At 37.0% G+C, this 48,016-nt stretch carries 41 protein-coding genes, 2 pseudogenes and 1 riboswitch; of the genes and pseudogenes, 26 read left to right on the plus strand and 17 right to left on the minus strand.

From position 1 onward, the window contains the following. Window positions 1-254: 254 nt before the first annotated feature. Together M3183_RS13990 and M3183_RS13995 are read left to right on the plus strand one after the other, a co-directional pair. Window positions 255-1,355, plus strand: coding sequence for a carbohydrate kinase (locus M3183_RS13990; protein WP_251470673.1), 1,101 nt, complete (start codon window positions 255-257; stop codon window positions 1,353-1,355). Between the two features lie 245 nt (window positions 1,356-1,600). Further along, a riboswitch (cyclic di-GMP riboswitch) is annotated at window positions 1,601-1,692 on the plus strand. Between the two features lie 31 nt (window positions 1,693-1,723). Next, entirely contained in the window at window positions 1,724-1,855 is a 132-nt protein-coding gene (locus M3183_RS13995; protein WP_251470674.1) for an anti-repressor SinI family protein, read from the plus strand. A 73-nt stretch (window positions 1,856-1,928) separates the two neighbouring features. Here M3183_RS13995 and M3183_RS14000 read toward each other — a convergent pair whose 3' ends face one another. Then, complete coding sequence (locus tag M3183_RS14000; protein WP_251470675.1) at window positions 1,929-2,246, minus strand: helix-turn-helix domain-containing protein; 318 nt, start codon at window positions 2,244-2,246, stop codon at window positions 1,929-1,931. Between the two features lie 247 nt (window positions 2,247-2,493). On the opposite strand from M3183_RS14000, the gene map reads away from it, so the two are divergent. Then, window positions 2,494-3,243, plus strand: coding sequence for a type I methionyl aminopeptidase (map, locus tag M3183_RS14005; RefSeq protein ID WP_251470676.1), 750 nt, complete (start codon window positions 2,494-2,496; stop codon window positions 3,241-3,243). Window positions 3,244-3,294: 51 nt separating this feature from the next. Here map and M3183_RS14010 read toward each other — a convergent pair whose 3' ends face one another. Then, window positions 3,295-3,519: a DUF1128 domain-containing protein gene (locus tag M3183_RS14010; protein WP_251470677.1), complete on the minus strand. Its 225-nt coding sequence runs from the start codon at window positions 3,517-3,519 to the stop codon at window positions 3,295-3,297. A gap of 160 nt (window positions 3,520-3,679) precedes the next feature. On the opposite strand from M3183_RS14010, the gene M3183_RS14015 reads away from it, so the two are divergent. Both M3183_RS14015 and M3183_RS14020 read left to right on the plus strand, forming a co-directional pair. Beyond that, window positions 3,680-4,018 (plus strand): YtxH domain-containing protein, encoded by a 339-nt coding sequence (locus tag M3183_RS14015; RefSeq protein WP_251470679.1) that lies wholly within the window; start codon window positions 3,680-3,682, stop codon window positions 4,016-4,018. Window positions 4,019-4,045: 27 nt separating this feature from the next. After that, on the plus strand, window positions 4,046-4,882 hold the full coding sequence (locus M3183_RS14020; RefSeq protein WP_251470681.1) for a YihY/virulence factor BrkB family protein: 837 nt from the start codon (window positions 4,046-4,048) through the stop codon (window positions 4,880-4,882). A 247-nt stretch (window positions 4,883-5,129) separates the two neighbouring features. Here the strand turns inward: M3183_RS14020 and M3183_RS14025 are convergent, their stop codons facing one another. Continuing rightward, window positions 5,130-7,046 carry a heavy metal translocating P-type ATPase gene (locus M3183_RS14025; protein WP_285879801.1) on the minus strand — a complete coding sequence of 639 codons (1,917 nt, stop codon included), beginning with the start codon at window positions 7,044-7,046 and terminating at the stop codon, window positions 5,130-5,132. Window positions 7,047-7,343: 297 nt separating this feature from the next. Further along, window positions 7,344-8,519: an MFS transporter gene (locus tag M3183_RS14030; RefSeq protein WP_251470683.1), complete on the minus strand. Its 1,176-nt coding sequence runs from the start codon at window positions 8,517-8,519 to the stop codon at window positions 7,344-7,346. A gap of 122 nt (window positions 8,520-8,641) precedes the next feature. Between M3183_RS14030 and cax the strand changes: the two genes are divergently transcribed. The 7 genes from cax (at window position 8,642) to rlmD (ending at window position 18,596) form a co-directional block, all read left to right on the plus strand. Further along, window positions 8,642-9,724, plus strand: a complete 1,083-nt coding sequence (cax, locus tag M3183_RS14035; protein WP_285879825.1) for a calcium/proton exchanger — start codon at window positions 8,642-8,644, stop codon at window positions 9,722-9,724. Window positions 9,725-10,366: 642 nt separating this feature from the next. After that, complete coding sequence (locus M3183_RS14040) at window positions 10,367-11,128, plus strand: YfkD family protein (protein WP_396953723.1); 762 nt, start codon at window positions 10,367-10,369, stop codon at window positions 11,126-11,128. Between the two features lie 502 nt (window positions 11,129-11,630). Beyond that, complete coding sequence (locus tag M3183_RS14045; RefSeq protein WP_251470689.1) at window positions 11,631-11,828, plus strand: SE1561 family protein; 198 nt, start codon at window positions 11,631-11,633, stop codon at window positions 11,826-11,828. Between the two features lie 346 nt (window positions 11,829-12,174). Continuing rightward, window positions 12,175-13,737 (plus strand): fumarate hydratase, encoded by a 1,563-nt coding sequence (locus tag M3183_RS14050; RefSeq protein WP_311315373.1) that lies wholly within the window; start codon window positions 12,175-12,177, stop codon window positions 13,735-13,737. A gap of 1,184 nt (window positions 13,738-14,921) precedes the next feature. After that, window positions 14,922-15,674: a delta-lactam-biosynthetic de-N-acetylase gene (gene pdaA / locus M3183_RS14055; RefSeq protein ID WP_251470729.1), complete on the plus strand. Its 753-nt coding sequence runs from the start codon at window positions 14,922-14,924 to the stop codon at window positions 15,672-15,674. Between the two features lie 135 nt (window positions 15,675-15,809). Continuing rightward, the gene (locus tag M3183_RS14060; protein WP_251470691.1) at window positions 15,810-17,051 is read left to right on the plus strand and encodes an ATP-binding protein; all 1,242 of its coding nucleotides are present in this window, start codon (window positions 15,810-15,812) and stop codon (window positions 17,049-17,051) included. Window positions 17,052-17,207: 156 nt separating this feature from the next. After that, window positions 17,208-18,596, plus strand: a complete 1,389-nt coding sequence (gene rlmD, locus M3183_RS14065) for a 23S rRNA (uracil(1939)-C(5))-methyltransferase RlmD (RefSeq protein WP_251470692.1) — start codon at window positions 17,208-17,210, stop codon at window positions 18,594-18,596. A gap of 19 nt (window positions 18,597-18,615) precedes the next feature. Here rlmD and M3183_RS14070 read toward each other — a convergent pair whose 3' ends face one another. From M3183_RS14070 to M3183_RS14110, 9 genes are all read right to left on the minus strand, one after another. Beyond that, window positions 18,616-20,100: a recombinase family protein gene (locus M3183_RS14070; protein ID WP_251470693.1), complete on the minus strand. Its 1,485-nt coding sequence runs from the start codon at window positions 20,098-20,100 to the stop codon at window positions 18,616-18,618. Beyond that, complete coding sequence (locus tag M3183_RS14075; RefSeq protein WP_251470694.1) at window positions 20,097-20,258, minus strand: hypothetical protein; 162 nt, start codon at window positions 20,256-20,258, stop codon at window positions 20,097-20,099. The genes M3183_RS14070 and M3183_RS14075 overlap by 4 nt, the downstream gene beginning before the upstream one ends. A 239-nt stretch (window positions 20,259-20,497) precedes the next feature. Beyond that, window positions 20,498-21,523, minus strand: a complete 1,026-nt coding sequence (locus tag M3183_RS14080) for a recombinase family protein (RefSeq protein ID WP_285879805.1) — start codon at window positions 21,521-21,523, stop codon at window positions 20,498-20,500. Beyond that, complete coding sequence (locus tag M3183_RS14085) at window positions 21,457-21,960, minus strand: recombinase family protein (protein ID WP_251470696.1); 504 nt, start codon at window positions 21,958-21,960, stop codon at window positions 21,457-21,459. Before M3183_RS14085 ends, M3183_RS14080 begins: the two co-directional genes overlap by 67 nt. Beyond that, the gene (locus tag M3183_RS14090; RefSeq protein WP_251470699.1) at window positions 21,957-22,523 is read right to left on the minus strand and encodes a hypothetical protein; all 567 of its coding nucleotides are present in this window, start codon (window positions 22,521-22,523) and stop codon (window positions 21,957-21,959) included. The genes M3183_RS14085 and M3183_RS14090 overlap by 4 nt, the downstream gene beginning before the upstream one ends. Before the next feature lie 251 nt (window positions 22,524-22,774). Continuing rightward, window positions 22,775-23,350 (minus strand): recombinase family protein, encoded by a 576-nt coding sequence (locus tag M3183_RS14095; RefSeq protein ID WP_251470700.1) that lies wholly within the window; start codon window positions 23,348-23,350, stop codon window positions 22,775-22,777. Between the two features lies 1 nt (window position 23,351). Continuing rightward, entirely contained in the window at window positions 23,352-23,519 is a 168-nt protein-coding gene (locus tag M3183_RS14100; RefSeq protein ID WP_251470701.1) for a hypothetical protein, read from the minus strand. A 53-nt stretch (window positions 23,520-23,572) separates the two neighbouring features. Next, on the minus strand, window positions 23,573-23,710 hold the full coding sequence (locus tag M3183_RS14105; protein ID WP_251470702.1) for a hypothetical protein: 138 nt from the start codon (window positions 23,708-23,710) through the stop codon (window positions 23,573-23,575). A gap of 1,504 nt (window positions 23,711-25,214) precedes the next feature. Next, window positions 25,215-26,087 carry a LysR family transcriptional regulator gene (locus tag M3183_RS14110; protein WP_251470703.1) on the minus strand — a complete coding sequence of 291 codons (873 nt, stop codon included), beginning with the start codon at window positions 26,085-26,087 and terminating at the stop codon, window positions 25,215-25,217. Between the two features lie 176 nt (window positions 26,088-26,263). Here M3183_RS14110 and M3183_RS14115 point away from each other — a divergent pair, with 176 nt between their 5' ends. Next, window positions 26,264-27,433, plus strand: coding sequence for an MFS transporter (locus M3183_RS14115; RefSeq protein WP_285879831.1), 1,170 nt, complete (start codon window positions 26,264-26,266; stop codon window positions 27,431-27,433). Window positions 27,434-27,909: 476 nt separating this feature from the next. Here M3183_RS14115 and M3183_RS27450 read toward each other — a convergent pair. Further along, window positions 27,910-27,972: pseudogene (locus M3183_RS27450) on the minus strand (IS3 family transposase); the annotation flags it as partial. Window positions 27,973-28,290: 318 nt separating this feature from the next. Beyond that, the gene (locus M3183_RS14120) at window positions 28,291-29,667 is read right to left on the minus strand and encodes a M28 family peptidase (protein ID WP_251470705.1); all 1,377 of its coding nucleotides are present in this window, start codon (window positions 29,665-29,667) and stop codon (window positions 28,291-28,293) included. Window positions 29,668-30,886: 1,219 nt separating this feature from the next. Here M3183_RS14120 and M3183_RS14125 point away from each other — a divergent pair. From M3183_RS14125 to M3183_RS14180, 13 genes and pseudogenes are all read left to right on the plus strand, one after another. Further along, window positions 30,887-31,294, plus strand: coding sequence for a YidH family protein (locus tag M3183_RS14125; protein ID WP_251470707.1), 408 nt, complete (start codon window positions 30,887-30,889; stop codon window positions 31,292-31,294). 399 nt (window positions 31,295-31,693) lie between these two features. Next, a complete protein-coding gene (locus tag M3183_RS14130) occupies window positions 31,694-32,617 on the plus strand; it encodes an LCP family protein (RefSeq protein WP_396953724.1) in 924 nt (307 codons plus the stop codon). Window positions 32,618-32,919: 302 nt separating this feature from the next. Next, complete coding sequence (locus M3183_RS14135) at window positions 32,920-33,090, plus strand: aspartyl-phosphate phosphatase Spo0E family protein (protein WP_251470710.1); 171 nt, start codon at window positions 32,920-32,922, stop codon at window positions 33,088-33,090. Between the two features lie 340 nt (window positions 33,091-33,430). Further along, window positions 33,431-35,326 carry a PAS domain S-box protein gene (locus M3183_RS14140; protein ID WP_251470711.1) on the plus strand — a complete coding sequence of 632 codons (1,896 nt, stop codon included), beginning with the start codon at window positions 33,431-33,433 and terminating at the stop codon, window positions 35,324-35,326. Between the two features lie 1,215 nt (window positions 35,327-36,541). Next, complete coding sequence (locus M3183_RS27140) at window positions 36,542-36,994, plus strand: CBO0543 family protein (RefSeq protein ID WP_285879833.1); 453 nt, start codon at window positions 36,542-36,544, stop codon at window positions 36,992-36,994. A 10-nt stretch (window positions 36,995-37,004) separates the two neighbouring features. Beyond that, window positions 37,005-37,472, plus strand: a complete 468-nt coding sequence (locus M3183_RS14145) for a CBO0543 family protein (protein WP_251470712.1) — start codon at window positions 37,005-37,007, stop codon at window positions 37,470-37,472. A 213-nt stretch (window positions 37,473-37,685) separates the two neighbouring features. Next, entirely contained in the window at window positions 37,686-38,171 is a 486-nt protein-coding gene (locus tag M3183_RS14150; RefSeq protein WP_251470713.1) for a hypothetical protein, read from the plus strand. Window positions 38,172-38,378: 207 nt separating this feature from the next. Next, a pseudogene (locus tag M3183_RS14155) lies at window positions 38,379-38,516 on the plus strand (PEP-utilizing enzyme); the annotation flags it as partial. A gap of 882 nt (window positions 38,517-39,398) precedes the next feature. Beyond that, entirely contained in the window at window positions 39,399-40,841 is a 1,443-nt protein-coding gene (locus M3183_RS14160; protein ID WP_251470714.1) for a sensor histidine kinase, read from the plus strand. Then, complete coding sequence (locus M3183_RS14165; protein WP_251470715.1) at window positions 40,838-41,536, plus strand: response regulator transcription factor; 699 nt, start codon at window positions 40,838-40,840, stop codon at window positions 41,534-41,536. The genes M3183_RS14160 and M3183_RS14165 overlap by 4 nt, the downstream gene beginning before the upstream one ends. Before the next feature lie 254 nt (window positions 41,537-41,790). Continuing rightward, on the plus strand, window positions 41,791-42,012 hold the full coding sequence (locus tag M3183_RS14170) for an SHOCT domain-containing protein (protein WP_251470716.1): 222 nt from the start codon (window positions 41,791-41,793) through the stop codon (window positions 42,010-42,012). A 118-nt stretch (window positions 42,013-42,130) separates the two neighbouring features. Beyond that, window positions 42,131-42,784, plus strand: a complete 654-nt coding sequence (locus tag M3183_RS14175; protein WP_251470717.1) for a DUF2306 domain-containing protein — start codon at window positions 42,131-42,133, stop codon at window positions 42,782-42,784. 50 nt (window positions 42,785-42,834) lie between these two features. Then, entirely contained in the window at window positions 42,835-43,803 is a 969-nt protein-coding gene (locus M3183_RS14180; RefSeq protein ID WP_251470718.1) for an alpha/beta fold hydrolase, read from the plus strand. A gap of 438 nt (window positions 43,804-44,241) precedes the next feature. Here the strand turns inward: M3183_RS14180 and M3183_RS14185 are convergent, their stop codons facing one another. Both M3183_RS14185 and M3183_RS14190 read right to left on the minus strand, forming a co-directional pair. Further along, on the minus strand, window positions 44,242-45,201 hold the full coding sequence (locus M3183_RS14185; RefSeq protein WP_251470719.1) for an aldo/keto reductase: 960 nt from the start codon (window positions 45,199-45,201) through the stop codon (window positions 44,242-44,244). 552 nt (window positions 45,202-45,753) lie between these two features. Further along, entirely contained in the window at window positions 45,754-47,202 is a 1,449-nt protein-coding gene (locus M3183_RS14190; RefSeq protein ID WP_396953722.1) for a L,D-transpeptidase, read from the minus strand. Between the last annotated feature and the right edge of the window lie 814 nt (window positions 47,203-48,016).

Genomic DNA, 48,016 nt, shown 5'->3' on the forward strand with positions numbered 1-48,016 from the left:
TTTCTTCTTTTTTTGAAGGTTTACACATTTTGTCAAGAATGAAACCAGCAAATGCGATAAAGGCGATAGGAATCGAAAAATTTAATACATGAAGAATCGTCATTTTACTCACCACCATTTAAATGAAAATTATAAATTTTAGAAAATTATCTCTTGTTATCATTATATGTTATATTTCACAATTTAGACAAAAAATTATGTCATAATACATCCAAAAAAATTTTTTACCATGTTTTAAAGGAGGAGGGCCTGCGATGATGAGTCATCAAGAAAGGTTGATATTAAATTTAATCGAATCTAATCCATCAATTTCAAAGCAGGCAATGGCTAAAAAAACGGGTTTATCTCTTCATGAGGTAAATGAAACGATTGATTCTCTCATTCAAACTGGAAAGATTGATAAACGTAAATGTAAAGCGCCAGAGGAGAGAACAATTCTCTGCATTGGCGGTGCAAATGTGGATCAAAAAATTCAAGTGCTAAAAAATCTAACATTTGAGACTTCCAATCCAGCAGTCAGCAAAAAATCCAGAGGTGGCGTTGCCCGAAATGTAGCGGAAAATCTGGGGAGACTTGGTTTTAACTCTTCACTTCTGTCTTACATTGGCGATGATGCTGAAGGTAAATGGCTGCTGCAAAATAGCAAGAACTATGTGAATACAGCTCCAACAAAGGTGATTCACGGAAAAACAACGGGAAGCTATACGGCAGTACTCGACCGCGATGGACAAATGCTTCTCGCTCTTTCCGATATGGAAATTTATGATGCGGTTGAGGAAGATTTTATTAAAGTAAACTGGAATTACCTTCGAAATGCTGACATAGTGCTGCTTGATACTAATTTTCCAAGAAATATTATTGAACAGCTGATCACCTCCTGCAGGGAGCATAAAATTCCGCTTTGTGTTGCAACCGTTTCCGCATTTAAAGCTGAGAAACTTCCTGAATCTTTAGAAGGTGTGACATGGCTGATTGCCAATCATATAGAAGCAGAGGCCTTATCGAAAATGAAAATTCAGACGGAAGGTGATTTCTTTCGGGCGGCCGAAATCATATTACATATGGGTGCTGACAATGTTGTTATTACAAGAGGAAATTTAGGGTTAATCTTCTTTACAAAAGACGGGGAAGCAGGTGCTCTGATTGCCCCGGATATTTCAGTTACGGACGTTACAGGAGCTGGAGACTCATTGATAGCAGGAATTCTATTTGGATATTTAAAAGGGTTGAGTATAGAAGATGCATGTAAAGTTGGTGTTTCCTGTTCATTAATTACGATACAATCAAATGAAACAGTGAGCACTGAGTTAAGTCCTCAGAAATTAATAGGTGCTTTTCAAAAATACTTTAGATAATTTAAATAAAACATGGGAATAAGAGGGGTTCACAGGGGAACTTTCTCTTTTTTTTATATAGAAATGAAGCATTGTGTAGAATTTTAGCAGATATTGGGAGAAAATGTAGTTTAAAAATAAAAAGTAATTGACAAAATCTAACACTTAGATAAAAAAGGACTAGATATAATGAACATATTAATAAAGAGATAAGAAATTAGTCCTAAAGAATGATTATTAAGTTGCGGTACTTAAGATGTAATCAAAACAGAAAAAGGCAAACCTGTTGAAAAATAGGGACGCAAAGCCGAGGATCTAAGGTAAGTGAGGGACTTGCTAGGATGGCCGGGTTACCTGGAATACGAAAAAGTATTTTAGGAGTGAGATGAGTGATTGTAGAGGAGAAAACGGTTGAAGTACTGGATGAAGAATGGGTGGCACTCATAAATGAGGCAAAAAACCTAGGGTTAACTATAGAGGAAATCAAGTCCTTCCTTCACCAACAAAAAGAGTACTCTTAAGTACATATAAAAAAGCATTCTGCCAATGAAATGGGCAGAATGCTTTTTTATCTATAGGATTCACTTACTGATTTCATTGTTTATTCCGCCATTTGTTAAATTCAAGGAATTCGCGAAATTGATCCTTAGAAACCCCAGAATTCATAGCTTCCTTTACTAAGTTCATCCAATCATTATCTAATTCAGTTTTATCCACTTGTTCATGTATTAAATGTTCAACAGGAATATTCAATACATGGGCGATTTTTTCAAGGAATTGTATCGAAGGATTCTGCTGCAGATTCCTTTCAAGGGAACTTAAATAAGATTTGGCAACACCGGCTTTTTCAGCAAGTTCCGAGAGTGATATTTTCTTTTCTGAGCGAAATCTTTTTACGCGGTCACCAATCATGAGTCTCACACACCTAATTCAATATAATATACGTTCATTTTACCAAAAAGAATTAAAAAGAACCATATTAAGAACAAATCTTATATTACAAAATGATGAAATTTAAATAAAGTTATTTTGAAAAATAAAAAGGATAGGGTTAATATTAATAGTGTTTCCAAATGTATACCCATGAGTTACTTAAAACAAAGAAAATTATGGTTAATAAATACATAAAATAATAAAAAAAGGAAGGGGACCTTGAGATATGATCGTCCTAAAATCACAACGTGAAATTGAAGCCATGAAAAAAGCCGGCGAAATATTAGCTGACTGCCATAAAGAAATTGCAAAAATTATTAAGCCTGGAATAACCACATGGGAGATTGATCAGTTTGTGGAAAAATTCTTGAGTGAACATGATGCCACTCCTGAGCAAAAAGGCTATAAAGGGTTTGAATATGCAACCTGTGCAAGTATTAATGATGAAATCTGCCATGGATTTCCACGGAAAGAGCCGCTTAATGAAGGCGATATTGTGACAATCGACATGGTTGTTAGATACAATGGGGCACTCGCTGATTCTGCCTGGTCCTATCCAGTAGGAGAAGTTTCTAAAGAAGCGGAACATTTATTAAAAGTAACAAAGGAAGCACTTTATAAGGGAATTGAACAGGCGGCAGCCGGTAATCGTATCGGCGATATCGGCCATGCGATTCAGCAGTATGTCGAGGGAGAAGGACTATCGGTAGTACGCGACTTTATTGGCCATGGCATTGGCGCGGTCATGCATGAAAAACCAGATGTTCCGCATTATGGCCTGCCGGGTAAAGGGCTGCGTATTAAAGAGGGAATGGTATTTACCATTGAGCCAATGGTTAATATCGGCATGCATTATACGAAAATGGATGATAACGGCTGGACAGCACGCACAGTGGATGGCACCTACTCTGCACAATATGAACATACCATTGCTATCACAAAAGACGGACCAATCATCTTAACCGAACAAGAGTAAAAAAATAGACCATGCGCGGGGAATACTGACGGCTTCCCGTGCGCTGGTCTTTTATTTTTTTCTCAAGTTTCCTAATTCTTCAACTAATGCCTGCATTTCATTAGGGCTGAAGGAGCTTTTCCTGAGGACCATTTCGTAAATTTCCTTTAGTTCCTCATACATTTCTTCATCAAAGTGAGAGGGTTTAATCGCCCCAAGATTTAAGACCCTTAATTTTTCTTTAATAGTTTCAATCATAAATTCCACATTTTCGACTGTCTTTTGTGATAAATCCACGTGCAAGCCCCCTTTAGCTTTTAGTTTCATCTTTTCACTTATACGCTATTCTGTCAATACAAACCTTATCTTCTCGTCTAAACTTAGAGGACTTGCATCATAGTTCAGTATCAAGCAAAATAAATATAAAACATGTAGATAAAGAAAGGAAAGAATAAATATGACAAAGAAAAATCTTTTTTGGAAAGGAATGTTCCTGGGGGCACTTGCAGGGGGAGCCGTTAGTTTATTTGATAGAAATACCCGTGAGGTAATGAAGGGAAATGTCCAAAAAGCTTCCAGCAAGGTATATGACACGGTTAAACATCCGAAAGAAACTGTGACAAAAATCAAATCTATGATTGACGAAGTAAGTGAGGATTTTGCCTATCTTACTGACAAAGTTGAAGAAATTCGTGAATTAACACCGCAGGTAACTGATATCATAAAGGAAACAAAGGATACTTTTACGAAAGATGACGATAACGAGCTGATGGAGGATCTGATTGAACGAAAATAAGTCATTGTGTAAAAAGGAGAGGTGATGATGGAAAAGAATAAAAATGTCCGTTCCTCCTTAATACGATTACTTTGGCACCGGATCAGTGAAGACGATATCCCGGGATTAAGTGCTCAACTGGCCTATTATTTCCTGCTTTCACTTTTCCCGCTTTTAATTGTTTTGTTTACATTAATTCCCTATATTCCAATCACGCAGCAGGATATGCTTGGAATTATTCGGGAATTTGCCCCAGTAGATGCCATGGTATTCATTGAAAAAACAATTCATGAAATTATGAGCCACCGCAGTGGGGGATTGCTGTCATTCGGGATTATCGGGACCATTTGGTCGGCATCCAATGGAATTAATGCTATTGTGAGGGCATTTAATAAAGCCTACAATGTACCGGAAAGCAGGTCATTCATTGTAGCAAGGGGAATGGCGGTTCTTCTTACATTTGGCATGATTTTTGTTTTTTTATTGGCCTTGATTTTACCAATATTCGGCAGAGAAATCGGCGAATTTATTTTTACTCAATTTGGCTATACTGATTTATTTCTTAATTTATGGCATACGTTAAGCATTGTCATTAGTGCGATTATTTTGTTTATTGTTTTTACAGGTTTATATTGGATTGCGCCGAATGTCCGGCTCCGTTGCAGAAGTGCATTTCCAGGGGCTGTTTTTGCTGCTATTGGATGGATTGTTTCGTCGCTGGGCTTTTCCTTTTATGTCAGTAACTTTAGCAACTATACGGTCACGTATGGAAGTATTGGGGCTATCATTGTTTTGATGATATGGCTGTATATTTCCGCTTTCATTATAATTCTGGGGGGCGAAATCAATGCTTTTTACAGTGAAAAAAACCGCTCCAACTGCTAATAGTTACCTTTATGAAAATAATTTATCTGACCAAACTAGATATAGGGCCGCGGTACGATGGGTACTAAAGGCTCTCAAATAAGGGAGGTTAGGACATTGACTAAACATACGAAAAAAGATGGCAGTACGAAACAAAAGGGTAAAGGCAGCAAGGGAAATAAAACATCTGGATCCGCGAATGGATCTAACGGATATCACTAACCATATAAAAATGGCACAAAAAGACCGGGGGAAAAATCACCCGGTCTTAAGATTTTAGTAATCGCAGGCTGTTTAAAATAACAAGGATGGTACTTCCTTCATGGCCGATAACCCCAAAGGGCAGATCAATGAATTGAAAGAAATTAGAGCAAATCAAAACCATAATAACAGATATGGAGAAAATAACATTCTGTTTAATGATTCGGTTCATTCGTTGTGAAAGACGGACAGCCTCGGAAATTCTCGGCAGGTCGTTCTTCATCAAGACGACATCAGCTGTTTCTAATGCGACATCGGTTCCTCCCCCCATTGCAATACCTACATTGGCAATTGCCAGGGCTGGTGCGTCATTGATTCCGTCGCCAACCATTGCTACGGTTTGATATTTTGATTTTAGTTCTTTTAGATGATCTACCTTCGTTTGCGGAAGACATTCTGCAAAAAACTCCTCAACATGGCTTTCTGCCGCAATGGCTCTTGCTGTTTTTTCACTGTCCCCGGTTAGCATGATGGTTCGGATTCCTTGTTTTTTCAAATGGTCAATCGCAAGCTTTGTTTCCTCGCGAACCACGTCTTTTAAGGCAATCATTGCACTGAGTTCTCCATCAATTTCAATAAAAACAAGCGTATTTCCCTGTTCTGCTAATTCCTTAACTTTTCCATCAGCAAAGTTCTCGACCGCTTCTTTTCCAACAAACGCGGCTTTTCCAATTTTCCATTGTTCGCCGCTGATTTTCGCCTTGATCCCCCAGCCTGGAACATCTTCTAAACTGTCAGGGGCGAGAAGATCCTGTTTTAGATGTTGTTTCGCATATTTTACAATGGCTTGTGCCAGCGGGTGATTTGACTGATTTTCAATTGAAGCTGCTTTTAAAATCAAACTATCGCGGTCAAGCGTGTCTTTTACAATGATATTTGTTACTTCTGGTTTTCCCTTTGTCAGGGTGCCGGTTTTATCAAAGGCAATCGCTCCTAAATGGCTCAAGTTTTCTAAGTGGACACCGCCTTTTACGAGAATCCCATGCCGTGCCCCATTTGAAATGGCCGAGAGTGTTGCCGGCATAATGGACGCTACCAGAGCGCAGGGGGAGGCGACCACTAATAAAATCATGGAGCGATAAAAGGATTCATGCCAGGTCCAGCCTAATACAAAGTGAGGCACGAAAAACATTGCTACAACAACTAGGAGAACTATTTTTACATATGTTCCTTCAAATCGCTCAATGAACAGCTGGGAAGGTGATTTTTCGCTTTGGGCGGATTGAACAAGCTGAATAATCTTTTGAAATAATGTATCGCTGCTAGCCTTTGCCACACGGGCGGTAATGGCACCAGACATATTGACCGTTCCGGCAAAAACCTCATCATCACTGCCTTTGGAAACAGGCATGGATTCCCCGGTAATAGCAGCTTCGTCAATATTGGTATGACCCTTTATAATAATTCCATCCGATGGGACACGCTCACCAGGTTTAATTAAAATGTGATCACCAACCCGAAGCTCCGAAACTGGTACGCGTTGTTCTGTGCCGTTTACAATGAGAAGCGCCTCTTCAGGCTGCAGCTCCATTAGGGAGGAAATTTCTTTATGGCTTTTATTCATGGTATAAGTCTCAAGGGCCCCGCTGACTGCAAAAATAAAGATCAGCACCGCTCCTTCTGTCCAGTAGCCTATAATCGCAGACCCTATTGCTGCAAAAACCATCAGCATCTCCACGTTTAATTCTTTATTTTCAATGGTTGCTTCAATACCTTCCTGTGCCTTGGCGAAGCCGCCAATTACGAATGCCAGCAGGTAGGCAAGAATGGAATAAAACTCCAATTCATATTTATCAAAGATCCAGCCTGCAACAATTAGCACTCCGCTTACACCTGCAGCTATCAGCTCAGCATGCGGTTTTACTTTTTCAAAGAAGCCGGCTTTGGGCATTCCCTTCGTTAGGGTTTTCGCTTCGGTATTCATTTGTTTCTCCTCCTTAGGAAAATTATAGTTTATGAAAAGCTATTGGTCAATTATAACTGATAAAATGAATACCTAATTGATAATAGAAATCATTATATATATCTATTTGTAGGAATTTATATATTTAACAATTGATAATTATTATTATTTATAGTCAAACTCCAATTGATAAAAATAATCAACCTCACTACCCCTAAAAAACACGAAAGCTGTCATCGAATGATGACAGCAGAATTCCTAATTATTATTTTATTTTATCTTACCACATATTGTATGCACTGAATATGAAATTGCTGACTATATTTCTTTTTGAGGAATAAGCTGCGTTCTTTTTCCAAAAATAAAAATAATAAATGAAATAGAAAGAAGAATAGTACTAATAATATAAAAGTAACTAACATTCTGCAGGTATTTGATAAATAAGCCGCCGATGATAGGTCCAGAGAGGCTGCCCAGGCTGAAAAACATCCCGCATAATAAATTTCCTGTCGGCAATAAGTCTTTGGGCACTAAATCGGTCATAAAGCTGATTCCCAGCGAGAAGGTTGAACCGACAAGCATTCCCGAAATCAGAATGGCCATACATAAGCCGATTGTAGAATGCTCCAAAAAGCTTGCCGCCGTAAAGCTGCAAAAGCCCAGGAAAAGAACGGTCATGAGGACCTTTCTTCTGCCAAGTTGATCACTTAACATCCCTAAGGGCAGCTGAGTAAGGATACTGCCAATAGCAAATGCCGATAATACAAGGGAAACAGTTGAAACATTCATATTTGTTCTTAGGGCATATATGGGAAAAATGCCATTAAGAGATGATTCTAAGAAACCATATCCTAATGGCGGTAAAAAGGCCACCCAGGCAGCTTTTAATGCTTTTCGGAACTGCCTAAGGGTGGCAAGAAAAGAAGTAACGTTTACCTCTTGCTCAGGATGGGCATTTTTTAATGTAAATACGAACACCCAGCCAATAAAGCAAATGATGGAGGAAATAGCAAATGGCAATGCTTCATTCACATTGACTAATGGCGTCATCAATGGGCCGGCGGCAAAACCGATTCCAAAAAATAAACCATATAATGAGATGTTTCTTCCTCTCTTATCTGCTGGGGAAAAGGTGGTAATCCATGTCTGGGTTGCAAAATGAAGGGCATGATCGCCAATTCCGATGACCATTCTTAAAGCGAACCAGAACCAAAACGTTTTCCATAGTGGAAATAGTGCAAGTGAGGCAACAACAAGTCCGCCTCCAAAGATAATAACTGGTTTATAGCCAAATTTTCGAAGCTGCGGTTCCATAAATGGAGAAACGAGCAAAATGCCTATATAAAGAGCTGTGGCATTCAGGCCGTTTAAACTAGATGACACACCGGATTTTTCGAAAATGACCGCAATTAATGGGAGCAGCATCCCTTGGGAAAAGCCAGATACCGCAACAATTAAAACAAGAATCCATAAAAGAAAACAATTTTTATTCATAAAGGTTTCCTCATTTGTAAAATAGTTCTTTCATGATGGTAACGAGAATATTGAGTTTTTGCAAGAAATATATTGTGTTGTCATTTTTATTAATGGTATTGTTTTTATTGGAAATTGAGGAAATGATTGTATTAAGGAGGGAAAGTCCGTTGACAAATAAGATCTTTATGCTGATGACCTTTATTGGTGTTCCAGTATCACTTATTGGAACTTTTATGCATTGGCCAAGTATTCTTTTATTTATTATATACTGTTTAACCATTGTTGCTTTATCGAGTTATATGGGAAGGGCGACAGAAAGCCTGGCGATTGTGGCAGGTCCGAGAATTGGCGGATTATTAAATGCAACGTTTGGTAATGCCGTTGAGCTGATCATTTCCATCTTTTCATTAAAAGCAGGACTCGTAGGAGTTGTTCTTGCGTCTTTGACCGGTTCTGTTTTAGGAAATTTACTGCTCGTGGCTGGACTTTCTTTTTTTGTTGGAGGATTGAAATTTAAACGGCAGAAATTTAATGTGTATGATGCACGTCATAATTCAGGACTGCTGATGTTTGCCATAATTGTGGCCTTTGTCATCCCTGAAGTATTTTCGGTGGATATGAGCGGGACGAAAAAATTATCTCTAAGTATAGGCATTTCCATTACCTTAATTTTGCTATATTTAGCGGCATTATTTTTCAAGCTGGTTACACACCGCGGGGTCTATCAATCCGATGTACCGGCTGATCATCATGATGAAGAGCCGGAATGGGGAATTGGAAGATCCATTGGTGTTTTATTAATAGCAACCCTTATTGTGGCTTATATATCTGAACACCTTGTCCATACATTTGAATATGTGGCAGAATCATTCGGGTGGTCAGAGCTGTTTATCGGTATAATTATTGTGGCAATTGTCGGAAATGCCGCAGAACACGCTTCTGCCGTGTTAATGGCAGTGAAAAACAAAATGGATGTCGCTGTTGAAATCGCAATAGGTTCCACCCTTCAGGTCGCCATGTTTGTAGCTCCAGTGCTTGTTCTATTATCATTATTCTTTGATAAAACCATGCCGCTGTTGTTCACCTGGCAGGAGCTTATCGCCATGGTTTCATCCGTCCTTTTAATGGTCGTTATATCCAATGACGGTGAAACGAACTGGTTTGAAGGTCTGACATTATTGGCGGCCTATATCATTATGGGGATAGGATTCTACTTATTATAGCGGGATAAATACAAAAAAGACTCTAAACCTGGGGCGGTTTAGAGTCTTTTTTGTATTCCTATTCATGTACTTTCAATTTCATTTCAACTTATGATAAGGTAAACCATCAATCGCCGTACTTGGGACCATCAATCACCAACCTTCATGTTTTACTTGTTCACAGGATAAACACGAGTGTTGACTGTCATATTTGAGAGAATCCCTACCTCCTTATTCATCGAATATGGTATGCCGATTGATTGCTGCCCTCCTTTTTTGAAAGGTTAAGATTATTATAAAACCAAATTTCAATTTTGTAAATGTTCTGATTATTACAAATATATTACTTTTTTATAACTCACTAAGCTGATTTTTTTAATTTATTTCAAAAGCTTTGATGGGAGATGGATAATATTTACCTTCTCCGAAAAAACTACTATCAGACTGATTGATTTCCCCATTAACACTACGGTAAGCCAGCTTTTTAGTTTAATGTTTACGGGAAGCAAAAGTTGGGGGATAACTGCCCGTAAAAACGGGACTCAATGAATGGGGAGAGAAACACACCCGCTAATTGAAGTTTCACTTTATTCATGACTGAAAGGAGTTAACTCAGTGAGAAAATTAATCGCTGTCCTTATGACTTTGCTTTTAATGGTTACAATGGTTCCAGCCGCACAAGCTGAAAAAGCACCAGCCAAAAAGGAACCGGCAAAATATCAAATTCCAGCATCCGTCCGGAATATTACAAAGGAAAATACCTATCCAAATTCGACCCAAGATCTGCCCTATTTACAGCCGAGTGAATTAACCAAAAAATTAATAAACTCTTCCAATGTAAAAATTGAAAATCCTGATTTAATCAGGATGCTGAATGAGGCAAGCATTAATAGCACGCCATTTGCTATCGGCTACCGCGCTATCATCTATCTTGGCCAGTGGGCATTGAATTATGAATCAGCTGAAACTTCGCCAAATTGGGAGTATCAAAAAATCAATACCAATTATTATGATAATCGCGGCGGAAATACTCCTTATCAAATCAAGTATGTTCAGGAATCACAAAAAATTGTAAGAGGCGGCTTGACATCAAAAATTACGAATGCCGAAGAAGTTAAGAAAATGATGCTGCTCAAGTCGATGAAAAAAACGAATCTTCCATTATCTTTTGACACCGTCATCGGCGCAGGAACAAAGAATGATCATTATTACAATATCCCGGCAAAACGTCTAGGATATCTTTACGCATACGCACCTGCTATCAGTGAAAAGGGAAAGGTAACCTATGGTGAAGTTTATTTAATGCTGAAGGGAAATCGTAAATTTATAGTTGTAAAAAACGTTACCTCACAGGGAATCGGAGCATGGATTCCAGTCCAGGACTATGTTTCCTTTGGCTTTGTTGCATCTGAACGGCCAAGATAAAACGAAAGAAAAGTGGACTCCCAATTTTAGTTTAGGGGGTCTTTTATTTTGGCTCTTTTCTAAAAGATTGTTGCTTTTTGCTCACTTTTTAAGATTCGTTCAAAAAATAGAGGTAGAAATTCCCCTTATCTAGGAAATTGGATGTTAATTAGCTGAAATAGACGGAGAAATTTCCCTTATTTGATTTTAAACTGCTAAAATCGGGTGCTTTTCATTGAATAACGGAAAAAACTCCGCTTATTTTTTACTATTTAAGCTCTTAATTTTGCAAATAACGGGAAAACTTCCGCTTATTTTTTACTTCCAAGGGGGCTATCCTGTAATCCAGCTTTTTCGCAGAGTCCGCTATTCCTAAATTGAATAAACCACCGCTTTTCTTGGCATAACAACATAGTTTACGAAAACAGCCTTTATTTTTTAAGACTGGACAAAATATAAGTAACCATTGCCAAAGCTAAGAAAATTAGATAGGATAAAAACGGTAATGAAAGGAGCGAAATAAATGGGAAGCCCCACAAATGACAAGAATTTACAAGTGAGCTTTTTAAAGCAGCGTTTAAATATGTTTATTGACGTACTAGATGCGATCGATCCAGAAGAAGCGGATCTTGAGGATATTGATCGATTAATTTCCATTCTCGATGAAATGGAATCCAAATGCAGAGAATTCAATAACCGTGAAATCGAAGAGCCTGTTTAAATCAGCAGGCTTTTTTTGATGATTAAATTTTTTGTCTTTGATAATTGTTTAGCTTTGACTCCAAGCCTCTCGAGGTTAAATAACTTGCGGCCCTAAAAAGTCAAAAGCGACTCTTAGAGCCTTAGAACATTTACTATGCCTGACGCTGAACACAAAGGAGAGCCGCTAAGCATAATTATCGCAGGAACAAGCTGTGCTTGTTCCGAAGGAGCTTGAGCTTTTCCGGTTGTAATCGATTGCAAGCTTATCCTTTAAATCTGAAGCTTAGAGGAGTATAATTAAGACTTGCGAATAGTTGTAAAATTAAAATAGATAGAAGTGAACAAGGGAAAGGGGAACTCGAAACGTGAATATTGCAAAATTTGAAGAAAGCATGTACCAGCTGGTTGTTGAAACTTCCACAAAGCTTCCTAAAGATGTTCGCCGTGCTGTAAAAGCAGCAAAAGAAAAGGAAAATTCCGGCACAAGAGCAGCCATGAGCCTTGCAACTATTACAAATAATATTGCTATGGCTGATGAAAATGTTTCACCAATCTGCCAGGACACTGGACTGCCTACATTTAAAGTGAAAACTCCTGTTGGCGTAAACCAATTAGAACTCAAAGCGGCTATTAAAAACGCCATTGTTCAGGCAACAAAAGACGGAAAATTGCGTCCAAATGCCGTCGATTCCCTAACTGGAAAAAACAGTGGTGATAACCTTGGTGAAGGCCTGCCAGTTGTGAAATTCGAACAATGGGAAAAAGATTATATAGATGTTAAATTAATTTTAAAAGGCGGCGGCTGCGAAAATAAAAATATTCAATACAGCCTGCCATGTGAATTAGAAGGACTAGGACGTGCCGGCCGAGACCTTGATGGTATCCGTAAATGTATCATGCATTCTGTTTACCAGGCACAAGGACAAGGCTGCAGCGCAGGATTCATCGGCGTCGGTATCGGCGGAGACCGTTCTTCTGGTTACGATTTAGCAAAAGAACAATTATTCCGACCAGTTGAAGATGTAAACCCTAACGAAGACCTTCGTAAGCTTGAAGAATATGTAATGGAAAATGCCAATAAACTTGGTATCGGAACAATGGGATTCGGCGGCGAAGCTACCCTTTTAGGCTGTAAAGTTGGTGTTATGCACCGTATTCCTGCGAGCTTCTATGTATCGGTTGCTTATAACTGCTGGGCATTCCGCCGCATGGGTGTAAGTGTGGATGCACAAACAGGCGAGATTCGCGAATGGGCATACCAAGATGGCGAATTTATTGATTTTGGTGCAAGCCAAGCAGAAAAAGAAACTGCTGCAGCGAAGAGCACGGAGAATGAAGTCATTCAACTTCAAGCTCCGATTACAGAAGAACAAATTCGTTCTCTAAAAGTCGGCGATGTAGTAGAAATCAATGGCCGCATGTACACTGGCCGTGATGCAATCCATAAATATTTAATCGACAATGATGCACCAGTTGATTTGAACGGTCAAGTCATTTACCACTGCGGTCCGGTTATGTTAAAAGACGAAGAAGGCAATTGGCAAGTAAAAGCTGCCGGCCCAACTACAAGTATTCGTGAGGAACCATACCAAGGCGACATCATGAAGAAATTCGGCATCCGCGCTGTCATCGGTAAAGGCGGCATGGGTCCAAAGACTTTAGCTGCATTAGGAGAGCATGGCGGTGTATATCTAAACGCAATCGGCGGTGCCGCACAATACTATGCTGACTGTATCAAAGCAGTTGAAGGTGTTGACTTAACAGAATTCGGTATTCCAGAAGCTATGTGGCACCTTCGTGTAGAAGGCTTCCGCGCTGTTGTAACAATGGACTCCCACGGAAACAGCCTGCACGCAGATGTAGACAAAAGTTCTTTGGAAAAATTAGCACAATTTAAGGAACCGGTTTTTAATAAAAGATTTTGTTAAGATAGACTCGCTCATGGGGCGGGTCTATTTTTTTTGATTTGCGTGAATCCAATTTATGTAAAATTTTGCAGAAATAATACGGAGTTATGTAGAATTGATTTTAAATTATTTCGGAACTTTGATGGTTTAGTCAAAAAGTATATAGGTAAAATTAAAAAGGAGAAATTTATTTGTTTGTTAAGGAACCTGACTGTGCCATAAGCTATTAATGAAAGTAGAAGGATTGGAGGGAAGGCTGCAGGAGAATCACGAGTAAATTTTGGAGATTTAATCAAAGAAATCTGTCACTAATAAAGCGTTTTATAGACAAAATTGGTAATTAGCAAGGGGAACCAATCCTTAATAAAGCGTCTTAAAGACAAAATTGGCAGTCATCAAGGGAAAACAGTCTTTAATAAAGGGGCTTGAAGACAAAACTGGTAATTAGCAAGGGGAAACTGTCTTTAATAAAGTGTCTTAAAGACAAAACTGGCAGTCAGCAATAGTAAGTTGTCTTTAATAAAGTATTTTAAAGACAAAATAGCAAAAATAAAGCATTGAAGTTGGTTTTTAATGCAGAAAAGAGCTGTATGTATTAACTAAGACAAAATTTATATTTCTTATGATTTTCGGCTGACTTATAAACATCCACCGAAATCATTATTGGGTAGGGAAATACCGAAGGTCACAAAAGAATACAAAGAGCGGTGAACTTGTTAAATAGTATAGAGACATCTGAGAATAGATTTGGTCGAAGGCTTGTAAATGAAACTGATTTCGAAAATATAAACAGTCTTTTAATAAAGAGTCATACACCTAAAAATCACGATGTCATAAATAGACTCAATATAATGACGGTGATATTTTTAACCGGTTCAATGTCCAAGATGTCTTAAATTGCCAATGACATATCACCGAATGACCTGGATTTACCCTTATTGTCAATTTGTTTCTAGAGACGCCCATCTAAAAGCCATTCAAGACCGCTTATTCATTTTTAATTCTCCAATAACGAATTTCGAACTTCACAGCTTTCTTCATCTTCCAAACTCCAGAATTGCAACCTATATTTTATCATTAACTGATCAGGAGGAACGAAAGGCCGCATTTACAACCCACACAAACCACAATCTACCAATTATGTTTTCCCCATTAAAACGAATACTATAAAAAACAATATAGGGGGAAAATGGATGAAAAAAATAATGGTCTCCATTATGGGATTGATGCTTCTATTGGTTCCAAATATTACATACGCGGTGTCGAATCAGCCCATTCACTGGGGGTTTAAAAAAGCCGTGAATGAAGAGCAGCCGGATGCCGGTGCCCAGTACAATGAGATTCTTGCTAAATACGGTGCGTATTATAAAGGTGATCCGGGCACCAAGACCTTGTACCTGACCTTTGACGCTGGTTATGAGAACGGCTTTATGCCCAAAATTCTTGAAGTGTTAAAAGAGGAAAAGGTTCCAGCCACTTTTTTTGTGACAGGCCACTTTTTGGAATCTCAGCCAGAACTGTCAAAGCAAATGGTAAAAGAAGGGCATATTATCGGAAACCATTCCTGGAGCCATCCGGATTTCACCACCATGAGTGAAGCGAAAATCCGTGAAGAACTTGATAAAGTTAAAATAAAGACAAAAGAATTAACTGGACAGAAGGATATGAAGTATTTACGTCCGCCGCGCGGTATTTTTAGTGAAAGAACGATGCAGGTGGCGAAAGAGGCAGGATATACTCATGTGTTCTGGTCGCTTGCCTTTGTGGATTGGAATATTAACCAGCAAAGAGGCTGGCAGTATTCGTATGACAATATTATGAAACAAATTCATCCTGGCTGTATTCTGCTGCTTCATTCAGTATCCAAGGATAATGCTGATGCATTGGAAAAAGCAATTCAGGACTTGAAAAAGAAAGGCTATAAATTCAAAAGCCTTGATTATTTAATGAAAAAGTAAAACCGGATTTCTTCGAGGTCCGGTTTTACTTTTCTGAACGTTATTCAACAATTACAAATATTGATTTACATGGCACGGAATAACCTTTATAATAATTGAAATATTGCCTGAAGTATTTCCCTTCGAGGTGCGCCCATGTCCATTTATGTAAAGGTTATGTTGTTTCAAGTTTTAATGATCCTCTTTCCTATTTTTGTTTATCATTTATTTTTTAACGAAAGTGAACGCAGACGAAGAAAGCCATATTCAATCCTCACCATTATCATGATTATTGTCCTGCTTTTGTCAATGTCATTCCCTATTCGATTTTCTGAGGGTTATGTCTATGACTTTAGAATTATTCCGTTTATCATTTCATTTATTTATGGGGGGACCGTCCCAGGACTAATTACCGGTGTTATTTTATTGGTTTACCGTTTTATTATTGGGGGGGAAGGATTTTATGTTGTTCTAATCAATTATTCTATCACCTGCGCAGTGTTGATTTTTATGGGGAAAAAGTTTGAGTCCTTTCATAAGAATCACAAACTTCTGTTTATTAGTATTATTTTTTGGGTAAACACCTTTATTGTCATGCTAACTTTATTTTCCAAAAATGAGATTTCCCAAATTTATTTTATGCTCGTTTTTTATACTTTAACATGGTTATGTTTAATATTAGTGGTCTTTTTAATAGAAAATGTGAACCATCGAATGGCCATGCGTGAAAAGTTACAAAAAGATGAAAAACTAAACGTAGTCAGCCAACTGGCGGCTTCTGTAGCCCACGAAGTGAGAAATCCATTAACAGCAGTACGGGGATTTTTGCAGTTAATTTCTGATGATGATAACTTACAGGGATCACAGAGGTCTTATATTCAAATTGCATTAAGCGAACTTGACCATGCCCAGTCCATTATCAATGATTATCTTTCGTTGGCAAAGCCTAATACTGAAGAATTGTCCTCCATTAATATTTCGGAGGAGGTTATGAAAACTGTTGCCCTCATGAAATCGTATTCCAATATTCAAAATATCACGATAGAAACAGATGTCCAGGATTCCCTTTTTATCAAAGGAAACAAGGGAGAAATCAAGCAGGTTTTAGTCAATATTATCAAGAATGGTATTGAGGCAATGAACACAGGCGGCACTCTTACCGTGTGTACAAATGAAAAGGATGGCTGGGTTTCCATCGAAATCACGGATAGAGGAGTAGGCATGACCAAGAGTCAAATTAAAAAACTAGGGACACTCTTCTATACAACAAAAGAAAAAGGCACAGGTGTCGGCCTTACCCTCTCTTATCAGCTGATTCGGGCAATGAAAGGAAAAATAAAAGTAGAAAGCGAACCTGGAATTGGCACTACTTTCATTATTCAATTTCCAAGTGCATAGAAAACAAAGGGTACCATTTCGGTATCCTTTTTCGGTTTAGGGATACATTTTATGGAATTCGGATTTACCCGGTTTCGTGCTATAATACGTTGATAATGAACTTTTATAGATGAAAGTGCCCTAATATGGGCATTGCATAAATTTGGAGTGATCGTAATGAAAAAAGAACAATCCATTAAAATCCAACCGAAGCAGACGTTCCCGCTGACAATTAAGAGACTGGGGATAAATGGAGAAGGTGTCGGTTATTTTAAAAAGCAGGTTGTCTTTGTACCAGGGGCCCTTCCTGGCGAAGAAGTGGTGGCAGAAGCAACAAAAATCCATCCTAAATTTGCCGAAGCAAAGATAAAAAAAATTCGTATCAAGTCACCGCATCGGGTGAATCCGCTTTGCCCGGTTTACGAACAATGCGGCGGCTGCCAGCTGCAGCACCTCGCTTACAATCAGCAGCTGAAGGAAAAACGCGATATCGTTATTCAAGCTCTTGAACGGCATACAAAGCTTAATCTCGAAACACTCGATGTCCGTGAAACAATAGGTATGGAGAATCCATGGGGGTACCGCAACAAGAGCAGTTTTCAAGTGGGTGAGAAAAACGGAAAACTGCTTGCCGGTCTTTACGGCTTAAATTCTCACCAATTAATCAATATTGATCAATGTGCGGTCCAGCATTCGCAAACAAATGAAGCAACGGCCATTGTGAAGCGAATCTTACAAGACCAACACATACCAATATATAATGAAAAAACCCGAAAAGGGATTGTCCGCACCATTGTCACCCGTGTCGGTGTCCAGACAGGCGAACTACAGGTTGTGTTAATTACATTCAAAAAGGAACTGCCAAAAAAAGAACTGATTATTGAAGAAATCCAAAAAAGGCTGCCAAATGTAAAATCAATTGTCCAAAATATTAATGGTGAAAAAACGTCGCTGATTTTTGGGGAAGAAACGGTAAGGCTTGCAGGAGAGGATTTTATCCAAGAAACATTGGGAGATTTGCAGTTCGAGCTTTCCGCAAGAACATTCTTCCAACTGAATCCAACTCAAACATTAAAGCTTTATAATGAAGTGAAAAAAGCGGCAGAACTTACAGGAACGGAAAAAGTTCTAGATGCTTACTGTGGAGTTGGAACTATTGGATTGTGGCTGGCAGACCAAGCTGGAGAAGTCCGCGGTATGGACGTTATTCCAGAATCAATTGAGGATGCTAAGAAAAATGCAAAGCGGCACGGCTTCACGAATACGAAATATGTTCCGGGAAAAGCGGAGGAAGTCCTGCCAAAATGGGTGAAAAAGGGATGGAAGCCCGATGTTGTGGTTGTCGATCCGCCGAGAACAGGTCTTGACAGTCAGCTGATCCAAACCATTCTACAAGTGAAACCGAAAAAATTAATCTATGTATCCTGCAACCCATCTACGTTGTCGAAGGATATTCAAGTTTTGGGCAAGAATTATGAGGTAAAATATATTCAGCCGGTGGACATGTTTCCGCATACCAGCCACGTGGAGTGTATCTCGCAACTCATTTTAAAGAAAGGCAACTAACCCATTGGGCGTTGCCTTTTTACGTTTCATGTAACGGATTTACAAAGCTGTATTGAATATGGACAGTGCCATCATTCTTACAAGTGACCTTCTCAACCAGGGAATGGAGGACCTGCGGCGTTAATTCTTTTAGGTGTAGGACATCTTTCAATTTTTTACCGATATTAATGGCGAAGTCCTCGTTGTCGCATTCCTGTAGTTTCTCATTAAGTTCGGCCTTTTTGGTTTGAAGCTCCTTGATCTTGCTGTCCGTTAATTCCCGGTATTCAACTAAATCTTCTTTCGTCAGAACATTTTCAGTGTAGAGATCTACATACTCCAGCTTTTTATTACGTAAAGTTTCTATTTCGGATTGGACCTTTTCCAGCTCTTTTACAACATTGCGTTTTTTGATATTTAGCTTGTTCATTAGAGCATTCAAAAAGGTTTCCTCTTTTAATGAGTCAAAGAGCGTTTGTAAGTCCTCCATAATTACATGCATAAGCTCTTTTTCCCGAATAGCGACTTTATTAAGGCAAAAGGTATCACCATGTCTAATATTTCCTCCGCAACGGTAGCCCTTTTGATTGTCCTTAAACCACATACCTTTTTGACATTCCTCGCAATACAGGATATTTGTAAAAAGATGTTTCTTTGGAGCGGTAGCTGTTCTTGTCCTGCCTTGTATCATAGCTTGTACGGCATTGAAGGTTTCCTTCGGGATTATCGCTTCGTGAGTACCTTCTTTAATCACGACACCTTCTTCGCATAATTCTCTACGCTTTGAAGATGTCACAGAAATAGTTTCTGTCCGGCCTTGGACAAGATCACCACAATAATGCTGATTGTTTAATATTCCCTTAATACTTGTACCGTGCCACAAAATTGAGGCGTTTGACTTATTTGCCACTTGTGCTGGAGTTGGAATACCTTTTTCAGTTAAGGTTTTTGCGATTGTATCCATCCCTGTTCCGTTTAAATACTCTTGAAAAATCCAGCGAACAATATCGGGGGTATTGTCATTTCTTACTTTAAGAACTACATCCTTACTATAGTAACCATATGGAGGGTTCGAGCCGACGAATAATCCTCGTTGCGCTTTTACCTTTTTAGCCTGTTTATTACGGCGGCTGCTGTTGGCCGATTCGTTCTCATATAGCCAAGCAAATAATCCGAAGTTCTGAACATTTCCTTCAATAGAGTTAATTGAATTGTCCAAGCAAACAATATGAATGTTATTGAATTGGCAAATATCACGAAGCTCATATGATAGTCGGCCATTACGCGCCAAGCGGGATAACTCTTTCGCCAAAATAACATCAAACATTCCGGCTTTTCCATCTTCAATCAGAGCTTTTAAACCAGGTCGATTTCCTTTCGTACCAGATTGTTTGTCCGTATAAATTTTTACGATTTCCCAATCACGCTCAGCGGCGTAATTTTTGAATATGCCAATTTGGTTGTCAATCGATGTCCTTTGTGAATCCATTTCCGTTGAAACACGAGCATATACTGCACATCTCATGCACAATCACCGCCTAGAGCAATTTTTTCATGAGATGCTGGTGAGTTTACAGTCTTATTATTAACGAATCTTTCCAGTTCTAATTCAACGAGTTGTTGTAGAATCCGCTGCACATTCACAGATTTATTTGGTGAAGCATATGATCGAATGACTTTCATTTAATTTCCTCTCCCTTGATGTTTGTCTATGATGTATAAATTTCGGTATTTTGACCATACTAAGAATGTTTTTCTGTTATTTATCCATATTGGTATACCATTACGGATAAACTACCGAACAGCTTCTTTGAAAATCCCTTGATAACAAGGGATTCATTTAAGCAGTATCCTCATTAGCGGTGAGGCTGCAGGTTTTGTTCGGCAGTTCATCCGAAGGCTTGTACAAATTGTTCTGGAATCTATCCATTGGGAGAAGACACAAGGTGATCGAGTGGATTCTCCTGAAAAATAATTCGGGCTGGTCGTTGCGGCGCAACCTGAACTTCATCTACGAAATACAAAATGATTAAACGCATCTCTGCATTGTCCAGTTGGCTTTCAAGCAGGTGGTCGAAGCGTGTGAAGAACATCTCTGACTGGATGGCTTCATGCAGGTCCGCGAGAACATCCTGACTATGCTCGTAGGAGTTCTTCAAGCGGAAGACTTGTTTTTGCTCGTCCATCACAAGAAACTCAAACTCCCGGTCATTTTGTTCTCTTGCAATACAACCTTTACGATTCAATTTGTCAAGGTCGCTTTCGCAATTGGAAATAGATTCTTCTAGAACTTGCTCAATAGCTGAGAGATAGTGCACCGATCTTTCTTTTACTTGTTCGCTCGCAGTCATGTCTTTTACGTGCCGCAGTACTTGTGGGAAGAGGGATGAATGGACTTCATTCATATCCAGTTTGTAGCCGCAGCACTTGCAGACATAATCTTGATACAGGTACTTCTTTCCGTTCCGTTTTGTAGATCCATTCTGCGTTTCTAAGGTACTATGGCACTGCTGGCAATTCAGCTTATTCAAAAACAGGAACGGTGTCTCTAAGCGTCCATACTCCTTCTGCAGCTTCAGATTTGTGTTAATAAGGTGCAGAAGAAAGCGGTCCACCAATGCTTCATGCGAATGGTCAAAGGTGTATGTGTCCTTTTTCTTGCCTTTCCGAATCTCCCACACAATTTGTCCAGTATAGGCTGGATTTTTGAGTATATTCTCAATTGTGCTGGTTCTCCAAATGCCGCCGTTAGGTGAAGGAATAGATGCTTCATTTAATGTGGAGGCAATCTTGTTCATAGAGATTCCCCAGCTATGGAGAAAGAAGATGAATGTTACAACATCAGCCTCGTTATTAGGCACCAGTTGTTTATTCTTCTGGTCTACCCGTAGGGAACGGAGGAGCCGGGACGTTTGACTGTTTCGTTTTCCAGAACGCTCATGAGACATCCTAGCGCGCGTTCTGACTTAATTTCAGACTCCTGACGGAATAACAGGAGTGCCAGCTGCACCTGTGGGTTATTTGGATCCCAAGAGTCGTCTGCATCTGTGGTAAAAACCTCTAAATCCGTCATATGTCTTGATAGTGGCAGATAGAAGTCTTGAACAAAGGTATATGCGGTACGATCCATTCGCGATATTTCACTAAAAATGACGCACGAAACATTGCTTTCTATCATTCTGTGTTTCAGCCGCATCAGTTCCTTTCGTTGGCTGGCCCTTTTAGAAAAGGCACTTGTGGCATCCTCAATGAAGAGGAATTCGTCAGGAACAATCAGCCCTTTCCTATTCGCAAACTCCCTGATGCGAGTTTTCTGAAGCTCTACGCTGTTGTTCTCCAGCTGTTTATATGACGATCGTCTAATATAGCCAAATTCTGTTCTCAAATTGCCTCTCCTCCCAAATAAGTTAGTTCGTCGTTAATATCCTGTAGATAATCAAATTTCGCTACCTCAAAATCAACGATATCTCTGTAAAGAAAAATATGTTCTATAAACATAAAGGCTAATAAACTACTGTTCTCCTCAAGATATTCTGATAAATACTTGTTGAGCTGCATTGCGATCTGTTTGTTCTCTTGTAATGACTGCTCACGTTCATGCAAATCTTGTAAAAGTTTGTTCTTCTCTTCTTGTAGCTGAGTTATTTTTTTGTACTTCGGATGCTGATTCCAATTACTTTGATAATCTTCTTGATAGAGCAGTTCACGTCTAATTCCTTCTATTTCCCTTTCCATAGATTGCAGTTCTTTATCAACAGTTTGACGAATTTGTTTGATTTGCTGCTGTGACTGTTTAAGCATCAATTTACCGTCTAATTTGTTGATGATTTCGGTAAGGGCAGTTTTAATGGAACCTTGCATATCTGCAATTGAGATACATACTTCTGGATGTTTTCGAGAACAGGAATAGTATGCAGTGCCATTTAGCTTATTGATACGGTAGCGCATAGGCTGATGACAGTAACCGCACAAAGGTTCTATTACATTTTGTTTTTTTTACTGCTGAATCTGCTCTACATATTCGTTACGCAAAGGCTCTAGCTTAGACTGCAGATTCTTAAACTCCTCCAGGGTGAGATATGACTCTACATAGGGAAGATGAACTTCTCCTTGGTGTAGATCATAGCTAGCATAGAATGGGTCCTGGGACACTTTAAGGAGCTGTTCATCGGTACGGCTGAATCTCTTTCGAAATATCTTTAAGATAGGTCCTCAACTGTAAGGACATTTTGAAGCGCATCGAAGTACGAATGTACTGTCTCTCTATTGTCCAGGCTTTTCACATATTGCTTTGTTTCCGAAACCTTTGTGTATCCAAGTTTTTTAGGCGGACATCTTCTTTGCACTTCATTCGTCCTTCGGGCGATGTTCTGACCTTCAATATTGCTAAACATCAAAAGGACGCCTTCTAAAAATGTGCTATCCGTAGCTTTTACATGCCCTTGCCCACTTGAGGTATACACGAGGCTGACGCCATGCTTTCTGCAGATGTCCTGGAACTCCATGCCGTCGTAGTAGTTTCGGAATAAACGCGTTCGGTCAAATGCATAGACTGTGCTCACCTTGTCTTGTTTAATTAACGAGATAAGTTTTAACATCTCAGGTCTTTCTTCTGTGCTTTTTTTGTTTGCTGATACTGCAAATTCATCAATCACATGTATTTCTTCCGGCAGCAGCTTTTCTCGAAATGGCGCATCTGCTGTGATCTGCATTTCTAAATCCTGATTAACAGTGCTTACACGCCGGAAGAATACATGGAGCTTTCTCTGTTCCATTTCATTCACCCCATTCTTGTTTTGATAACGTTTCGTACAACAGCTTCGCTTTTAAGCGGGGCGGCAGCTGCAATTGCTCCACAACCATGCGGCTGATTAAATGCTGAAGCCAAAGGTTCGTTGCCGTATTGGTTTGTGGAGCGGTCTGTAATCTCACACGTTTCTTCATTTCTTACACCTCCGTCCCATCAGCTTTGACGGGCAGAGGTGTGTTTTATACGTTTAGTCCTGCCCTAGCTCCTCATCGTGGAAGTGGAAGTGCAGCTGTGCGGAGTCTTCTTGTGTGGTTCGTTTGATAAACACCCGTATAATTCCCTTTTTTGTGCCGGGGAAGGGAACCTTATCTTGTTTTTGACCCATTTTGTTCCCTCCTTTGTTTCTGATATTCTAGGAAGCTATTGAATATAAAAGGCGATAAGCTTCCTGTTTGAACAGTTTGACGGAGTTTCTGGATATGGTGGGAATGATTTGTAGTCATGATGCAAGTCCCCTTTGTTTAAGGCGATTGATTGCCTTATCTGTATTGTTGCGGATTTTATGTGAAGGGGTTTTGACAGTTGTTTTCATGAAGTTTGTTCCTCCTGTAAATGAATTTTTTCGGTAGTTCATCCACCGTAGGAAGTAACATAACCATTTAAGGATTTTTTTCAAGAGGAAATTATTAAGTGGATTACTCAATGGCTTTCTTTGATGTAATTTATTACTAGAGAGATGGAACTAAATAGTTTTACCTACTAAGTTATCAATTGTTATCTATCTTAAAACGCTTTATTTGGAGGATTTTAAATGACTACTGGTTAAGTTATGGCGGCAAATATGTAAATTACTTGTTCTACCGATGGCACTCTGAATTGTAGGAGTGTTTTTTGTTTGTCATTCGTATTTTCATATAGTGTAGTATCCTTCGAAGTAGGTTGGGAGGATATATACTTTTAGGTTATGCGGGTTACTGACTATTAAAATACCCCTCCACTATCCCCAGAAATACAGTGATTCTTGTATTCTAGGGACAGAGGAAGTGGGTATTTATCAAGGGGTATATACTTTAGTGCAAAGCTGGGAACCCGGATGATGCTGCTGTTTAATACCTGAATTTCTTCATCTTGTCATTTGCCTTATAAGCATACGCAGTTTCGCCCGCATATATCGTGACAAGCACCATTGGCCGTAACCAATCGAAACTCCACCGAACCGTTACTTGCAAGGAGCCGTTCCCGCTCCCTCTCCAGCAATCCGTTCCAAACAGCAGAAAGATCTTGACTAATGATTGCTAGTGTTGATTTTCTTTGTCGCATTGGCTCAGCTCACCTGACCTCTTATTTAGCGTGACTTAAGGGCATTTCCCACGGTTATTCTTTTTAATAATTCTTTTTATGTCGGAACTAATGGGACGACAGCGTTTTGACAGAGATAGCAGCTCTGACCCTATTGGGGCTTTATCTCATATATTATGACTTTAATAAAACCTTTTCAGAAAAAGCATGCAACATTTTATTATTATGAATTTACTTTAGAGGAAGTTTTAACCTAGAATGGTTGAAGGGCTTAAATGAGTAATTTGCAAAAATATAGCCATAAAATGGCTATAATGAATTAACATAAAGTGCAGTGGCTTATATAAGCTACCAAGTAAGAAGTCCTTCAAACTGGTTGGTGTGAAGGGCTTCTTTTTTGTTTAAGGTAATTAGCTATGAATGCTTTGAGGCGGAGGATAAATCCGATTCGCCCGCAATTGTTTAAAGAAATAATAACTCATACTATTCATGTACATGCATAAATATTATCCATTATTGTGGGACACTTATTAAAGTAACGGGCAGGTTAGTGGAATAAAGATTCCTAAATAGTTGGGAGAAATGAGTAACTAAAACATTTCTATTACATAGTTTCGAAATAACTCTGCTGATGGTGACAACGCATTTTCAATTAACCAAGCTAACCCTATTTCACGGTGGCAATATGGTTCAGAAATTGAAATTTGTTTGATTTTTTTCGAGCTGATCCCATGAAATGCAGGTATAATGGTAACTCCAAGCCCCGATGAAACAAGACCAGCCAAAGTAGGAACGTCTTCTCCTTCAAATTTTATTACTGGGGTAAACCCTGCTTTTTCACAAAAGTTGTTAATGACTTTCCTCATTCCTAATCCTTCCTTAAAACCGATAAACTTTTCTTCAGATAACTCGCTAAGAGAGACAGAAGACCTTTCTGCAAGCCGATGATTAGCAGGTACATATAAAAACAACTCCTCATTCAATAACGGATGCCATATAATATTGGGATATGTTTTAAAAGAGCTTATCAGGCACAAATCTACTTCTCTGTTGAGAAGCATTTGAATGCTATTTAATATTTTGTTCTGATAGAGTTGAATTTCCACATGAGGATATTGATTATAAAATTTGCTGATAATTTCAGGCAAAATCGTTAATCCCAATGTTTGCAGAAAGGAAAGAGAAACAGTACCAGTGTATGGATTTTTTAACTGATTAATCTCTTTTATGCCAATTGAAATTTCGTTTAACCCACTTTCAACTCGTTTCAGGAAAATTTGTCCAAACTTATTTAGCTGTACGGAATGTCCAGTACGGTCAAACAAAGTGACTCCAAGTTCTTTTTCTAATTTATTAATAGAACGGCTAAGGGCAGGCTGAGATATTGCCAAATGCTCCGCCGATTTTCTAAAGTGTTCTATTTTCGCAACTACACGAAAATATTCAAGTTGTTGCCATTCCATTTTTATACAACCTCTTTCCGTTTTGTCGATAACAAAAAGGTATCATCTTAATGATTATAATGCAATTTACGTTATACCATTCAAGGTTTACACTAATATAAAGATAAAAATGAGGAGAGGATTTCATGCAATATATTGAATATGGCACCCCTGCATATCGACGGACATTCCTAAGTATGCTGTTAGGAAGTACGGTGACATTTGCCATTTTGTACAGTCCACAAACATTAATTCAAACATTTTCAAAGGAATTTACAATATCTCCATCGACTGCAAGTTTAACAATTTCTTTTGCAACGTTTGCTCTTGCAATCAGCATGCTGTTTGTTACAGTTTTTTCAAATGCTTGGGGACGGAAAAAAATTATGAGTATTTCTTTACTTTTATCATCACTGTTGGGTATTTTATCTGCTTTTAGTCCCAATTTTGAAACTCTGATTTTTTTACGAATATTACAAGGAATTGTTATGAGTGGATTCCCCGCAATCGCTATGACGTATTTAAGCGAAGAGATTTCTCCATTGCATGTTGGAAGAATCATGGGGATATATGTTAGCGGATGTGCTTTTGGAGGATTTTTTGGGAGGGTAATTGTTAGTACATTAACGGATTTTTTCTCATGGAATATAGCTATTTTAGCTTTGGGATTAATTAGTTTATTATGCAGTATTTTGTTCTGGATTTATTTGCCTGAATCCAAAAACTTCAAAAAAACAGACCTTTCATTTGGTAACTGGGTTTCGGGAATATCAAGTGGACTAAAAAGTAAAAACTTATTTTACATTTATGGGTTGGGTTTTTTGTTACTCGGTGTCTATGTGGCGTTATTTAATTATATTGGTTTTCCACTATCGAAACCGCCATATCATTTAAGTCAAACAGCGATTGGGTTTTTATTTGTTTTTCAATTGGCGGGTTCATGGGGTTCTTATTTTTTTGGAAAACTTTCAGAAAGGCATTCACGTTCTCGTTTAATGAGTTGGGCTCTTATCATGGCTCTTATCGGTTCTTTAATGACATTATCAAGTAATATCTTTATTCTCATTCTAGGATTAATTCTGTTTGCATCGGGATTCTTAGCAGGGCATAGTATAGCAAGCGGCTGGATAGGCATAGTTTCACAACCTAATACAAAAGCATACGCATCATCTTTATACCTATTGTTCTATTACACTGGCTCCAGTTTAATCGGCTGGTCAGGAGGGGTATTTTTAAGCCATTTTGGATGGATTGGAGTTATTTTTATGATTTGCGGTCTTTTACTTTTTACGTGTGTACTTGTAATTGTACTAAATCGGTCTCTTAATATAGCAAAGATTGAAAACCAAATTGAATTCTACAGTTAAAAATGCTTATTAGTTATATTTTAGAAACTTCGGTTATTGATTATATAAACTCAAAACCAATTTATTTAATTTAATATTTCTATACTACATTTTCAATTGGGGCGTGTTTTTAATAAGTAGCCATCTTTTTTGTTCTAAATAGGTAAAAGGCTAATTGAACGGTGCATAACACAATAAGTGATTTGACAATAACACTTTTAGTGTATTTGTGATGTAATGTACTTAAAAGTAACGGGTGCGATAGTGCAAAATGCACCAATCATTAATAAGCGGATTATATACAATAATTTATTCATTAGTTAAACCCACCTACATCTCGTGTGTTGCCACATACACTCGACACATGTGGAGTGTATAGTGCAACTCATTTTAAAAGAAGGCAACTAACCCTGATCTGACCCAATAAAGTTAGACCAATATTTTTATGCAACTTTTAGAACGACGTGAGTTCGGTATTCTTTGGAACTCACGTTTTTTCATTTTGCCTTCATTCGTTTGTGATTGTAATAGTGAGTATAATCAGCTATTTTCTGTTCAAAATGCTATATACTGTTAAATTATTCCTGTAGATAGTTTGGACTTGTGTCTGTTTTATCTAATATACGAAAACGAAAAAGGCTTTTACAATATTGGCAGTATCCAGCCTGGATAAGGTTAACCTTGTTTTTTGTAGATGCGGATAACTGGACTTAATCTTCCCTGATGCTTTCATTACAGTGGGGTTAGTGATATGGAAGATACTAGGTGGATTGATATTTGTCAATAGTAAAAAGATTAAGATCAATTTTAGTTGTATTTTAGCATATAGTAAAAACGCTAGAATCTTTGTCGATTCTAGCGTTTTTACTATTTCTTTATTAATCTACTGCACGGTTTTCGAAATCGTAGTTCACTATTGCTGGGGCCACATGTGCTCGATCAAGTGCAGGTGTATCCGGGCGAATAATTTGATAGGCTGCTGCTCCAACGGTTGATGCAGCTTGTTGCAGCTTTTCTTTACTGATATGTTCAATCGTATCTGTTGGCTTGTGATACTGAGGTTCAACCGGTGAATGAATAAATAGAGCAGAAGGAATGCCAACGTCATGGAATGGCTGATGGTCACTTCTTCCTAACTGTCCATACGGTACTGCAACATCATACAATCTCGATGTGGCTGACGCTCCTAAGTCGGTAACAAGATTTTTCTGACCGTCAATTGTGTACATGATCAGTCCACCTAATGGATGATCTTCTCCAGCTTCCGCCCCGCCAATCATATCCATTTGGAAGTGGGCAACCATGCGGTCTATATCAGATTGTGGAAGCTGTGATACATAAAAGGATGAGCCCACCATCCCTCTTTCTTCAGAACCGAAAGTCAGGAAACGGACTTCTGTATCAATCGGAGTATTGACAAAAATTCTTGCGAGCTCCAATACAGCTGAAACTCCGGAAGCATCGTCATTTGCTCCTGGACCATTAGCAACGGAGTCATGGTGTGCACCAATCGTAACGATCTGCCCAGTGTCCTTGTTCTTGTTTGGCTTTAATTTAGCCTCAACCACATAGGATGTTTTCTCGATTCTTTCGATATCGACATCTAATGTAGCTGTAACTGGACCGTTCTTTAATTTTTCGACCAATTCAAGACCTTGTGCACGAGTAATGGCTACAGCAGGAACCTCACCATTTGCTTGTCCGAAGTTATTTCCGGTACCGGTGTTGTACATAAGTACCCCAACCGCGCCTTTAGCTGCCACATTTTGTACTTTTTCAACAAATGTTATATCACCGCGTTCCACCAAGGCAATTTTCCCTTTCACATCATCGGTAACCGTGCCAGCTAAAGCTTTTCCAACATTAACGAGCTCTGCCGTTACATTTCCGCTTCCACTTCCGCTAAAAGCATGTCCATTTAAATCGGCTCCATCTACAATTGCCTGCTGTTTGAGTGTCTTATAATCATAGATTGGGAATGGTATTCTTCTAGTTTCGAGGCCTAAGCTTTTAAACTGGCTCTCTATGTACTCAACCCCACGAACCTCTCCCGCTGTACCAGCTTCCCTTGGCACAGTTGATAGATACTTAATGGTATTATACATATTATCTGCACTGATTTTTTTTATAACTTTGTTGTCAAAAGCTGTTACGGATTGTGCGTTTACTGCAATGTTGGTTTGAGCATATACAACCCCTGCTGATAAAAGCATGCTTGTTGTAAGAACTGTGATTATTGATTTTCGTCCAAACATGGAACTCCCCCTTTGGAATAGTGATACTCTTTTATTATTACTACTTGGAAGAATATAGTAAACAAGAATCGTTTTACAAAATCCTAAAAATTCCTATAAAATCCGCTAATAGCTTACATTGAATCTATTCATTATTTTGAAAGCGATACCAAAATTATTTATATTAGAATGATAATTAATAGTATCTCCATTTTAAAATACTAATATTTTCACTACTAAAAAGCTAGATTACTATATTAATTCTCCCATCACCTAACATTCGAGTAAAAAGGACATTCTTTGCAATATCCTATAACCCTTCAACACCTCATGTGTTGCCGCATACATTCTGGACATGTGGAGTGCGTTGTGCAATTGATATTAAAGGTGCAGCCCAAAAATAAACATTTCCGGACCAAAATAAATATTTCCGATTTCAGCCCTGATGTTGTGAAAAAATACTTTTCTGATTTCAGGGCTGTTTCATGCTTAATCCATTTTCCAGACTGGTTTCATCTTGATTTTTTCCCTTAACCAGCTTTCGGAAGGTTTATTTAAAAAACGAAAAAGGCATAAAAAAATACGGGAAAACAGCCATTTTTGAATCAAAAAAGATCCAAAATGAGTGGTCAGTCAGAAAGCCTTAATTTAACCGGAACGGTAGAATGGGGATTGGTGAGGGGGATTTCGGAAATTAACTTTGTTGTACAAAAGGTGTAACCCTGAAATAATCAATTGCTGGTGGAAATAAACTTTTGCTAAACCGACCTTGATTTCGGTAGTAGTAAAGAAGAAACTCATTAGTTTATAATATTTAATCCAAGATTTGGAATGATATGAATTAGGCGGAAGAAAAGCTGATTGAAATGAATGTGCCAGGTAGATTCAGCTGATTTTTAATGAAATTTAATAAATTCGAGGCTATTTTAATCAGATTTTTCATCAGTCTTTTTACGAAAGAGTCCCCATCTTCCACCATTATTATGAACCAAAATATATATATGGTGTTTTTATGAATCTCTACGGAATTTTTCAGAGTTATGATTCTGTACTCTTTAAAAAAGCCATCGTCGATGGGGTAAAAGGCTCTTTATTTAACTGATATGATCATTTGGTTATTACTAAAATAAGTATTATGAATAGGCAGATTGATGCTGATAAGACATATAAGAATTTGATTGTTCGAAGAATGAAGGGATTTACTAATGAATACTGAATTTAGAATACTGAGGTATAAAGTATGGATGATGGTAAAAAGCAAGCTGGCGATTTTCCTATAAAGCCGCAAACAAATGACTCGAAATATATACAGCAGCATTTAGCTAATGAGAGGACCTATCTTGCTTGGGTTAGAACAAGTATAACGATTATGGGGGTGGGATTTTTAATAACAAACCTCCATTTTACTACACTTACGGCAAAAGTCATTATGGCAGATATATTAGCAAGATTCATCGGGTTAGCCTCAATAATTGTAGGGGTAATTGCATTAATTATTACTAGTATTACGTATTTCACGAAAGGAAATCAAATTAGTAATCAAACATTTAAATATTCCAAACTTACAGTAATTTACTTATCCTTTTCTCTAATTCTAATCTTTCTGGTCTTTGGGGTTTATTACTTATTTGTTTGGGGAGTGTTATAGCAAAAGAGTATTGGCGAAACTTCCAGTTGGAAGATCGCCTTTTTTGTTTTAATTGATTTTTACTTTAGAAATAAGCGACCTAAAAAATTGGAGAATATGGAATCCTTTAAAAGTGCAATTCTAGGAATAAATTTTACAATATGTCCTGCATGTGAAGAGCTAACAGAATTTATCAAGAAAACTACGTAAAGTCCAAAAAGAAAGTCATTTAAAGCTAAGGATGACTCTGTAGAAAAAGAATGAATTCTCTTTTTAAATAAATTTAATAGCTTTTTTGAAAATGACCTTTGTTCAAAAATACTAATCTATCCTTATGGCTTTACACCTTTTTATAAACAATTTAAAATTAACATGAATTTTGATACTTAATAACTATAGTGGAGGTGCATAATGGAAAGAATGCGTAGAAGAAAGAAACATAGATTGATAAAGTCGTTCCTTTTATTATTCGTTTTTATTATAGGAAGTGCAGCCGTATACGCTGCTTATCAATATAAACAAGGTGTTTCCCTAGCTAAGGATGGAAAATTTAAAGATGATGAGAAACAAGCAGCTTCCTTTCACGGAGAAGATGTTAAATTTGGTAAAATAAATGTGCTTCTTTTGGGAAGTGATACTCGTGGAGAAGATCATGCAAGAACGGATTCGATCATGATAGCCCATTATGATCAAGAGACTCACCAAGCTAAGCTGGTTTCCATTATGAGGGACACTTATGTTAATATTCCTGGACATGGTAAACAGAAAATAAATGCAGCCTATGCGTATGGCGGACCAGAGCTTCTTAGAAAAACTATTAAAGAAAACTTTGATATTGATGTAAACTATTATGCTGTTGTTGATTTTAAAGGATTCTCTAAAATTACAGATATAATTGCCCCAGATGGAATCAAAGTGGATGTTCCATATGAAATGTCGTATGGAATTGGAACTACATTAGATCCTGGAAAGCAAACTTTACATGGGGATAAGTTGTTGGGCTATGTACGTTTTCGCCATGATCGACTAAGCGATTTCGGCAGAGTTCAAAGACAACAGGAGATTATTGGAAAGTTGAAGGATCAAGCCTTGAGTCTAGGGAGTATTTTAAAACTCCCTAAAATATTGGGGGTTATCGACCCTTATGTTGATACCAATTTGGATACGCCGACTTTATTATCTTTAGGGAAAGATTTGCTCACTAATGAATCTAATAAAATGCAAACAATGCGTGTCCCTGTTAATGGTTCTTTTACAAATGAACGATTTGATAATGTTGGTGCTGTGTTAAGTATTAACCTTAATCAAAATAAATCTGCTTTAAATGAATTTTTATCATCATAATAAAAAAAACAAGATGGAAAAAACCATCTTGTATTTTTTTTGCCACTAATAGAAAAATAGATAGAAAATAATTTTTTATCAATGGGGGGATTTTAAAAAGGTAGCAACTTTATAGTAGAAAGTAGCGGAGAGAGTGATAATAAGAGGAAATCTACTTAGAAAAGTTCGAAAATATCATCATTATAAAGATTTTAACTTAAACAAAGTATTTGTCGAAATTTGATGACAAAATAGTTAACGTTGAATGCGCTTTCTGTTGGTAAAATGGCCCTAGACATCGGAAAAAATAAGGAGTTATTGAAATGATAAGCACTAATATACTGAAAAATATTGCAACTGTAAGAAAAAACATGATTTCAGCAGGAATGTCAAAAGGTTTTACCTCGCCAGAAACTATTAAACTAAGTCAAACCCTTGATAAATTAATGAATCAACAAATGAATAGATTAAATCAAAATGTTAAAACAAAATAAATATGCATTCCATTTCATTGCTTATCCTTTTTTCCAAGTATAACTTCGGCGCAACTATTATCATTAAACCCTCAATTTCCTTAAGTTACCTGGATGAAATAAATCACTTTTTATCTTTTTTAGAAAATGTTGAAAGTTCCATCAAATAGATTTAAAATAGATTTAAGATAAATAATGGATACTTTTGCTTATATTTCCACTATTTATAAGATTAACTAGGTGAATTGGACTTAATCCCTTTAAAAGATAATGCTCATGTTTATATTTTGAACGTATGGATGAATGGACAAGACAAAATATTTGAGTTGGTCAAAAGTCAAGATGGGTTATTTGTTCCATCTTGACTTTCTTATTATCAGGGAAAGGACTGAAAAGAGATATGAGCAGCTATATTGAGGAAGTTAAATATAAAAGAAAATTGTTATTAAATAAATATTTGCTTGAAAGTAACGGACAATGTAATTCAATAATAAAAGAGAACGTCGATGCCATTTTTGTTTTAGATTTGGAGGGCAATTTTGTTCAAGTAAACACTGCATTTGAAAAACTTTTGGTATATTCCGTTGATGAAGCTCTTCAAATGAAACTTCAAACACTTATACCAATTAAAGATTTAAATAAGGTTCTAAATTATTTTCATAAATCTGTTCTTGGTCACTTTGAAAACTTTGATAGTAAAATTATAAACAAATTCAATCAAATTCTTGATATAAATGTTATGTTTCTTCCGCTAATATTTGACGAACAGGTTGTTGGAGTATCTGGGGTTATTAAGGATATTACTGAACTAAAAAGAAAAAACAAAGAGGTCCGAAAAATAGAGGAAATCCACCGTTCTTTAACAAAAAATGTACTGGATATCATTCTAAGTGTTAATGTTCTAGGTGAAATCCAGTATATATCCCCTGCTTGTAAAAGTATTTTGGGGTTTGATCCTGAAGAAATGATCGGGCAGCACCTCAAAACTCTATTTTTCATAAATGATATTGAAGGGGCTATGCAGGATTTTAACTGGGTCTTTTCGGAACAGCAAAACGGAAGAAACACTTATAGACTTCCTAAAAAAGACGGCTCCTTTGTTTGGGCAGAGATTCTTTGTAAACCGGTAATTGACCCTGTTACGCGGAATATTGTGGAAATGGTTTGTGTCATTAGAGATATTACGGAGCAAAAGAATAATGAAGAAGTCCTTAGAAGCCGTAAAAAAGCATTTCGGGAAATAATAGAACATTTACCGGATGCGGTTATAATTGTTAAAGATTTAAAAATCCAATTCATTAATCAAACGGGAATTCAACTATTTGGTGGTTTAAAAGAAGAAGATATTCTTAATAAATCAATACTAGACTTCATTCATCGAGATTATCATCAAATTGCTATAAACCGAGCAAAAAGTATTTCGGATGGAAATATAGCGGACTTTCTAGAATATAAGTTTATTCGCTTGGATGGGAAGGTAATTGATGTAGAATTGAAAGGAATTCCAACAGTCTTTCTAGAAGAACATGCAAATTACGTTTATATAAGGGATCGAACAGAAACTAAAAAGACTCAAAAACTTCTTTTACAAGCTGAAAAATTAAACATAGTTGGACAACTTGCTGCTGGAATCGCACATGAGGTAAGAAATCCTCTTACAGCAATAAAAGGATTTTTACAACTGCTGGAATCAGAATTGAAAGAAAGGCAATCTTACTTTGAAATTATACAGTCGGAAATCGATAGAATTGATCTTATTTTAACTGAGCTCTTGGCTCTTGCAAAACCAAAAGATATTAATTTTGAATCAATCGAATTACATTCCTTAGTTGAAGAAGTAAAAACATTAATTGATACGCAAGCAATTGTTAATAACATCGAAATAGAGTTTAACTCATCTTTCCGAAATACCCCTTTTATTAATGGTGATAGAAATCAATTGAAACAAGTATTGATTAATTTTTTGAAAAATGCGATTGAAGCAATTAAAAACGAGGGTTCAATTAAAATTGAGTTAAAAAGTGATGGTTTGGAAAAAATCCAAATACTGATTAAGGATTCAGGACCAGGAATTCCACAACATGTTTTGAAACGCATAGGGGAACCATTCTTTACAACAAAAGAAAATGGTACAGGATTAGGAATTATGCTTTCTAAACAAATTATTGAAAATCATAAAGGAACTGTACATTTTTGCAGTGATATGCAAGGGACCACTGTTGAAATTATATTACCTGTAAATAAAGGGACGGAATAATTAAGAGCCTTATGCTCTTTCTCAATAATGTGCAGCAATCCAAATGGATATAGCAATGCCAATCCTTATAACCTTTAAATGAAAGGCTCTTTTCTAAAAGATTGTTGCTTTTTGCTCCCTTTTTAAGATTCGTTCAAAAAATAGAAATTCCCCTTATTTAGGAAATTGGATGTTAATTAGCTGAAATAGACGGAGGAATTTCCCTTATTTGATTTTAAACTGCTAAAATCGGGTGCTTTTCATTGAATAACGGAAAAAACTCCGCTTATTTTTTACTATTTAAGCTCTTAATTTTGCAAATAACGGGAAAACTTCCGCTTATTTTTTACTTCCAAGGGGGCTATCCTGTAATCCAGCTTTTTCGCAGAGTCCGCTAATAGAATAAACCACCGCTTTTCTTGGCATAACAACATAGTTTACGAAAACAGCCAAATGAAAAGAGACGAAAATATGTATGAAATAAGTAAAACTTGCATATTTTTGGTTTTTATCATTTTTGTTATTGAACAAAAAGCACTTCTTAGTTAAACAAATCCTAGTATAAATTCTTTCTTATATTCAACATTCGGTGACTAAAACCAAGCTTTTCCTATACATTGCTTCCTTCAACACTTGCCCGCAATCTCGCTTTTCTGTACTTTATGCTTTTAACCAAGTACATAATCTTTAACAATTAGTGGCCGCACATTATTTTACAAGGACGGGGCAGGTTAAAATGATCGAAATATAAGTAACGAAAGATTAAATTCTACTCAGTTCAAAACTTAAAACATCATCTTTCACATCTCCATTTAAGCCCATGTAAAAATTCCAAAAAGCCCTGCTTGGTCTTACATTAAGAATGTTCTATCCTTATTTTTCAAAATAGCTTACCCTCAGTATTACAATTGCAAACCAATAGTATGACCTTGGTGTCTAAATATATGTTGTGCTCCTTTTTATATCAACTTATCTTCCCCGGTAAAGATGTTGATTTTATTTTTTATGTCGAGAGCCTATTTCGATAAATCTTTGGATACCGATAGAGTATTTCGAATAGGCCCTGCTTTTTTAGGTAAACATAAAATTTTAACTGTAAAGGTGGAGAGTGTCACAGCCCATTATTGAATATGATTGGAGAAAATAGAAAATACTTTTATGGTGAATAATCATATTCACTATCTTACTAGGGAGTGTCTCTGAAGCATGTTAATAGAGCATTTAATTCTGATAATAATGTGGCTATTTGGCATTGCTGGCTTTATTTTGTTTATTCCACGCAAAGACCGTCGCAAGGGGATCTTGGCATACTTAATGTTTCAAGCAATTATTTGGCTCTGTGATATGCCTTCTTTTAAATATGGCTTGTTAAGTGCCCCTGTACGGATATTACCAAAAGCGACAGAGCTGACCATTACAATCAATTATATTTTTTACCCCGTATTGTTTTCTATATATTACGTCCATAGGAGAATAAATAGCAGAATATGGTCTAAATTTATATACTTTTTTGTTTGGGTCTCTGCCATCACGTTGTTTGATAGTGTCATTGAGAGGTATACAGATTTATTAGAATATAAATTCATGACGTGGTATTGGATGTGGATATACATAGGGTTTCTCGCTTATGTGAGTCAAATCTGCTGTAATTGGTTCTTTAAAGAGAAAGCCATGGTTCATATGGATTGAGGGAAAACTTATGAGAATGGAATGGTGGATCTTATTATCGGTGTACATAGTGGCAGCAGGTATTCTTTTCTTTATTCCAAAAAATAAAATTCGACTTGCAGCAGCGGCCTTTTTGTTCAACCAAGTTATTACTTTTCTAATAGGATTAGTAGTCGTAGAGTTGGGACTTCTTGAGTACCCAATTCGGTTATTTGCTTCGATCAATCGAGCGAGTTTCACGTTTGAGTATCTTGCCTTTCCAGTCGTTTGTGCCGCCTTTAGTGTATGGTATCCCAATAATCGACGTCTTCTTTTTCAATATGGTTATTATGCTGGATTTAGTTCGGTGTTAACAATCGTTGAGGTCATTATCGAAAAATACACCGACCTCATCAGATACATACACTGGGAATGGTATATTTCTTGGATCACAATATGTATCTCGTTATTTATAGTGCGTTTATTTTGCGTCTGGTTTTTCGCAAAGGGGAGAGCATAATACTTGTGTACTTGGAAACAGTTTTTCTGCAAATATGTGCCTCATTTCCAAGCAAGGTGCGTTTTTATTGTTTTTTGTTTGACTATCCGGGAACAAAAAAGCTAATGAGATTTTTCTTGTATTTATATCAGCCGTCATGACTCGCATGATATGTGGGTATACTTGAAATATTTATAAATTAAAGATAAAAGATTAAGGGTTTAGAGTAACAGCATGATAAATGGGGAATTTTCTAGAAAAGGTGTTGCCCATATGGTCTTATTTATTTCTTCTATTATCTTATTTAATTCAATTACATTCAAAATGAAAAAACACCTTACAAAAAATCAAGTTGTTCATATTTGGACATTTACAATGGTTTTGTTATCCTTCTTTGATGTATATATTGATCAAATCTATGAAGGTTATTGGTATTTTGAAAAAGGAATTGATTGGAAAAATCTCTGTGCTTACTCATTACTTATTCCACCAGTAAATGTCATGATATTAAATTGGTATCCTTGGTTAAAAAAATTGTGTTATCTAGCTCTTTGGATTCTTTTTATTATTGTATATGAAAATTTAGCCTTACTGCCAGAGACTTGGGGATATTTTCATTATGGCTGGTGGAAATTTCGATTATCACTAATCCTCGACCCAATTTTACTGGCAACTTTGCTTACTTATTTTAGATGGATTCGTAAAATCGAAAAAAGTTGAAGTGAAGAGGAGTTTGTGGGTGGTGATTTCGGTGGAGTTTTTTGGGTGTACAAAAATTGTAACTCCAAAATAAATATTCCCAATTTCAGTTCTGAATCCATATTATTCCGGCTTTAGACCATAAAATGATTAACTCGTATATATTAGTCGCATCCTTTACAGAACCCAGCTGACACCATTGATTGATTCATTAAGTGTTAAACACCACTAAGGATCCATGGAGCAGTTACCGCACGAGAATATGACTTACCAGCAGTTGCCGGAGTAAAACATGATGCCAAAATGATAAAAGAAGAGCAACTGATTTTTGGAGATGGGACTAAAGGATACATCAAAATATTGTAATGGTTGAATATGTCCATTTAATTATTTCCAATAAGCCTGCAAAATGTTATTCCAAAGGATAGATTTATATAAATCCAGGCTGGATCCAATTGTGGTCCAGTCGTTTTGAAAGTGAAAGATGGGCAGCCAGAAAATAAAATAGTACATTCAAAGGAATGTCGTTGTAATTTATAAAACTTTTATAATTGATTTATTGTTTGTTTATTTTTATTGGAGATAATTTAGTTTAGAGACTAACAAACTTTTTTGGCAGGTTCTAGCTGCCTGAAAATGAGCAGCGCAAGAGAATTGGGTAAAGCAGCAAGGCTCTAGCTGCTCGAAAAGGAGAAGTACAAGGGAATTGGGTAAAGTAGGAGAAATAGTAAGGGAAACTATCCCCCCTATTATAATAATTACTTTATTATTTAAAATAAACCCACCGTCCAAAGCCTGCCTCATTAAAATTTTCCTTTAATACCTTCTAATTACTTTTTCAGCCACAACTCCTTCACTCCACTGAAATATTTCTTGGGTAGTTGGTATTTTCCTAATAAGAAAAAGTAATTGATGGTTGTTAAATAGCGGTCTTGATTTTTTATAATCCTGTTTATTGTGATGGATGGCACGAAGACTCCTCAGAAATGCTAACGCATTTCCTTCGTGCATGGGCGGATTCAAAGATGTTAATTCAGTATCCTGTAGGAGTACGTGACGTGCCAGGGGAGACCCCCCAGGGCGTTTAGTGCTGAGGAGACAAGACACCCCAGAACGCCCGCGAACCGCTTGTGCCTCCGTCTAAAAGCTATCGCTTTTAGACGTGCGATATCCATGCTGAAGAAGACTTCCTTGTGAAGCGAAAATCAACAACCAAGTTTACAAAGCCATTTTTTAAAGGGGATTATCATGTCTATTAAGAAACGTCTTTTTTTTTCAAATGCGGTTATGATTATAATGCCGATCATAGTAATCATATTCATTATCTTTTTACTTAATATTGTATTCTTCAATGGGTTTGGAAGTAATAAGGGCGGCTTCAATCAAAATTGGCAAAGAATAGATGGAGCATTAACAGAGTTTTATAATGAATTGCAAAAAACGGCATCACTTGATCCAGATAAGTTTTATAATGATAAATATTTAAACTCCTTAAGAGAACGACTGAATGAAAAAAAAGTAGAAGTGATTATTCGGAAAGACAATGAACTATTATTTACATCCGCTCAACAGATGTCAATCATGAAAAATGATCTCCCTGATTTCGGGTATAAAGGATATTATCCGGCTGGATCATGGGTTGGTGATGGACATTACTCAACGATACAATATGATTTCTATTTCAATGATTCGTCAAAAGGTTCGATATTTCTATTAGAGTCATCTGCATCGTTTGTGAATTTTGCTAGATCATTTTTTCCAGTTTTATTTATAGGTTTAATCCTTGTCTTTGTACTGACAAATGTTTTACTATCGACTCTTGTTTCTCGAAGTATTTTACGTCCTGTCCGCCTATTATCTGATGCTGCTGAAAAAATCAGAAGTGGAAATCTAAACTTCCGTATCAAGTCAAAAGGTCGTGATGAACTTGGGAAACTTGTGAACTCATTTGATTCGATGAGAGAGCAGCTAAAAGAATCATTGGAGCTGCGGGATAAATATGAACATAATCGAAAAGAAATGATTGCAAACATTTCCCATGATTTAAAAACGCCTATAACATCGATACTTGGCTATGTCGAAGGGATTCAGGATGGGGTGGCAGGCTCTGCCCAGAAACAAAAAGAGTATCTGGCCACCATCCACTCTAAGGCATTATATGTAAATCGATTAATAGAAGAGTTATCCTTGTATTCAAAATTAGATGTGAAAAAACTCCCTTTTCATTTTGAATCTGTCGATATTTATGCGTTTATTCAAGATTATTTGAATGATATAAATGATGAATTAAGTGAGAAGGACATACAAGTGGTGTTTGATACAGAAGAAGATAGGCATGTGAAAGTGTGCATAGATCGAGATAAAGTAGTGCGTGTAGTGGAAAATATCATTTTTAATAGTGTTAAATATATGAATAGAGGATTCGGCAGGATAACGATTTTTATTACAGAGCAAGAAAAAAAGGTTAAAGTAAGCATAAGTGATAATGGACCAGGTGTTTCCGAAGATGAAGTTTCAACTATTTTCAATCGATTTTATCGGACAGATCCATCACGAAGTACAGCAGGAAGTGGACTAGGACTGGCTATTGCATCACAAATAATTAAGGCACATGATGGAGAAATTTGGGCGGAAAATCTATCATCAGGCGGATTGTGTGTTCACTTTACCCTTAAAAAAACAAAAGGATGAAAAGGATGGACAAAAAAATATTGATTATTGAAGATGATCAAAGCATTGCTGCATTAGAAAGAGATTATCTTGAGATTGAAGGCTTTCAGGTGGAAATTACTGCGGATGGAAGGGCAGGTCTTGATGCTGCATTACATCGACAGTTTGATTTGATTTTACTTGATTTAATGGTTCCAAATATAAATGGATTTGAAATTTGCAAACAGGTCAGAAAAGTGACGAATATTCCCATTCTGATGGTTACTGCTAAATATGAAGATATTGATAAAGTACGTGGATTTGGCTTAGGTGCAGATGATTATATTGTGAAACCTTTCAGCCCAAGTGAGTTAACAGCAAGAGTAAAAGCCCATATTGTTAGGTATGAGCGACTAACACAGGCGGATCCTTCGAAAGATGAAATCCAAGTTAGAGGGCTTCAGCTGAACATGGCATCAAGGCAAGTCTTTATCGACGGTAAGGAGATTATTTTGACAACAAAAGAATTTGATTTATTATCCTTTTTTGCGAAACATCCAAATCAAGTTTTTTCAAAGGAAGAATTATTTGAAAAGATATGGGGGCTGGATTCAGTAGGAGATAATGCCACTGTTACTGTTCATGTGAAAAAAATACGCAAAAAAATAGAAAAAGATACATCCAATCCACAGTACATTCAAACAATATGGGGCTCTGGATATCGTTTTAAGGGATAGAAGAAATAGAATTTCGTATTAAAACACTCAAAGCACTCAGTCTAAAGTAGATTGGGTGTTTTTATTTGTCGCTGTTAATTAGAAGGACATATTAGTTTATAGATTTTTTATACATCCTTCAGATGGAGTTCATATTCCATTGCTATAGTAAAAACAGAGGCAAGAGTAAAAGCCCATTCCTATGCTGAGATTCCAATGTTATAAAGCTGTGCCTGGTAAATAGAATTTAAAAATAATGAAAGGAATGATTTAATATGTACCATTGGGGATATTTCCATCCATTTGGCCTGATTTTCTTATTGATTATTGTAGGATTTTTTATTACAAACATGATTCTTTGGAGAAGAAGGGGAGGAATGTGTTATCACAATCAAAGTGATGCTCTTTCTATCCTGGAAAGCCGCCTTGTAAGGGGAGAAATTACAGCTGAAGAATTTAACGAACTTAAAAAGACGTTAAAAGGCAAAAATAAATAAAGTGAAAAAGACAAAAATCTTAATGCAGCAGTATACATTGGAACGACAGCATATGGAAAGGGCATCAAAATGCCTTTAAATAAAAAATAGCGAGGAGGATTAAGGGGTTTAAACATACATGATCAAGCAGAAAAAGAGTTGGTGGATTTTAGTTATTGTTTCAATTGGAGTTATGGTTCCTTTTATGTACCCATATTTAACTTTTGATCCAGATAAAAGCCGAGTGAACATTACATCCACTGCTATTCAATATCCAGTACTTGTTGCACATATAATATTTGCTTTTATCGCTATAGTAACTGGTTTTTTTCAGTTTATCGACTCTATTCGTCACAGACATCCAAAAATTCATCGTAATATTGGAAGAATGTATGTGATAAGTATATTCATTAGCGGAATCTTTGCGTTTGTTTTATTCTTTTACACGGAAAGTTTTACAAAGGCGATGGCTTTTTTAGTGTTAACAGTATTGTGGTTATTTACAACTTGGAAGGCATATCAAGCAGCTGTAAAAAGACGTTTTCATGAACATCGAAAATGGATAATACGAAGTTTTGGTATTACCCTGGCTGCTGTGAATGCTCGTTTACTCGTCCCATTTCTTCTTCTAGGATATACTGTTTTTCATACATTCACATTGCCAGGCGGAAGAGATTTGATGATTGACGAGGTGCTAAATATAAATATATGGGCAGGTCTTGTACTGAATATGGTGATTGTTGAATGGGTCATTATTCCAAAATCTAAAAATCCACTTAAAAGTAACAAGTAATTTACCTTGCCACTTTTAAAAAAACTTGCTGGTATAGGGGATGTAGTAGTATGAATGAATTTTCAGAGCATATTGTCCATGCGAATGGTATAGACATGCATGTTGCAGAATGTGGAAAGGGAAAACCTGTATTGTTTTTACACGGCTTCCCTGAATTATGGTATTCATGGAGATACCAATTGCCGTATTTGTCCAAGTCTGGTTATCGGGCTATAGCTGTTGATTTAAGGGGGTACGGTCAATCAAGTGTCCCTGATAATGTACGTTCTTATAGCATGAGAAACATGGTGGAAGATATCGTACAATTAGTAAATGAAATGAATTTAGATCGAGCAGCACTTGTGGGACATGATTGGGGGGCTAATATTGCTTGGGCATGTGCACAAATGTACCCTGAAAGGTTCGATGTAGTACTAGCATTAAGCGTGCCATTCTCCCCAAGGCCCCCTATGCCATTAACAGAGATGATTAAAAAGAACTCTCCCTCATTTAACTGGCTTGTGTATTTTCAAGATGAGGGTGTTGCAGAATCAGAATTAGAAAAAGATATAGAAACTACTTTGCACCGTATTTATTATGGTCTCTCAGGTGATGCACCAGAAGGATTACCAGCAAAGTTAGTATCCCAGCTGCCGAAAGAATCAACGTTATTGGATCCTATTCCAGATCCTCCAGACTTGCCGACCTGGTTAACGAAAAATGATTTAAACTACTTTGTTGATAATTTTAAACAAACAGGTTTTACTGGAGCTTTAAATCGTTATAGAAATGTAGATTATGATTGGATTGATTTAGAAAAGGAAAGTCAAAGAAAAATAATGCAGCCTGCTCTTTTTATTGGAGGAGAATTAGACACGGCTACAAGTTTTAATAAACGCAGCATAGAGATAATGAATCATTATGTGCCCAATATTAAGGATAAGATTATTATTCCTGGTGCAGGACACTATGTACAACAAGAGGCCAGTGAAGATGTTAATAGGATTATCGTCGAATTCTTAGACCAATTCTATATATAATAAGTATAAACGTAATAAGCCTCTATCCACATATAAGAAGGGTTGGAGGCATTTTTACGATTAGATTGAGGACTGGACATGTGTTGTAGAAAAGTATTTCAACAAAAACAAAAGAAAGAGTCAAATTGTATATATGAAGCCTTACAGAAAGACGGCAAAGTCAATCAACAACTAAAGTAAAGTGAGGAGATTCAAGAAATGGATGAACTAAGTCGCATAGATGATAATTAACAGATGCGCTATATGAAACAATTTATAAACTTGTGCCATTTCAGGTTTAAGGACTAATGTAGACCATACTCCTAAATATTCCTTTCACAATGTTGGTGATTTTAATATATGAGACAAACAAATAGGGGTACCCCACGCATTGCGCGATAGGCCCCCCTAAAACTGTGGCTATTTCATAGCTTCTCCCCAATAATGAACTCGTTAGGATTACTTCATATTCTTTTCCCATGCCGCTTTCACTTCAACACCGGTTGCTTTTGCGGCTGTTTCCAAATCTATTATTTCTTGTTCTGACAGTGCTATATCTGCGGCTGATATGGCACTTTTGATGTGGTATGGTTTAGTAACTCCGATAATTGGAACGCTGCCTTTTGCAATTGCCCAAGCAATAGCAATTTCGGAAGGTTCAACATTGTATTTGCCGGCAATTTTTGACAACTCTTTCATTAGCCCCTCAAGTTTAGCAAGTACCTCCACATTGAAGGCATCTCCTCGTCTGGTACCGGTTTTAAAGGGATTTTGAGCACTGTATTTCCCGGTCAATGCTCCTTGCTCCAAGACCATATAAGGAAAGAACAATATCCTGTTGTTATTGCAATAATCAATGATACCTGCTTCTTCTGATGAACGATAAAGTAAACTATAGTGGTTTTGTACAGCTGATAATGGGAAACCAGCTTCTTCTAAAATAGACTGAGCTAACTTTATTTCTTCTAGATTATGATTGGATACCCCGGCATATTTCACTTTACCGCTTTTCATTAGTGGTATCAGTTTCTCGGTCCACCTTTTAACATCTTGCGGGCTGTGAATCCAATAGATATCCACGTAATCAATGCCGAGCCTGTTTAAACTGTTGTTAAGAAATTCTTCAGGGGCATCGTCCGATTGATCGGGGCGGGGCGTGAATTTCGTCGAGATCAATACGTCTTTTCTATCTTTTATAAATGAACCTAAAATCGTTTCGGAAGCACCCATTCCATATACGGCGGCAGTATCCCATAAATTAAATCCGGCATCCATTGCCGCATCAAAGACAGGCTTTAGATCCTTTTCATTAAGATCATTACCAAAAACGGTATTCCCTCCATTGATGCCATTACCCCATGACCAGGTACCGAGAGCTATTGAGGGAATCTCTGTATTTCCCAACTGAACCATTTTCATTTATCAATTTCCACCTTTAATTATTTTTTGATGTTCATTATTACGATTTCATTTTAAAAAGTCAAGGTAAACGAGCTTAATTGAACTTCCACTTCACAGCCGGCCAATCTTATTTGAAAGTATTTTTAAAAATGTAAGATTAAAGGATTTGAAGCTGTATTTTTATCAGTGTAATATTATTTGATTTGCCAAGCGTTGGGAAAGTAAAGTTTTTATTTGGTACTAGAAATGAGCGCCCTTTTTTTTACCTTCAGCCCAATAAGCGGTTGATATCAAATATTATTCCGAATACCCTTTTGCAAAAATCTTATTTTCCAACACCCATTGTAAAGCGCAGCATTACAATAAAATTTGTCAAGAAAAGCAATTAGCGGATCAATTAACATTGATGGATGATTCCAAGTTGAAGGCTCTAATTGTCTTTTGGCGGCACAAAAAGGCAACTAACCATGTAGAGTTGCCTTCCTGCGTTTTTATTACATATTAGTTTTTTAAACAAAGAGCCAGCTGTTTCTAAAAAGTTTTACTATTGGGGGGCAGCCAATCCATTCCTCAATAAACAATAACCGGCTCATAGGTGCTGAGATTGGCATACACAGTTTGCATAATGCTTGGCGGTGTGTTGACACAGCCATGCGATCCTGATGTAAGATAAGTCTTGCTTCCCCAATTGCCCCGCCAGCTTGCATCATGGAATCCCTGTCCGTCATTCGTAAAAGGAGCCCAATATTTAACAGGTGTCTGATAAGTTATTTTACCGTTTTCTCTGCCTGTTAGTACGGCGTTAGTTTCCTTATAAAGGACATACCATACACCTGGTGATGTTTCATGACGATTATCATGTGTCCCGGTAACAACATTCGTTGTGACGACTAATTTGCCATTTTTGTATATCCAAATTCGCTGATTTGCAAGGGAGACTTCAGCGTACGTATCCCCAATACCATTATTGGCAGTTATGTCATATCCGTAGCCTTCACCATTCCAGCCATGACCGTAAATATTAGAGGCGGAAACTGATTTTTTCCCATTTTCAAAAGCTTTCACAATACGAGGTATTTCTTTTTTAACATCAATAGCCCAGCCATAGCCTTTCGCTTTAACTGAAATGACCGAACCTGAATGGGTCTTGAATTTGAAATCCTTATTTAATGTGGATTGGGTATTGTTAATTTTGGCAATCCTATTCTTAATTTCATTTGAATCATCAATCTTGATCTGTAAATCTTTTGAAATAGAGGCGTTTTTAATTAATTCGCCTGCCTTTAACGGGTAAACTTTATCCTGCACCTTGTAATCAACGGTTTGAGCAAGGAATTCTTCCAACTTCTTCTGTTGGTTTTTTATAAACTCGCTGTCTTCTTTAATTGGCTGTATGTATAAAGGATTAAGCTGAATTTCACTAATATATTTGGACTTTTCAAAGTCCTTCAAAAGACTGGCGACATCATACTGTTCTCCGCTGATACTGTTTGCGACAATAATTTTGCCTTGATCTAAACGAACCGCCGCATCTTTTGGCGCTTTTAATCCTTTATTCATGGCGATCAGCTTTTCTTCTAACTGTTTTTTTAAGGTCTGGTTTCGATATTGATCCTGATTAGTGGGAAGTAATGAAAAATTTTTCTCTTTTGAAGATGGAAAAAACGTCCACTGTTTCTTTAATAATTTTTTGACATCAGGCAGATCCTTATCCGAAAATACCATTTTTGTATCTTTGCCATCTAAAATTTGTTGATTTCCAATATAAATTACATTCTTTAATACGCTTGTTTTTAGTTCTTTTAGTGCCTGATCAGCGGACATACCACCGACTTTGATGCCATTAATTTTGATTTGTGCATTAAAATGGTTTGCCTGATAATAGCATCCTGCAGCAATGACGAGAGCCATAATAATGATGATACCTGCTGTAATAAACCTCCAATTTGCATACCACTTAGCGCGATGTTTCTCAATTTCTTGATTATGTACCGTGCTTTCCATAAAGGATCCCCCCATACTGACATCAGTGTTAACATCTTTTGACCTATAAACAATTGATATGGTGTTATTGGTTGCCACTTTTTAGAAAATAAGTAATTTATACTACTATTCTACAAAATATCATATTCGAACATTGTCGTTTTTTGTGTTTGTTTAAATTTTTAATTAGACTTTTTACTCATTTCATTAGAGCTAAAGAAATGTATCCCTTTGATAAATTTTCAAAAAAATGGAATAAAAGAATGAAGCCAACTAATATGAGAGGATTTGAAGCAAAAACTTAAATTTATAAAGAGGCGCACGCTATAAGGAATAAGCAGGAATAATATCTGTTGAGATTTCCTCAATTTCGGAATTTGTTCATACTAAAACCCTGATCCAGCCTGTCTTTTTCAATTTTCTTATCATTCTATGATTGGAAAACATTCTTTAACTAAGGCTCTTTTCTAAAAGATTGTTGCTCTTTGCTCCCTTTTTAAGATTCGTTCAAAAAATAGGGGTAGAAATTCCCCTTATATAGGAAATTGGATGATAATTAGCTGAAATAGACGGAGGAATTTCCCTTATTTGATTTTAAACTGCTAAAATCGGGTGCTTTTCATTGAATAACGGAAAAAACTCCGCTTATTTTTTACTATTTAAGCTCCCTCAGTTAGATACGATTTTCTCTCGAATACTCACTTATTCGCAGGATTTCAAAGCACTTGTAATAACATTTGGGGATTGATGAATGAGTTGTTCGTAATTTGGCTACACGGAGGCGTACTTAAATAAAGGGGTTAGTAATAACTCCATAAATTTCCATATAATGTACGTTCTCCACGCCACC

Origin of the sequence: Neobacillus mesonae, assembly GCF_023715155.1 — a bacterium.
Lineage (GTDB): Bacteria > Bacillota > Bacilli > Bacillales > Cytobacillaceae > Neobacillus > Neobacillus mesonae_A.

Coding starts and splice junctions, on each gene's coding strand:
- M3183_RS14110 (WP_251470703.1), bottom strand. CDS start 26,087: ATGGAATGGCAACAACTTGAATATTTTCGTGTAGTTGCGAAAATAGAA.
- M3183_RS13990 (WP_251470673.1), top strand. CDS start 255: ATGATGAGTCATCAAGAAAGGTTGATATTAAATTTAATCGAATCTAAT.
- M3183_RS14015 (WP_251470679.1), top strand. CDS start 3,680: ATGACAAAGAAAAATCTTTTTTGGAAAGGAATGTTCCTGGGGGCACTT.
- M3183_RS14020 (WP_251470681.1), top strand. CDS start 4,046: ATGGAAAAGAATAAAAATGTCCGTTCCTCCTTAATACGATTACTTTGG.
- M3183_RS14100 (WP_251470701.1), bottom strand. CDS start 23,519: ATGAAGAAACGTGTGAGATTACAGACCGCTCCACAAACCAATACGGCA.
- M3183_RS14130 (WP_396953724.1), top strand. CDS start 31,694: ATGCGTAGAAGAAAGAAACATAGATTGATAAAGTCGTTCCTTTTATTA.
- M3183_RS14045 (WP_251470689.1), top strand. CDS start 11,631: ATGGGAAGCCCCACAAATGACAAGAATTTACAAGTGAGCTTTTTAAAG.
- M3183_RS14145 (WP_251470712.1), top strand. CDS start 37,005: ATGAGAATGGAATGGTGGATCTTATTATCGGTGTACATAGTGGCAGCA.
- M3183_RS14180 (WP_251470718.1), top strand. CDS start 42,835: ATGAATGAATTTTCAGAGCATATTGTCCATGCGAATGGTATAGACATG.
- M3183_RS14000 (WP_251470675.1), bottom strand. CDS start 2,246: ATGATTGGTGACCGCGTAAAAAGATTTCGCTCAGAAAAGAAAATATCA.
- M3183_RS27140 (WP_285879833.1), top strand. CDS start 36,542: ATGTGGCTATTTGGCATTGCTGGCTTTATTTTGTTTATTCCACGCAAA.
- M3183_RS14090 (WP_251470699.1), bottom strand. CDS start 22,523: ATGCGCTACCGTATCAATAAGCTAAATGGCACTGCATACTATTCCTGT.
- M3183_RS14150 (WP_251470713.1), top strand. CDS start 37,686: ATGATAAATGGGGAATTTTCTAGAAAAGGTGTTGCCCATATGGTCTTA.
- M3183_RS14165 (WP_251470715.1), top strand. CDS start 40,838: ATGAAAAGGATGGACAAAAAAATATTGATTATTGAAGATGATCAAAGC.
- M3183_RS14080 (WP_285879805.1), bottom strand. CDS start 21,523: ATGTCTCATGAGCGTTCTGGAAAACGAAACAGTCAAACGTCCCGGCTC.
- M3183_RS14070 (WP_251470693.1), bottom strand. CDS start 20,100: ATGAGATGTGCAGTATATGCTCGTGTTTCAACGGAAATGGATTCACAA.
- map (WP_251470676.1), top strand. CDS start 2,494: ATGATCGTCCTAAAATCACAACGTGAAATTGAAGCCATGAAAAAAGCC.
- M3183_RS14190 (WP_396953722.1), bottom strand. CDS start 47,202: ATGGGGGGATCCTTTATGGAAAGCACGGTACATAATCAAGAAATTGAG.
- M3183_RS14075 (WP_251470694.1), bottom strand. CDS start 20,258: ATGAAAGTCATTCGATCATATGCTTCACCAAATAAATCTGTGAATGTG.
- M3183_RS14105 (WP_251470702.1), bottom strand. CDS start 23,710: ATGGGTCAAAAACAAGATAAGGTTCCCTTCCCCGGCACAAAAAAGGGA.
- M3183_RS14170 (WP_251470716.1), top strand. CDS start 41,791: ATGTACCATTGGGGATATTTCCATCCATTTGGCCTGATTTTCTTATTG.
- M3183_RS14135 (WP_251470710.1), top strand. CDS start 32,920: ATGATAAGCACTAATATACTGAAAAATATTGCAACTGTAAGAAAAAAC.
- M3183_RS14175 (WP_251470717.1), top strand. CDS start 42,131: ATGATCAAGCAGAAAAAGAGTTGGTGGATTTTAGTTATTGTTTCAATT.
- M3183_RS14095 (WP_251470700.1), bottom strand. CDS start 23,350: ATGGAACAGAGAAAGCTCCATGTATTCTTCCGGCGTGTAAGCACTGTT.
- M3183_RS14060 (WP_251470691.1), top strand. CDS start 15,810: ATGTCCATTTATGTAAAGGTTATGTTGTTTCAAGTTTTAATGATCCTC.
- M3183_RS14030 (WP_251470683.1), bottom strand. CDS start 8,519: ATGAATAAAAATTGTTTTCTTTTATGGATTCTTGTTTTAATTGTTGCG.
- M3183_RS14125 (WP_251470707.1), top strand. CDS start 30,887: ATGGATGATGGTAAAAAGCAAGCTGGCGATTTTCCTATAAAGCCGCAA.
- M3183_RS14120 (WP_251470705.1), bottom strand. CDS start 29,667: ATGTTTGGACGAAAATCAATAATCACAGTTCTTACAACAAGCATGCTT.
- cax (WP_285879825.1), top strand. CDS start 8,642: ATGATTGTATTAAGGAGGGAAAGTCCGTTGACAAATAAGATCTTTATG.
- M3183_RS14115 (WP_285879831.1), top strand. CDS start 26,264: ATGCTGTTAGGAAGTACGGTGACATTTGCCATTTTGTACAGTCCACAA.
- pdaA (WP_251470729.1), top strand. CDS start 14,922: ATGGTCTCCATTATGGGATTGATGCTTCTATTGGTTCCAAATATTACA.
- M3183_RS14160 (WP_251470714.1), top strand. CDS start 39,399: ATGTCTATTAAGAAACGTCTTTTTTTTTCAAATGCGGTTATGATTATA.
- M3183_RS14040 (WP_396953723.1), top strand. CDS start 10,367: ATGGTTCCAGCCGCACAAGCTGAAAAAGCACCAGCCAAAAAGGAACCG.
- M3183_RS14025 (WP_285879801.1), bottom strand. CDS start 7,046: ATGAATACCGAAGCGAAAACCCTAACGAAGGGAATGCCCAAAGCCGGC.
- M3183_RS14185 (WP_251470719.1), bottom strand. CDS start 45,201: ATGAAAATGGTTCAGTTGGGAAATACAGAGATTCCCTCAATAGCTCTC.
- rlmD (WP_251470692.1), top strand. CDS start 17,208: ATGAAAAAAGAACAATCCATTAAAATCCAACCGAAGCAGACGTTCCCG.